This window comes from Erwinia persicina NBRC 102418 (assembly GCF_001571305.1).
GTDB classification, from domain to species: domain Bacteria; phylum Pseudomonadota; class Gammaproteobacteria; order Enterobacterales; family Enterobacteriaceae; genus Erwinia; species Erwinia persicina.
In genome coordinates this window covers 1-50,143 of record NZ_BCTN01000024.1, presented here as the reverse complement: position 1 = coordinate 50,143, position 50,143 = coordinate 1, and the positions used below count along the sequence as shown (strand labels likewise).

The 50,143-nt window shown below is 54.8% G+C and carries 45 protein-coding genes and 1 other RNA gene; 16 read left to right on the top strand and 30 right to left on the bottom strand.

What is annotated here, in order from left to right; translation table 11 throughout:
* Positions 1-74: 74 nt before the first annotated feature.
* From hemG to pepQ, 4 genes are read right to left on the bottom strand one after another with little or no spacing between them, the layout of a single operon-like run.
* Positions 75-611, bottom strand: a complete 537-nt coding sequence (gene hemG / locus EPE01S_RS19995) for a menaquinone-dependent protoporphyrinogen IX dehydrogenase (RefSeq protein ID WP_062748683.1) — start codon at positions 609-611, stop codon at positions 75-77.
* A 14-nt stretch (positions 612-625) separates the two neighbouring features.
* Positions 626-2,077 carry a Trk system potassium transporter TrkH gene (trkH, locus tag EPE01S_RS19990; protein ID WP_062748681.1) on the bottom strand — a complete coding sequence of 484 codons (1,452 nt, stop codon included), beginning with the start codon at positions 2,075-2,077 and terminating at the stop codon, positions 626-628.
* A 28-nt stretch (positions 2,078-2,105) separates the two neighbouring features.
* Positions 2,106-2,717 carry an IMPACT family protein gene (locus EPE01S_RS19985; protein WP_062748679.1) on the bottom strand — a complete coding sequence of 204 codons (612 nt, stop codon included), beginning with the start codon at positions 2,715-2,717 and terminating at the stop codon, positions 2,106-2,108.
* Positions 2,717-4,048 carry a Xaa-Pro dipeptidase gene (gene pepQ / locus EPE01S_RS19980; protein WP_062748677.1) on the bottom strand — a complete coding sequence of 444 codons (1,332 nt, stop codon included), beginning with the start codon at positions 4,046-4,048 and terminating at the stop codon, positions 2,717-2,719. Before pepQ ends, EPE01S_RS19985 begins: the two co-directional genes overlap by 1 nt.
* A gap of 187 nt (positions 4,049-4,235) precedes the next feature.
* Here pepQ and fadB point away from each other — a divergent pair, with 187 nt between their 5' ends.
* Both fadB and fadA read left to right on the top strand, forming a co-directional pair.
* On the top strand, positions 4,236-6,422 hold the full coding sequence (fadB, locus tag EPE01S_RS19975; RefSeq protein WP_062748675.1) for a fatty acid oxidation complex subunit alpha FadB: 2,187 nt from the start codon (positions 4,236-4,238) through the stop codon (positions 6,420-6,422).
* Positions 6,423-6,432: 10 nt separating this feature from the next.
* Entirely contained in the window at positions 6,433-7,596 is a 1,164-nt protein-coding gene (fadA, locus tag EPE01S_RS19970; protein ID WP_062748673.1) for an acetyl-CoA C-acyltransferase FadA, read from the top strand.
* Positions 7,597-7,696: 100 nt separating this feature from the next.
* Here the strand turns inward: fadA and fre are convergent, their stop codons facing one another.
* Both fre and ubiD read right to left on the bottom strand, forming a co-directional pair.
* A complete protein-coding gene (gene fre, locus EPE01S_RS19965) occupies positions 7,697-8,398 on the bottom strand; it encodes an NAD(P)H-flavin reductase (RefSeq protein ID WP_062748671.1) in 702 nt (233 codons plus the stop codon).
* Positions 8,399-8,443: 45 nt separating this feature from the next.
* Positions 8,444-9,928 carry a 4-hydroxy-3-polyprenylbenzoate decarboxylase gene (ubiD, locus tag EPE01S_RS19960; RefSeq protein ID WP_062748669.1) on the bottom strand — a complete coding sequence of 495 codons (1,485 nt, stop codon included), beginning with the start codon at positions 9,926-9,928 and terminating at the stop codon, positions 8,444-8,446.
* Positions 9,929-10,283: 355 nt separating this feature from the next.
* On the opposite strand from ubiD, the gene rfaH reads away from it, so the two are divergent.
* Positions 10,284-10,772 carry a transcription/translation regulatory transformer protein RfaH gene (gene rfaH, locus EPE01S_RS19955; RefSeq protein ID WP_062748666.1) on the top strand — a complete coding sequence of 163 codons (489 nt, stop codon included), beginning with the start codon at positions 10,284-10,286 and terminating at the stop codon, positions 10,770-10,772.
* Between the two features lie 48 nt (positions 10,773-10,820).
* Here rfaH and tatD read toward each other — a convergent pair whose 3' ends face one another.
* The 9 genes from tatD to udp form a co-directional block, all read right to left on the bottom strand.
* The gene (gene tatD, locus EPE01S_RS19950; protein ID WP_062748663.1) at positions 10,821-11,600 is read right to left on the bottom strand and encodes a 3'-5' ssDNA/RNA exonuclease TatD; all 780 of its coding nucleotides are present in this window, start codon (positions 11,598-11,600) and stop codon (positions 10,821-10,823) included.
* A gap of 80 nt (positions 11,601-11,680) precedes the next feature.
* Complete coding sequence (tatC, locus tag EPE01S_RS19945) at positions 11,681-12,442, bottom strand: Sec-independent protein translocase subunit TatC (RefSeq protein ID WP_062748661.1); 762 nt, start codon at positions 12,440-12,442, stop codon at positions 11,681-11,683.
* A 2-nt stretch (positions 12,443-12,444) separates the two neighbouring features.
* The gene (tatB, locus tag EPE01S_RS19940; RefSeq protein ID WP_062748659.1) at positions 12,445-12,978 is read right to left on the bottom strand and encodes a Sec-independent protein translocase protein TatB; all 534 of its coding nucleotides are present in this window, start codon (positions 12,976-12,978) and stop codon (positions 12,445-12,447) included.
* Between the two features lie 3 nt (positions 12,979-12,981).
* Entirely contained in the window at positions 12,982-13,233 is a 252-nt protein-coding gene (tatA, locus tag EPE01S_RS19935) for a twin-arginine translocase TatA/TatE family subunit (RefSeq protein WP_062748656.1), read from the bottom strand.
* Positions 13,234-13,352: 119 nt separating this feature from the next.
* Entirely contained in the window at positions 13,353-14,990 is a 1,638-nt protein-coding gene (ubiB, locus tag EPE01S_RS19930) for a ubiquinone biosynthesis regulatory protein kinase UbiB (protein ID WP_062748654.1), read from the bottom strand.
* Positions 14,987-15,592 carry a ubiquinone biosynthesis protein UbiJ gene (gene ubiJ, locus EPE01S_RS19925; protein ID WP_062748651.1) on the bottom strand — a complete coding sequence of 202 codons (606 nt, stop codon included), beginning with the start codon at positions 15,590-15,592 and terminating at the stop codon, positions 14,987-14,989. The genes ubiB and ubiJ overlap by 4 nt, the downstream gene beginning before the upstream one ends.
* Before the next feature lie 12 nt (positions 15,593-15,604).
* Positions 15,605-16,360, bottom strand: a complete 756-nt coding sequence (ubiE, locus tag EPE01S_RS19920) for a bifunctional demethylmenaquinone methyltransferase/2-methoxy-6-polyprenyl-1,4-benzoquinol methylase UbiE (protein ID WP_062748649.1) — start codon at positions 16,358-16,360, stop codon at positions 15,605-15,607.
* Positions 16,361-16,434: 74 nt separating this feature from the next.
* Complete coding sequence (rmuC, locus tag EPE01S_RS19915) at positions 16,435-17,967, bottom strand: DNA recombination protein RmuC (RefSeq protein WP_062748647.1); 1,533 nt, start codon at positions 17,965-17,967, stop codon at positions 16,435-16,437.
* 175 nt (positions 17,968-18,142) lie between these two features.
* The gene (udp, locus tag EPE01S_RS19910) at positions 18,143-18,904 is read right to left on the bottom strand and encodes a uridine phosphorylase (RefSeq protein WP_062748645.1); all 762 of its coding nucleotides are present in this window, start codon (positions 18,902-18,904) and stop codon (positions 18,143-18,145) included.
* Positions 18,905-19,200: 296 nt separating this feature from the next.
* Between udp and EPE01S_RS19905 the strand changes: the two genes are divergently transcribed.
* The gene (locus EPE01S_RS19905; protein WP_062748643.1) at positions 19,201-20,037 is read left to right on the top strand and encodes a dienelactone hydrolase family protein; all 837 of its coding nucleotides are present in this window, start codon (positions 19,201-19,203) and stop codon (positions 20,035-20,037) included.
* A 54-nt stretch (positions 20,038-20,091) separates the two neighbouring features.
* On the opposite strand, the gene metE is transcribed toward EPE01S_RS19905, so the two are convergent.
* Complete coding sequence (gene metE, locus EPE01S_RS19900) at positions 20,092-22,365, bottom strand: 5-methyltetrahydropteroyltriglutamate--homocysteine S-methyltransferase (RefSeq protein WP_062748641.1); 2,274 nt, start codon at positions 22,363-22,365, stop codon at positions 20,092-20,094.
* A gap of 134 nt (positions 22,366-22,499) precedes the next feature.
* On the opposite strand from metE, the gene metR reads away from it, so the two are divergent.
* The 4 genes from metR to glpQ all read left to right on the top strand — a co-directional run bounded on the left by metR (position 22,500) and on the right by glpQ (position 26,821).
* Complete coding sequence (gene metR, locus EPE01S_RS19895; RefSeq protein ID WP_062748639.1) at positions 22,500-23,438, top strand: HTH-type transcriptional regulator MetR; 939 nt, start codon at positions 22,500-22,502, stop codon at positions 23,436-23,438.
* A 132-nt stretch (positions 23,439-23,570) separates the two neighbouring features.
* Positions 23,571-24,044 (top strand): YehS family protein, encoded by a 474-nt coding sequence (locus EPE01S_RS19890; protein ID WP_062748637.1) that lies wholly within the window; start codon positions 23,571-23,573, stop codon positions 24,042-24,044.
* Between the two features lie 365 nt (positions 24,045-24,409).
* Positions 24,410-25,756 carry a glycerol-3-phosphate transporter gene (glpT, locus tag EPE01S_RS19885; protein ID WP_062748633.1) on the top strand — a complete coding sequence of 449 codons (1,347 nt, stop codon included), beginning with the start codon at positions 24,410-24,412 and terminating at the stop codon, positions 25,754-25,756.
* A gap of 15 nt (positions 25,757-25,771) precedes the next feature.
* Positions 25,772-26,821, top strand: coding sequence for a glycerophosphodiester phosphodiesterase (gene glpQ / locus EPE01S_RS19880; protein WP_062748631.1), 1,050 nt, complete (start codon positions 25,772-25,774; stop codon positions 26,819-26,821).
* Between the two features lie 116 nt (positions 26,822-26,937).
* Here the strand turns inward: glpQ and yigL are convergent, their stop codons facing one another.
* Positions 26,938-27,738: a sugar/pyridoxal phosphate phosphatase YigL gene (gene yigL, locus EPE01S_RS19875; protein ID WP_062748629.1), complete on the bottom strand. Its 801-nt coding sequence runs from the start codon at positions 27,736-27,738 to the stop codon at positions 26,938-26,940.
* A gap of 62 nt (positions 27,739-27,800) precedes the next feature.
* Positions 27,801-28,793 (bottom strand): lysophospholipase L2, encoded by a 993-nt coding sequence (gene pldB / locus EPE01S_RS19870; protein WP_062748627.1) that lies wholly within the window; start codon positions 28,791-28,793, stop codon positions 27,801-27,803.
* 114 nt (positions 28,794-28,907) lie between these two features.
* On the opposite strand from pldB, the gene rhtB reads away from it, so the two are divergent.
* Positions 28,908-29,531, top strand: a complete 624-nt coding sequence (gene rhtB, locus EPE01S_RS19865) for a homoserine/homoserine lactone efflux protein (protein ID WP_062748625.1) — start codon at positions 28,908-28,910, stop codon at positions 29,529-29,531.
* A 99-nt stretch (positions 29,532-29,630) separates the two neighbouring features.
* Here the strand turns inward: rhtB and recQ are convergent, their stop codons facing one another.
* Both recQ and pldA read right to left on the bottom strand, forming a co-directional pair.
* Positions 29,631-31,463 carry an ATP-dependent DNA helicase RecQ gene (gene recQ / locus EPE01S_RS19860; protein ID WP_062748623.1) on the bottom strand — a complete coding sequence of 611 codons (1,833 nt, stop codon included), beginning with the start codon at positions 31,461-31,463 and terminating at the stop codon, positions 29,631-29,633.
* A gap of 67 nt (positions 31,464-31,530) precedes the next feature.
* Positions 31,531-32,409, bottom strand: a complete 879-nt coding sequence (pldA, locus tag EPE01S_RS19855; protein ID WP_062748621.1) for a phospholipase A — start codon at positions 32,407-32,409, stop codon at positions 31,531-31,533.
* A gap of 177 nt (positions 32,410-32,586) precedes the next feature.
* Here pldA and EPE01S_RS19850 point away from each other — a divergent pair, with 177 nt between their 5' ends.
* Both EPE01S_RS19850 and rarD read left to right on the top strand, forming a co-directional pair.
* Complete coding sequence (locus EPE01S_RS19850) at positions 32,587-33,057, top strand: thioesterase family protein (RefSeq protein ID WP_062748619.1); 471 nt, start codon at positions 32,587-32,589, stop codon at positions 33,055-33,057.
* Positions 33,058-33,061: 4 nt separating this feature from the next.
* Complete coding sequence (rarD, locus tag EPE01S_RS19845) at positions 33,062-33,961, top strand: EamA family transporter RarD (protein WP_062748617.1); 900 nt, start codon at positions 33,062-33,064, stop codon at positions 33,959-33,961.
* A gap of 51 nt (positions 33,962-34,012) precedes the next feature.
* On the opposite strand, the gene corA is transcribed toward rarD, so the two are convergent.
* The 8 genes from corA to EPE01S_RS19805 all read right to left on the bottom strand — a co-directional run bounded on the left by corA (position 34,013) and on the right by EPE01S_RS19805 (position 43,667).
* Positions 34,013-34,972, bottom strand: coding sequence for a magnesium/cobalt transporter CorA (gene corA / locus EPE01S_RS19840; protein ID WP_062748614.1), 960 nt, complete (start codon positions 34,970-34,972; stop codon positions 34,013-34,015).
* Positions 34,973-35,264: 292 nt separating this feature from the next.
* Positions 35,265-37,427, bottom strand: a complete 2,163-nt coding sequence (uvrD, locus tag EPE01S_RS19835) for a DNA helicase II (protein WP_062748612.1) — start codon at positions 37,425-37,427, stop codon at positions 35,265-35,267.
* Positions 37,428-37,487: 60 nt separating this feature from the next.
* Positions 37,488-38,204 (bottom strand): 5-amino-6-(5-phospho-D-ribitylamino)uracil phosphatase YigB, encoded by a 717-nt coding sequence (gene yigB / locus EPE01S_RS19830; RefSeq protein WP_062748610.1) that lies wholly within the window; start codon positions 38,202-38,204, stop codon positions 37,488-37,490.
* Positions 38,204-39,112: a tyrosine recombinase XerC gene (gene xerC, locus EPE01S_RS19825; RefSeq protein WP_062748608.1), complete on the bottom strand. Its 909-nt coding sequence runs from the start codon at positions 39,110-39,112 to the stop codon at positions 38,204-38,206. Before xerC ends, yigB begins: the two co-directional genes overlap by 1 nt.
* Positions 39,109-39,816 carry a DUF484 domain-containing protein gene (locus EPE01S_RS19820; RefSeq protein WP_062748606.1) on the bottom strand — a complete coding sequence of 236 codons (708 nt, stop codon included), beginning with the start codon at positions 39,814-39,816 and terminating at the stop codon, positions 39,109-39,111. The genes xerC and EPE01S_RS19820 overlap by 4 nt, the downstream gene beginning before the upstream one ends.
* Positions 39,813-40,637 carry a diaminopimelate epimerase gene (dapF, locus tag EPE01S_RS19815; protein ID WP_062748603.1) on the bottom strand — a complete coding sequence of 275 codons (825 nt, stop codon included), beginning with the start codon at positions 40,635-40,637 and terminating at the stop codon, positions 39,813-39,815. Before dapF ends, EPE01S_RS19820 begins: the two co-directional genes overlap by 4 nt.
* A 28-nt stretch (positions 40,638-40,665) precedes the next feature.
* Positions 40,666-40,866 (bottom strand): LPS translocon maturation chaperone LptM, encoded by a 201-nt coding sequence (gene lptM, locus EPE01S_RS19810; protein ID WP_062748601.1) that lies wholly within the window; start codon positions 40,864-40,866, stop codon positions 40,666-40,668.
* A gap of 245 nt (positions 40,867-41,111) precedes the next feature.
* On the bottom strand, positions 41,112-43,667 hold the full coding sequence (locus EPE01S_RS19805; protein ID WP_062748599.1) for a class I adenylate cyclase: 2,556 nt from the start codon (positions 43,665-43,667) through the stop codon (positions 41,112-41,114).
* A 292-nt stretch (positions 43,668-43,959) separates the two neighbouring features.
* On the opposite strand from EPE01S_RS19805, the gene hemC reads away from it, so the two are divergent.
* The 4 genes from hemC to hemY are packed head-to-tail and all read left to right on the top strand — an operon-like array spanning position 43,960 to position 47,983.
* Entirely contained in the window at positions 43,960-44,901 is a 942-nt protein-coding gene (gene hemC / locus EPE01S_RS19800; protein ID WP_062748597.1) for a hydroxymethylbilane synthase, read from the top strand.
* The gene (gene hemD, locus EPE01S_RS19795; protein ID WP_062748595.1) at positions 44,898-45,644 is read left to right on the top strand and encodes a uroporphyrinogen-III synthase; all 747 of its coding nucleotides are present in this window, start codon (positions 44,898-44,900) and stop codon (positions 45,642-45,644) included. The genes hemC and hemD overlap by 4 nt, the downstream gene beginning before the upstream one ends.
* Before the next feature lie 6 nt (positions 45,645-45,650).
* Positions 45,651-46,790, top strand: a complete 1,140-nt coding sequence (hemX, locus tag EPE01S_RS19790; protein ID WP_062748593.1) for a uroporphyrinogen-III C-methyltransferase — start codon at positions 45,651-45,653, stop codon at positions 46,788-46,790.
* Between the two features lie 2 nt (positions 46,791-46,792).
* Positions 46,793-47,983 (top strand): protoheme IX biogenesis protein HemY, encoded by a 1,191-nt coding sequence (hemY, locus tag EPE01S_RS19785; RefSeq protein WP_062748591.1) that lies wholly within the window; start codon positions 46,793-46,795, stop codon positions 47,981-47,983.
* Positions 47,984-48,651: 668 nt separating this feature from the next.
* On the opposite strand, the gene EPE01S_RS19780 is transcribed toward hemY, so the two are convergent.
* The gene (locus tag EPE01S_RS19780) at positions 48,652-49,266 is read right to left on the bottom strand and encodes a TetR/AcrR family transcriptional regulator (RefSeq protein ID WP_062748589.1); all 615 of its coding nucleotides are present in this window, start codon (positions 49,264-49,266) and stop codon (positions 48,652-48,654) included.
* Between the two features lie 80 nt (positions 49,267-49,346).
* Here EPE01S_RS19780 and EPE01S_RS19775 point away from each other — a divergent pair, with 80 nt between their 5' ends.
* Positions 49,347-49,922: an NAD(P)H-dependent oxidoreductase gene (locus tag EPE01S_RS19775; protein ID WP_062748587.1), complete on the top strand. Its 576-nt coding sequence runs from the start codon at positions 49,347-49,349 to the stop codon at positions 49,920-49,922.
* Positions 49,923-49,988: 66 nt separating this feature from the next.
* Here the strand turns inward: EPE01S_RS19775 and EPE01S_RS19770 are convergent.
* A non-coding RNA gene (locus EPE01S_RS19770) (RtT sRNA) lies at positions 49,989-50,114 on the bottom strand.
* Positions 50,115-50,143 lie beyond the last annotated feature (29 nt).

Here is a 50,143-nt window from a genome sequence, read left to right as displayed (position 1 = left end):
AGTTCTGGGCGGGTGACAAGGGTTTATTGCAAAAAAATGACTGAGCGCGTTATTTTTCAGCGAAGCGTCTTTTTTTACGACAACTTGCCTGGTAAATCAGCAAATTCATGGGCAAAACGGGTCACCTGCTGCCAGTCTGTGTACTCCACTTCTTTACTGGTGTCCGTCTCACCCTTTGTCATGCGCATAATCAGTTTGATCATGAATTTGTCAAAGAAACCATAACGAGGATAGCGCAGCGCACCGGCGAATACGGCGCAGCAGTCAGGCTCCCAGGGAGACTGCAAAAGAAACTTACGCGTATACGCATTGGTCTGCGGCGTACGCTTCTCAGGTTTACGTGCGGTCAGGTTAACAGAGTAGAAGCCACTGACGCGCTGCTGCAACGCCGTAAGGTGTGTTTTGACAAATTTCGCTACCACTGGCTGAAAGTGCCCATAACGAATAGAGGCACCGATGAGCACCCGATCGTACTGTGACCAGTCAATCTCCTTAACCAGCTGGATATCGAATACATCGCACACCCGCGTCTCCTTCAGCTGGTTAGCGATATAGAACGCAATTTCACGGGTCTGGCCATCACGGCTGGAAAAAAGGATTAACGCTTTCATTGTTCTACTCTCACTCATTCACGCCAGAAAGTTGGCGTGAACAGAACTAATAAGGTGAAGACTTCTAGACGCCCGAACAGCATCGTCAAAATCAGTATCCATTTGGCAGTATCATTCATTGACGTAAAGTTGTCTGCGACCACCCCAAGTCCCGGCCCGAGATTGTTGAGCGTTGCTGCGACTGCTGCAAAAGCGGAGAAGTCGTCCACCCCAGTGGCGATAATCGCCAGCATACTGAGAATAAACACCAGCGCATAGGCGGAAAAGAATCCCCATACCGCTTCAAGAATACGTTCGGGCAAAGCACGGTTGCCCAACTTGATCGTGTAAACCGCATTGGGATGCACCAGTCTCTTCAGCTCACGCGACCCCTGCTTAAATAACAGCAGAATGCGGATGACCTTCAAGCCACCACCGGTTGACCCCGCACAGCCGCCAATAAACGCTGAGCAAAGCAATAATACCGGCAGGAAGAGAGGCCAGCGGGCAATACTGTCCGTCGTAAATCCTGCTGTCGAGGCCATCGAGACCACCTGGAAGAAGGCCTGATTAAGCGTTTCCATTCCAGTCTTATAAACATTATGGAACCACAGAACCAGCGTACAGATGATCACCAGGGTAATCTGTACGCCAATAAACATGCGAAACTCAGGATCACGCCAGTAGACACGCAGACTGCGTCCACTCAGTAGTGAAAAGTGCAGGCCGTAGTTACAGCCGGAAATCAGCAGGAAAATCGCGATAATGGTATTGATCGTCGGACTGTTGAAATAGCCAATGCTGGCGTCATGGGTGGAAAAACCGCCAATCGCGATAGTCGAGAAACTATGGCCAATCGCATCAAACATCGGCATTCCTGCCATCCATAGCGCAAGCGCACAAGCGACGGTCAGCAATACATAGATTAACCACAGCGTTTTCGCTGTTTCCGCAATGCGTGGCCGCATCTTATTATCTTTAAGCGGTCCGGGCATTTCAGCACGGTATAGCTGCATCCCGCCGACGCCAAGAATCGGTAAAATCGCTACTGCGAGCACGATGATCCCCATGCCCCCGAGCCATTGCAGCATCTGACGGTAAAACAAAATCGCCTTTGGCAATGAGTCCAGCCCTACCAGCGTGGTCGCTCCGGTCGTTGTCAGGCCAGAGAAGGACTCAAAGAACGCATCCGTAATGGACAAGTTAGGCTGCTCAGCAAAGATAAATGGCATCGCCCCAACGCTGCCCAGCACCGTCCAGAACAAGACGACAATCAGAAAACCTTCCCTTGGCTTCAGTTCACTTTTCTTCTTACGATTCGGCCACCACAACAAGGTGCCGATCATCAGTGCCATGAAAAACGTCTGAGTGAATGCACGCCCTGCCCCATCGCGGTAAATCAATGCCACCAGCCCGGGCACGATCATGGTGCCTGAGAACAAGATGACCAGTAAACCCACTATGCGGGTGATGGCGCGAAAATGCATTCTGCCGTTCCTTTCCTGACATGAAGTGTTATTTGAGCGAGGCTAATTGCAAAGTGCCCCGGCTAAAGTCTGACAGATTTTGTCTGAACCCGGCCACCTGCGCATGAGGTAAAGCAAGGTGAAGCGTTATATTCTGCAAAAAATCCGTATTGAGTACCTGGCCGTCGAAACGGGCCACCATGCGTTCAATATCCCCTAACTGAGCATAATCACAAACGAGACTGAAATGCAGCATAGGAACTTTAATCTTGCGGGGGAGTAAACGCAGCGCCTGCTGCACCCCACCCCCGTAAGCTTTGACCAGCCCGCCGGTACCCAGTTGGATACCCCCATAATAGCGCACGACAACCGCCGTTATTTCGCCAATGTTGTTACCCATCAGCTGCGCCAGCATCGGTTTACCGGCCGTACCCGAAGGTTCACCGTCGTCAGAGAACCCAAGCTGCTGAGAATCATCCGGGGCTCCAGCGACGAAAGCCCAGCAGTGATGCCGGGCTGTGGGGTGCTGTTGTTTCATCTGCTGAACGAAGCCCCGCGCCGCCTCCACGCCCTCGGTATGTGTAAGCAGCGTAATAAAACGACTTTTTTTAATCTCTTCGGTGAAGCTGAAGAGTTCAGCAGGAATATCGTAAGCGTCCATCAGGCCAGATGCAGATCGCGTGTCATATTTTCCACACCATTGGTCTGTATCACCACATTATCTTCAATTCGAATCCCGCCGTAAGGCTTCAGTGAATCAATTTTCGCCCAGTCAAAGTGCTGGCTGAACTTACCAGAACGCCAGGGTGCCAGCAAAGAGTCGATGAAATAGATGCCCGGTTCAATGGTCAGCACCATGCCCGGCTCTAACATCCGGGTACAGCGCAGATACGGATACTGCCCGGGAGCAGCCAGATGGGTTCCCCGATCATCCTGCATAAAGCCTGCGACATCGTGAACCTGAAGCCCCAACGGATGGCCGAGCCCGTGTGGCATAAACGGCCCGGTCAGATCCTCTTTGATCATCGCTTCCGCACTCATTCCCTGCACCAGCTGATGCTTCAGCAGCAGGCTGGCAATACGATAGTGCATCTGCTGATGATACTCGGTATAGCGGACACCCGCTTTCAGGGTGGCGATTAACGCCAGCTCTTCGGCGTTCATATCGTGGATAAGCTGCGCATATTCACTTTTATCACTGGCCGCATAGGTACGGGTCAGGTCGGCAGCATAGCCATTGTATTCAGCGCCCGCATCAATCAGGAAGCTACGGCGCTGCTCGGGAGGCTGTTGGTCAAGCCGGGTGTAGTGCAACACCGCCGCATGTTCATTAAGGGCAACGATATTACCGTAGGGGACATCCGTATCCCGGTGGCCGGTGGCACTGAGATAAGCAACATTAATATCGAACTCGCTCATCCCGGACAGAAAGGCTTCCTTCGCGGCACGGTGGCCAGTTACGGCCGTCTTCTGCGCCTGACGCATACAGTAAAGTTCATAACCGGTTTTATAAGCGCGATGGTAATGCAGGAAGTCGATCACGCCCTGCGGGTTAATCGCTTCGGCCTTTAGCCCAAGCTGAGTCGCTCGCGCAGGAACCGGGCCGATATACGCAACGTTTTGCCGCTGCGCTGGGAGCTGCTGTGCAATTTCATCGGCGTTTTTCAGTGGGATAATGTCGATTTCACCGGTCCAGAAGCTGTGTGGCAACGGCTCGACGTTATGCCAGTAATCAACCGGTGAATAGAACCAGAGCTTAGGTTTATTCACGCCGTCGATCCACAGCCAGCAGTTCGGAACCTGAGTCACCGGCACCCAGGCTTTAAACTGCGGGTTTACCTTAAACGGGTAAGTGTGATCGTCGAGAAATACCGTCAGTAATTCTCCGGAATGAATCAGCATGGCATCAAGATTGTGCCGGGCCAGCACCTGCTGTGCTCGCTGCTGTAACGTATTCACATGCTGCTGATAAAGCGTAACCAGTGACTCCATTATCCTGCCTCCGATATCACGAAATTGTCGGCATCTTACCACAGCCAGCAGGGGTATGCCGTTTTGCCGCAGTTGTGATCTCGTTTGCAAATCGACAACGTATAGTTTGCAAATAATTAACACGGATTCCACACTCACGATCATCTGGTACGACCAGATCCCCTTTATCGCGGCTCAGGAGACAGACATGCTCTACCAAGGCGAAACCCTTTCCCTCGACTGGCTGGAAGACGGCATTGCCGAGCTGGTATTTGACGCGCCCGGTTCGGTGAACAAGCTGGATACAAAGACGGTGGCCAGCCTCGGTGAAGCCCTCTCCGTGCTGGAACAGCAGCCCGGGCTGCGCGGTGTACTGCTCAGTTCACGTAAGCCCGCCTTTATCGTCGGGGCCGATATTACCGAGTTTCTTTCGCTGTTTACCGCCACTGAGGAAAAGCTGACCCAGTGGCTGACCTATGCCAACAGCATCTTCAACCGCCTGGAAGACCTGCCTGTTCCCACCGTTTCTGCCATCAGCGGCTATGCGCTGGGTGGCGGCTGCGAATGCGTACTGGCAACCGATTTTCGTATTGCGACCCCGGATGCCCGCATTGGTCTGCCAGAGACGAAACTCGGCATTATGCCGGGCTTTGGCGGCTCGGTTCGTCTGCCCCGTCTGTTGGGCGCTGACAGCGCACTGGAAATTATCGCTGCCGGTAAGGATATCGATGGCTCTGAGGCGTTGAAAGTTGGGCTGGTCGATGCCGTGGTGGTGGCAGATAAGCTGCAGGCGGCGGCACTGTCCGTTTTGAAAGAGGCCATTTCAGGCAAGCAACCGTGGCGCGAGCGCCGCCAGCCTAAGCTGGAACCGTTAAAACTGAGCAAGATTGAAGCGGCCATGAGCTTCACGACAGCCACGGCGATGGTGATGCAGACCGCAGGAAAACACTATCCTGCCCCCGTTACCGCGGTCAAAACCATTGAAGCCGCTGCCCGTCTGGGCCGCGACGAAGCCCTGAAACTGGAAACGGCAGCCTTCGTGCCACTGGCCCGTTCCAGTGTGGCACGGGCGCTTGTGGGTATTTTCCTTAACGATCAGGCCGTCAAAGCCAGCGCAAAAAAACTCACTCGCGATGTGGAAACACCGAAACGGGCCGCCGTGTTGGGTGCCGGTATCATGGGGGGCGGTATCGCCTACCAGTCAGCCTGGAAAGGCGTGCCGGTTATCCTGAAAGACATCAGTGAGCAATCACTGGCACTGGGAATGGGTGAGGCCGCTAAACTGCTTAACAGGCAGCTGACGCGCGGCAGGATTGACGGAATGAAGCTGGCCGGCGTGATTGGCACTATCCAACCCACCCTGCATTACGCTGGCTTTGACCGTGTCGATGTGGTGGTCGAAGCGGTGGTGGAAAATCCACAGATTAAAGCCGCCGTGCTGGCGGAAGCGGAAAGCCACATCCGCCCGGATGCAATCCTGGCCTCGAATACCTCAACCATTCCCATTACCCAGTTAGCGAAGGCATTAACTCGTCCGGAAAATTTCTGCGGGATGCACTTCTTTAACCCCGTGCCGCGTATGCCGCTGGTTGAGGTGATCCGTGGAGAGAAAACCGCCGGGTCCACCATTGCCAAAGTGGTGGCCTGGGCCAGCAAAATGGGGAAAACGCCTATTGTGGTCAACGACTGCCCGGGATTCTTTGTCAATCGCGTGCTGTTCCCCTACTTCGCCGGCTTCAGTCTGCTGCTGCGCGACGGGGCGGACTTCCGCCAGATTGATAAAGTGATGGAAAAGCAGTTTGGCTGGCCAATGGGCCCTTCCTGGCTGCTGGACGTCGTGGGTATTGATACTGCGCATCACGCTCAGCAAGTGATGGCAGAAGGTTACCCAGATCGTATGCAGAAAGCGTACCGTGATGCTGTCGACGTGCTGTTTGACGCTAAACGTTTCGGCCAGAAAAATCAGCAGGGTTTCTGGCGCTGGGAAACCGATGCCAAAGGCAAGTCAAAAAAAGTCGCCGATGCGGAGACCGACCGCCTGCTGGAAAGCGTCTGCCAGCCCAAACGGATCTTCAGTGACGAGGAAATTATCGCCCGCATGATGGTCCCGATGATTAACGAAGTGGTTCGCTGCCTGGAGGAAGAAGTGATCGCCAGTCCGGCAGAGGCCGATATGGCGCTGGTCTATGGACTGGGTTTCCCGCCGTTCCATGGCGGAGCATTCCGCTATCTCGATACGCTCGGGAGCGCGGCATTTGTCGCCATGACCGAACCTTTTACCTCTCTTGGTGCGCTTTATCAGGTACCGGACACGTTACGCGAAAAAGCGGCACAGGGGGGAAGCTGGTATCCCCTGGCAGCACCGCTCGACGATTTATCTCTGAAAACGGCGTGAGGAATTAAAAATGGAAAAAGTTGTCATCGTTGATGCCATCCGTACGCCGATGGGACGATCAAAAGGCGGCGCGTTTCGCCATGTACGGGCGGAAGATCTCTCTGCCTATTTGATGCGCAGCCTGCTGAGCCGTAACCCGGCACTGAATGCCGCAGCCCTGGATGATATTTACTGGGGTTGTGTACAGCAAACGCTGGAGCAGGGCTTCAATATTGCCCGTAACGCCGCACTGCTGGCAGAAATCCCCCACAGCGTGCCTGCCACCACGGTCAACCGCCTGTGCGGCTCGTCGATGCAGGCACTGCACGACGCTGCCCGTGCGATTATGGTGGGTGATGCCCGTTCCTGCCTGATTGGTGGCGTTGAGCATATGGGACACGTCCCGATGAACCACGGCGTGGACTTTCATCCCGGTCTGAGCCGCAGCGTGGCGAAGGCCGCGGGTATGATGGGCCTGACGGCTGAAATGCTGGCGAAAATTCACGGTATCAGTCGGGAAATGCAGGATCAGTTTGCAGCACGCTCGCATCAGCGGGCCTGGGCTGCGACGGAAGCCGGGCATTTTGCCCGCGAGATCGTGCCGGTTTCAGGCCACGATGCTGACGGCGTGTTGAAACGTTATGACACCGATGAGGTAATCCGTCCGGATACGACGGTCGAGAGCCTGGCAGCACTGCGTCCGGCCTTTGATCCGGTCAGGGGGACCGTGACCGCAGGGACAAGTTCTGCCCTGTCCGACGGTGCCGCAGCGATGCTGGTGATGAGTGAGTCACTGGCGCAGGAGCTGGGCCTGAAGCCCCGCGCACGCATTCGTGCCATGGCCGTCGTGGGCTGCGATCCCTCCATTATGGGATATGGACCGGTTCCGGCTTCACAGCTTGCATTAAAACGTGCCGGTCTGACTGTCAGCGATATCGGTATTTTTGAACTGAATGAAGCTTTTGCCGCGCAGACCCTGCCGTGCATTAAAGATCTGGGGCTGATGGAGAAACTTGACGAGAAGGTCAATCTGAATGGGGGGGCGATAGCGCTCGGTCATCCATTAGGATGTTCAGGGGCACGTATCAGTACCACCCTGCTGAATCTGATGGAAAGAAAGGATGCTCAGTTCGGTCTGGCGACTATGTGTATCGGGCTGGGACAGGGGATCGCCACCGTATTTGAACGGGTTTAATACGTTGATCTGGAAGTATTATTGCAAGTGCTTACCGCCTGTCAGGGGCGGTTTTTTTTGCTGACGAGAAACGCAGGGGCAGCGGGACTGCCCCTGACGGTCAGATAAAGGCAAACGCATCGCCAAACATGCGGGCTTCCTGCGCACCCCGTTCAGCACAAAAGCGCTCACGGGCAATTTTTGCCATCTCGAAACGACCCGCAATATAGATATCGTGATCGGCCAGAGATCCATAATCCTGCATTACGGCGGTCAGAACCGTACCGTTACGACCGGTGAATCCCTCTTCAGGCTGTTCAACGACCGGAATAACACTCAGATTAGGATGTTTAATCGCCAGCGCGTTCAGCTCTTCCAGATCGTACAGATGCTTCAACTCACGCCCGCCCCAGTAGATCGCAATATGCCGATCGGGCTGCTGCGACAGTGCGGTCAGCAGAATCGAGCGCGCGTAGGAAAAGCCGGTGCCGCCAGCAATCAGAACCAGCGGGCGGTCGTTCTCTTCACGCAGCCAGGCATCACCGTGAGGAATATCGACGGTGATCTCGCGCTGCCGCTGAATACGTTCCATCACCGCCATGGCATAGAGGTTCAGTTCAGAGGCCCCAATGTGCAGCTCAATGATATCTTTTTCCATGGGCGTTGAAGCCAGAGAGAACGGACGCTTGTCACGCTCATCCATCACGACCATCAAATATTGACCCGCTTTAAAGCTGAAATCAGCTTCCGGGATCAGTCTTACGCGGTATACGGTATCGGTAATCGCCTCTACTGAGGTCACTTTACAGCTTAAGGTTGTCATGCGTTCCCTCTGTCGGGTCGTCATTATCATTTGACCACCTGCGCGTCAGCGCGCGGGTGTATCACTCAAGATGCCTAACTCATCCCAAATCGCATCAATGCGTGCGGTAACGGCAGGATCCTTACGGATCGGCGTACCCCACTCGCGCTGGGTTTCACCCGGCCATTTATTGGTGGCATCAAGCCCCATTTTTGAGCCAAGGCCAGACACCGGCGACGCAAAATCCAGGTAATCAATCGGCGTATTTTCTATCAGTACCGTATCACGTGCCGGATCCATTCGCGTGGTGATTGCCCAGATAACATCGTTCCAGTCGCGTGCATTAATGTCATCATCGCAAACGATAACAAATTTAGTGTACATAAACTGTCGCAGGAACGACCAGACACCCATCATGACGCGTTTAGCGTGCCCGGCATACTGTTTCTTGATGGTCACAACCGCAAGCCGGTAGGAGCATCCTTCCGGTGGCAGATAGAAATCCACGATTTCCGGGAACTGCTTTTGCAGGATCGGCACAAAGACTTCATTCAGCGCGACGCCCAGGACAGCAGGCTCATCCGGTGGACGTCCGGTGAAGGTCGAGTGATAAATCGCATCACGGCGCTGGGTAATATGCGTGATGGTAAACACCGGAAAGCTGTCCACTTCATTATAGTAGCCGGTGTGGTCACCGTAGGGTCCTTCAGGGGCCATTTCACCGGGTTCAATATACCCTTCCAGCACGATTTCCGCGCTGGCGGGCACTTCCAGGTCGTTGGAAACACACTTCACCACTTCCGTTTTAGTCCCGCGCAGCAGACCGGCGAAAGCATATTCAGACAGCGTATCGGGTACCGGTGTCACTGCCGCCAGAATGGTCGCCGGGTCAGCCCCCAGAGCCACAGAGACGGGGAAACGCTCTCCGGGGTGCTGCTGGCACCACTCCTGGAAATCCAGCGCACCGCCACGATGGGAAAGCCAGCGCATGATTAACTTGTTTTTGCCAATCACCTGCTGACGGTAGATCCCCAGGTTCTGTCGTTCTTTCAGCGGCCCACGGGTGACGGTCAGTCCCCAGGTCACCAGGGGGGCGGCATCATCCGGCCAGCATTTCATGACCGGGATACGACTTAAATCAACGTCATCACCCTGCCAGATTTGCTCCTGACAGGGGGCACTGCGCAGCCGTTTCGTCGGCATGTTCAGCACCTGCTTCCACTGCGGCATTTTATCGAAGAAGTCGCGGAAACCACGCGGAGGCTCAGGCTCTTTAAGGAATGCCAGCAGACGGCCAACGTCACGCAGTGCTTTAACATCCTCCTGGCCCATCCCCATCGCAACGCGGTCCGGTGTACCAAAGAGATTACACAGAACCGGCATGCTGTAACCTTTTGGGTTCTCAAACAGCAAGGCAGGGCCGCCGGCTCGCAGCGTGCGGTCGGCAATTTCGGTCATTTCCAGATCGGGATCGATCTCTTGTTTGATGCGTTTTAATTCCCCACGCTGTTCAAGCAGAGAAAGGAAGTCGCGTAAGTCGTGGTATTTCATGACTTTCCATCAGTACGGTCAGTGAGATGGCCATTATAGTGCCGATCTCTGCCAGGGGGGTAGTTTTGTTACCAGGTTTAAGCCACAGTAAAACAATCTGCCTGCTGCCAGACAGCGCAGCCGGTGGATCTCAGCCATCAGAGCCGCCGGTTGCTATGACGCAGATTAGGAAGCACTATTTATTCGTATGAAAAGGTTATTACCCGATCCGATAATTACTGCTAATTTGAAGTTATCCCGACAGCGGCCAGATGAATAAGGCGGCAGGTGAAAACGGACGGATACCACCAATCTCGCTATATCTATCTTAGCGATTTTGATATCCTTATCGGCCAGATAATTGGAAAGCGAAGTTATGGAATCCTGGTATTTACTTTACTGCAAACGAGGTCAGCTGCTACGGGCAAAGGAGCATCTTGAGCGCCAGGCCGTGCACTGCCTGAGCCCGATGATTGCTTTAGAGAAAACCGTGCGTGGCAAACGTACCCGGGTGGATGAGCCGTTATTCCCTAATTATCTGTTCATTGAATTCGACCCTGAATCTATTCATACCACGACAATTAGTGCAACGCGTGGCGTCAGCCATTTTGTCCGCTTCGGTAATCAACCCGCCACTGTGCCTTTAGATGTGATTACCGCCCTGCAGAATGATCCCATTAAAGTCGTTACCGATACTGAACTGCCGCAGCCGGGTGATGCCGTGATTATTACGGAAGGGGCGTTTGAAGGACTGAAAGCGATATTTACCGAGCCCGATGGTGAAGCACGATCAATGCTGCTGCTGAATCTGCTCAATAAGCAGGTGGTTCGCAGCGTAGGTAACCGCCAGTTCCAGAAGCTGTAAGCTGTAACGGGAAGCGATCAGGGAGCAATCATGCCCCCTCTGACCTGCTTAAAGGCGAAACAGTTTTCGCGCATTTAATGCCGTTTGTTCTGCCAGTTCGCCGGCATCCTCCCCACGCAACAGCGCCACCTGCTGTACAATATGCGGTAAAAAGCAGGGTTCATTGCGACGTGAAGCCGGGCGTGGATGCATATCTCTTGGCAGCAACCACGGCGCATCGGTTTCCAGCAGCAGCCGCTCTGCCGGAATTAACGGCATCAGCTCCCGTAAGGCCTGTCCCCGCCGCTCATCACATACCCAGCCGGTAATGCCAATGGATAATCCCATTGCCAGACAGGCCTCCAGCTCCTCGCGTGTTCCGGTAAAACAGTGCAGTACAGAGGCAGGCAACTGAGGCAGCCAGGGCGCCAGGATGGCGATAAACCGTTCATGGGCTTCGCGACAGTGCAGGAACACCGGCAGCGACAGCTCGGCCGCCAGGGCCAACTGGGCATTAAAGGCATATTCCTGCTGCTCTGGCGCAGAGAAATTGCGGTTGAAATCGAGTCCACACTCACCGATGGCGACAACCCGATCGTTTTCAGCCAGCCGGCGCAGCGTGGCGGCAGTTTCCCCCGACCACTCGCTGGCATGATGAGGATGAACACCCGCCGTTGACCAGCAATAATCCGGGTGCTGCTGCGCAAGACTGCGGGCCTGCTGACTTTCCAGCGCATTCGTGCCCGCAATTAACATGCCGGTGACACCCGCCTCGCGCGCACGTTTAACCACCTTCTCACGATCTTTTGCGAACTGCGTGCTGGTCAGGTTTACACCAATATCAAACATAGTCTCTTCCATACAGTAACCGCCCTGACGGGCGGTTAATCAATTCAAACTGTTTTGCCGTGGCAGCCGTTCGCGCAACGTTACTCTGATTCTGCGTCCTGCTCTGCATCTTCATCGCGGCGGTTTTTGCCCACGTAGAAACGGGAAACAAACACTCCCACCTCAAACAGGCAATACATCGGAATGGCCAACAGCGTCTGGGAAAAGATATCCGGCGGTGTCAGCAACATGCCAACCACAAAGGCCCCTACCAGCACATACGGGCGTTTCTCACGCAGATCTTCCGGGGTGGTGACCCCCGTCCAGCACAACAGTACGATAGCAATCGGTACTTCAAACGACACGCCAAACGCCATAAATAACGTCATCACAAAATCGAGATAGTTATTAATGTCGGTGGCAATCTGTACCCCCTGTGGCGCCGTCTTGGAAAAGAAACTAAACGCCAGCGGGAAGACAATAAAGTAGGCGAAAGCCATCCCCAGGTAGAATAGGAATGAACTGGAAAACAGCAGTGGCATAACCAGCTTGCGCTCATGACGATACAGCGCAGGGGCGACAAAGGCCCAGACCTGGTAAAGAATGACTGGCACTGACAGGAACAGTGAAACAATGATCGTCAGCTTAATCGGCGTAAAGAACGGAGAGGCCACATCCGTGGCAATCATGCTGGCACCGGCAGGTAACTGTTTGATCAGTGGGGCCGAGACAAGCTGGTAAATATCGTTAGAGAAATACACCAGACACAAAAAAATGGCCAGAACAGCGATGATGCTGTTCAGCAGGCGCTTACGTAGCTCAATCAGATGACTGATAAGCGGTTGGGTATCATCAACAGCCATGTTTATCGTTCATCGCTTGGTTGTCCAGGGGGTACGGATGCACGCGGAGCGGTGGACGCTGGCGGCTCCTGAGGTTCCGGCGGAGGTGTAGAGGCAGACTGGGTGACCGTTACCGGCGCCTGTGCAGGTGCACTGGCCTGGTGGTCCGCCGCCGCAGGGGTCACACCATCGTGCGATTCCTGCGGATCTTTCACTAACGGATTATGGATAGTGTGCGCTTCATCATCGGCTTTTTCATTTTCGCCCAGGTAAGAGCGTTTCATTGAATCGGCCGTCTGCTTCAATTCCTCTACCGAGGCTTTAAGCTCAGGAGAAAGGCTGTCTTTGCTGGCCTGTTCAATTTTCTTCAGGCCATCCTGCAGCTCCTGAATCTTCAGCTCCTGAGCCAGTTCATTCTGAACGCTGGTTGCCAGGGAACGCAGCGCGCGGATCCAGCCCATCACCGTTCTGACTGCGACGGGTAAACGCTGCGGGCCCAGCACCACCAGGCCAATAACGAAGACCAGTACCAGTTCACTAAAGCCTATGTCGAACACGGTTTATACCTTGTCGTTCTTGACGTCTTCTTTCTTTGCTTCTGTATGCTGTTGATCAGCCAGTTTGGCATTAAAGTCAGCATCGTTAGCGTTCGCTTTGTCTTTCTCTTTGTCGTCTTCATCACTCATCGCTTTTTTAAAGCCTTTGATGGACGAACCGAGATCAGACCCCAGGGAACGGAGCTTTTTGGTGCCGAACAGCAGTACAACGAGTACGGCGATGATTAACAAGTGTGGAAGTGTAATGCCACCCATTATTACCTCTGATATCAATAATTGATGCGAGTTTCGAGTATATAACAGCTTATGTCTTGCTGACGATGCACAAACCACACCCCCCGCGCAATAAGCTGCCTATTTACCTTTCATGACAATCAGTTTGTTCTGCGCCAGCCAACCAACCAGGCAACAACGCCTGCGGCCATCAGTCCGGCAGAGAACACGTCCCATTCAGGACGCGACAGCAGGATTGCCGTCCCACTGAGCAACAATGTTGCGCCGACACCGAAGAGATAACGTGACTGATGCTGCTTAGCACGCTCCCCTTTCAGATCGTTCGCCAGCCGGTCAACGCTGTGTCGCAAATGCTTGTGCTGACGCAGGCTGTCATAAAACAGCTCAGGCAGCTCAGGCAATTTTTCCGCCCAGAATGGCGCTTTTTCTTTCAGTGCCCGCACAATGGCAGGGATACCGACCTGATCTTTAATCCAGTCTTCAAGGAACGGTTTGGCCGTCTTCCACAAATCCAGCTGTGGATAGAGCTGGCGACCGACGCCCTCAACATACAGCAGCGTTTTTTGCAGCAAAACCAGCTGAGGCTGAACTTCCATATTAAAGCGACGTGCCGTATTGAACAGGTTGAGCAGCACATGCCCGAACGAAATCTCGGCCAGCGGTTTCTCAAAAATAGGTTCACACACGGTGCGTATTGCGAACTCGAAATCCTCCACATTGGTATCCGGCGGAACCCAGCCCGAATCAACGTGAAGCTCGGCGACTTTGCGGTAGTCGCGATTAAAGAAGGCAATGAAGTTTTCAGCCAGGTAGCGTTTATCTTCTTTGTTCAGTGACCCGACAATGCCGCAGTCGATGCCAATATATTGCGGATCTTCCGGGTGTTCATAGCTGACAAAAATGTTACCCGGGTGCATATCCGCATGGAAGAAGCTGTCACGGAACACCTGGGTAAAGAACACCTGCACACCGCGTTCAGCCAGCAGCTTCATATTGACACCGTGCTGTTCCAGCGTCACCACATCGGAAATGGGAATGCCGTAAATACGCTCCATCACCATCATGTTTTCCGTGCAGTAGTCGGAATACACTTCCGGCACGTAGAGCATGCGGCTGCTGTCAAAGTTACGTCGGAGCTGGATCGCATTCGCCGCTTCACGCAGCAGGTTCAGTTCATCAAGCAGTGTCTTTTCGTAATCCGCGACCACTTCTCGTGGGCGCAGACGTCGCCCGTCAGGCAGCAAACGCGGCACCCAGCGTGCCAGGCGATAAATCAGCCGCATATCCGCTTTTATCACCGGTAAAATGTCAGGGCGAATCACTTTGATCACCACTTCACGACCGTTTTCTTTCAGCGTGGCGGTATGAACCTGAGCGATAGAAGCGGAGGCCAGCGGGACGATATTAAAATCGTCGAACTGAGTTTCAATCGGCGCACCCAGTGACTGTTCGATCAGTTTAAGGGCTTTTTTACCGTCAAATGGCGCAACACGATCCTGCAACATGGCCAGTTGATCGGCGATCAGCGGCGGAAAAAGATCGCGCCGGGTCGACATCATCTGGCCAAACTTGATCCACACCGGCCCCAATTGCTCAAGCGCCAGGCGTAAACGCTCACCCAACGGCCTGTCTTTATGACGATTTGGCATCCAGAACAGGCATTTACGGCCGAACCGCAATGGCAGAGTGAGGCGTATTTTAGGGATCAGCTCATCCAGGCCATAGCTGAGGAAAACCCGAATAATCAGATAAAGACGGCGCAGTTCACCAAAGGTCATTTGGCCTCCAGCTGGTTAAGGCGAGCGTCCAGCGCATCCAGTGAACGCGACACGGCGTCCACTTCTTCAGCAAACCAGGCCAGTTCAAGCGAGCCGGGGGCCACACGCCACTCTTCGGTCAGCGTTTGCGACAGGTAGCTCTGTTTGCGCTGCACATCGCGGCGTACGGCATTAAAGCCGCGACGGGCAAACTGAGTGATGCCCTGAGCAGCGATATCGCCGAGCCAGGGAGCAAGATACTCGGCAGGGTCGAGTTCCGCCAGGTCAAGAAGCGCGGAAAATTGCTGCACGACCTGGAGATCGCCGTCGACATCAAGCTCACCGCTGCGGATCAGCGAGGTCAGTTGCTGGCGGTCACGCAGTTTTGATAGCGTCGATAAGCGTGTTTTCACCGTACAGTCGGGCGTATCACCCCACTCACCTATCACATCAACCTGGTGTTCACTGAAAATAAAAATCAGGGGCTGCTTCAGCTCAGCCAGCAAAATGGCCAGGCTGCGCCCATTGAGACGTTGACGCGCCGCCTTAAGGCCACGATCGCGGTAGAGCAGATGATTAAGCGCGGTCTCCAGACTGGCAGTTAATAGCGGCGTTAATGTCATGCGTTTCCCTGCTTAAAACTTGAATCCGCGGTGCAAGGCAACGATGCCGCCCGTCAGATTGTGATACGTCGTATTTTCAAAGCCCACATCCATCATCATCTGCTTCAGGGTTTCCTGATCGGGATGCATACGGATGGATTCAGCCAGATAGCGATAGCTGCCGGCGTCTTTTGCTACCATCTCACCAATGCGCGGCAAAATGTGGAAGGAGTAAGCATCATAGGCTTTGCTTAATGGTTCGAACTGCGGCTTAGAGAACTCCAGTACCAGCAGACGGCCGCCTGGCTTAAGTACGCGGAACATCGAGGCCAGCGCTTTCTCTTTTTCAGTGACGTTACGCAGGCCAAAAGCAATGGTGATGCAGTCAAAGTAGTTATCAGGGAATGGCAGAGCTTCCGCATTCGCCTGAACATAATTCACATTACCGATAATGCCTTTGTTACGCAGTTTATCGCGGCCCACCTTCAGCATTGAACTGTTAATATCCGCCAGTACCACTTCACCGGTTTCGCCCACCAGACGCGAAAACTTGGCGGTAAGATCGCCCGTGCCACCCGCCAGGTCCAGAACGCGCTGCCCGCGACGTACGCCGCTGGAATCAATGGTGAAACGCTTCCAGATACGGTGAATACCGAATGACATCAGGTCATTCATCAGATCATATTTAGCCGCAACGGAATGGAAAACATCAGCCACCATATCGGCCTTTTCGTCTTTCGCGACCGTGCGATAGCCAAAGTGGGTAGTGTCCTTTGATTCATCTGCCATTTGTTTTGCCTGCTCTACAATCAAATATTAGCCAAGTGTACCAGAGTCACGAAGACCAGGCACTTGCCACACGTTTATTCATTGACGCGGCGAGTAAGTGCCTCCGGCGTCACCCCCGCCTCGTCAGCAGGCGGCGCGTCGTCGTCATCTTCCTCGTCATAAGCTTCAGGCAGCGCCTGACCGACCAGCCGGGGGTTGATCGGCCGTTTCACTTCAACGCCCATCTGACGGAACCCTTCGGTCTGGGCAATCAAATTCCCACGCCCTTCCGACAATTTTTTCATTGCCTGACGATAGCTATCCTGAGCCTTATCAAGGTTCTGACCGATAGCACTCATATCATCGACAAACAGACGCATTTTGTCATACAGTCTTGCGGCGCGATCGGCAATGCGCTGGGCATGGCGGCTCTGATGTTCATAACGCCACAGATTATTAATCGTGCGCAGCGCCACCAGCAGCGTGGTCGGGCTTACCAGCATGATATTCTGATTCAACGCCTCATTGATCAGCTCCGGCTGCCGATCGATGGCCAGCAGAAACGCCGGTTCAACCGGGATAAACATCAACACATAATCCAGTGAACGTAAACCAGGTAATTGTTGGTAATCTTTTCGACTCAGCAACCGTAGGTGCCCGCGTATTGCGGCAATATGCTCGCTAATGGCCAGTTCTCGTGCGGCGTCGTCCTCGCCGTTAAAATAGCGTTCGTAGGCGACCAGCGTCATTTTTGCATCGATCACCACATCCTTGCCCTGGGGCAGCCGCACAATCACATCCGGCTGCATCCGTCCTTTCTGTTCCAGCTGAATATTCACCTGGGTTTCATACTCATGGCCTTCCCGCAGCCCGGACGCTTCCAGTACCCGGCTGAGGATCACCTCCCCCCAGTTCCCCTGGGTTTTGTTATCCCCTTTCAGCGCTTTCGTCAGGTTTATCGCTTCCTGTGCCATCTGAGCATTGAGCTGTTGCAGGTTACGAATTTCATGCGCGAGGGTATGCCGCTCGCGCGCCTCCTGACCAAAACCTTCCTGCACCTGGCGGCGGAAACCCTCCAGCTGTTCACGCAGCGGCGTGATCAGGCCGTGCAGGCTTTGCCGGTTTTGTTCATCCACCCGACGGCCGCTGTTTTCAAAGATACGGTTCGCCAGGTTTTCGAACTGCGCATTTAAACGCTGTTCGCTGTTAACTAACAGACGCTGCTTTTCTTCGGCTGCCATCCGCGTCTCTTCCAGCCGGATAGTGACTTCCCGCAGTTCGGCTTCCTGAGACGCATTAATTTCCAGCTGATTTCGCAACTCCCGGGTCAGTTGCTCCGCTTCCCCACGCCAGTGATCGAGCTGATGCAGCTTCTCGCCGGCTGCAGCAAGCGAACCGTGCAGCTGACGCAGCTCCTGTTCATTCTGTTTCTGCGTGTGGAGGTGAGCATCCAGTAACTGCTGCTGGCGCTGAAGCCCGGACTGAGCCTGTTCTGCCGCCTGCTGCTGCAGGCGACGTTCCGTTTCGGCCTTCGCCAGCTGTTGCTGGCTGCGGATCCCGGCGATCAGCCAGCCGGCCAGTAACCCGACCAGGCCAATCCCCGCACCGTAAATGATTGATGCATCCACCCTTCTTCTCCTGCTGAAACCCTGACAGGGGAAAAATAGAGGCGCACTGTATGAATGTCCAGATAAAAAGCAGCGATCTGGTCTGTAAAGGCAGAATTATCGAGGGGATCGGAATTCAGAGGCAGGAAGATGGGAGAGTAAAGGCCGTGCCACAGCACGGCCAAAGCATAAGCTATCAGATCAGGCGACGTGCGGCCTCGACGACGATTTTAACGGCATCGCTTTCGGTACGTTTCATGGTTTCCGCATCAGGGATTTCCTGCTGGGTACGGTTCACAATCACCCCGGCCACCATCCCGGCACGCAGACCCTGACTGGCGCACATCGTCAGCAGCGTTGCGGATTCCATCTCGTAGTTTAGTACGCCCATCTGCTGCCACTCTTTCATTGAGTTCTGGAAGCGGCTTACCACGCGTCCGGAGAAGGTGTCATAGCGTTCCTGGCCCGGATAGAAGGTATCCGACGAGGCGGTGATACCAATATGGGTGGTGGCACCCGCCGCTTTCGCAGCCTCGACCAGCGCCGTGGTACAGGTAAAGTCGGCGACGGCCGGGAATTCCAGTGGCGCAAAGTGCAGGCTGGCCCCGTCGAGGCGAACGGAACCGGTGGTCACCAGCACGTCACCGACATTAATACCCGGCTGGATCGCACCGGTGGTCCCGACGCGCAGGAAAGTCCGAACGCCCAACTGCGCCAGCTCCTCCACCGCAATGGAGGTCGACGGGCCGCCGATGCCGGTAGAGCAGACGATAACCGGCGTACCAGACAGCTCAGCACGCCACGTGGTGAATTCACGGTGTGAGGCCAGGTGGACAGGATTGTCCATCAGAGCAGCAATTTTCTTCACGCGCTCCGGGTCACCCGGCACGATGGCCAGCGTGGCGCCCTGAAGGTCGGCTTTCGTTAAGCCAAGATGGAAAACGTCAGACTGTGCCATTTGAAACTCCTGTCACGGGAAGAGGGAAGAATGAACTTAAGACTACTGTAAGGAAATCCGTCGCACTTTTATGTGATAAACGTCGACAATACAAATGAAAATTACATTTATTACATTGCTAATAGTGATCTCAATCACATCACACAACCCAGCCTGACCGCTTTCACACGCCTGACCCTGTCGTTTCCCGTGATCTGATGATAAGAGATACCAGAGGTGATGTCTGACCCCGGCGCATTTCGGGCTATAGTTAAACCCTTAATGCCGATCGTATTTGTGCACGCATGGAGAGGATAATGAAAACCGACGATAACACGACGCAAGAACAGAACAACAACGGCTTCGCACCAGCCACACTTCCCACTGCCGCCACTACGATTACCACGGACAGCGCAGATATTCTTTCGGGTGAGACGTCAATTCCGACCCAGGGTGAGAACATGCCTGCCTTCCATGCGAAACCGCGTCATGCCGAAGGGCTGCTGCCGGTGGTGTTGGTGATTCAGGAGATCTTTGGGGTTCACGAACATATCCGCGATATCTGCCGTCGTCTGGCGGCTGAAGGTTACCTGGCGGTAGCGCCTGAACTCTATTTTCGTCAGGGCGACCCGGCGGACTATAACGATATTCCGACCTTGTTCAGTGAACTGGTGAGTCAGGTTCCGGATACTCAGGTGCTGGCCGATCTTGACCACGTTGCCAACTGGGCGTCCCGCCATGGCGGTGATATGCGCAATATGGCCGCTACCGGCTTTTGCTGGGGGGGACGTATTACCTGGCTATATGCCGCACACAATCCCCAGCTTAAAGCGGCGGTGGCCTGGTACGGCAAGCTGGTGGGTGAAAAAACCATGAAACAGCAGAAACAGCCGGTCGATATCGCAGTGGATTTAAACTCCCCGGTGTTGGGGCTGTACGGCGGTAAAGACGACAGCATTCCGCAGGAGAGCGTGGAAACCATGCGTCAGGCACTGCGGGCGGCCAATGCCACGGCGGAAATAATTGTTTATCCTGATGCCGGGCATGCCTTTAATGCCGACTATCGCCCGAGCTACCATGCCGAATCCGCTCAGGACGGCTGGCAGCGGATGCTGGCATGGTTTAAACAACATGGCGTTGCGCCAAAAGCGTAAAAAAAAGGGGGCCCAAGGCCCCCTTAAAGACGACAATGACAACAACACAGAGAATTATGCGGTTTGCGCGTTGCGCAGGTTATGCGACGCTTTCACCATGTTTTCCAGCGCCTGACGGGTCTCTTTCCAGCCGCGCGTTTTCAGGCCGCAATCCGGATTCACCCACAGCCGATCAGCAGGGATGCGCAGTGCGGCTTTCCTTAACAGCGCCTCCATCCACGCCACATCCGGCACGTTCGGTGAGTGAATGTCATAGACGCCGGGCCCGATTTCATTCGGATACTCAAATTCTTCAAACGACTCCAGCAGTTCCATATCCGAACGTGAGGTTTCGATGGTGATCACATCCGCATCCAGTGCCGCAATGGACTCCATGATGTCATTGAACTCGCAGTAACACATATGGGTGTGGATCTGGGTGTCATCCTTCGCCACGGCGGCGTTCAGGCGGAAAGCCTCTACTGCCCATGCCAGATAGGCAGCCCAGTCAGAACGGTGCAACGGTAAGCCTTCACGCAGGGCCGGTTCGTCGATCTGAATAATACCAATGCCGGCTTTTTCCAGATCCTGCACTTCATCACGCAACGCCAGCGCAATCTGTTTAGCAATGGTTTCCCGGGACACATCTTCGCGTGGGAACGACCAGCACAGAATGGTGACCGGGCCGGTCAGCATGCCTTTCACCGGTTTATCCGTCAGGGACTGTGCGTATTTCGCCCACTCAACGGTGATCGCGTCAGGACGGCTGATGTCACCAATAATCACCGGCGGTTTCACACAGCGGGAACCGTAACTTTGCACCCAGCCATTCTGGGTGAAGATGAACCCATCGAGGTTTTCACCAAAATACTCCACCATATCGTTACGCTCTGCCTCACCGTGAACCAGCACGTCCAGCCCCAGTCGCTCCTGCTCTGCTATCGCCTGCCTGATGTGTCCGGCGATCCCGGTACGGTAGTGGCTGCCGTCCAGTCTTCCCTGTTTAAAATCAAGCCGCAGGCCGCGAATTTCAGTGGTTTGCGGAAAAGAACCAATGGTGGTGGTGGGCCAGGCTGGCAGCTGGAAACGCTGACGCTGGGCATGCGCACGTACCGGATAGGGGCTGTTGCGCTGGCTGTCTCTGGCCGTAATCCCGGCCAGGCGCTGCCCCACTGCCACATTGTGTACGCGGGAGGAGTGCTGACGGGCACGGATCGGCGCGCTCCAGGCTTCCAGGGAGGCAGGATCGTTATGATTCAGGGCGTTGCTTAACAGCGACAGCTCGGCACACTTTTGCAGAGCAAACGCGAACCAGCTTTTCACTTCATCATCCAGACGGGTTTCGACGCTAAGATCAATGGGGCTGTGCAGCAGTGAGCAGGATGATCCGATCCACAGCTGTTTGCGCGTAGCCACCAGCGGCTGCAGGCGCTCAAACCAGCGGCTCAGGTCGGCACGCCAGACATTACGGCCGTTAATCACGCCAACGGAGAGTACCCAGTCTGCCGGCACTGTGCGGTTTAGTACGGTGATGTCGTCTTGGCCGTGAACCAGATCAACATGCAGGCCCTGTACCGGCAGCGCGGTAATGGTGTCGAGGTTCTGGCCGATACGGTCAAAATAGGTGGTCAGCAGCAGTCGGGTCTGCCCCTGCAGGGCCGTATAAGCCGGTTTAAAGGCCGCCAGCCACTCAGAGGGCAACTCCAGTGCCAGCGCCGGTTCGTCGATCTGCACCCATTCAATCCCCCGTTGAGCCAGTTCGGCCAGCACCTGCTGGTAAACCGGCAGAATGTCTTTCAGCAGGCTCAGACGGTCAAACGCGACACCTTTCACCTTGCCCAGCCACAGGTAGGTCACCGGACCAAGCAAAACAGGTTTCACGTTATGCCCCAGCGCCAGCGCTTCATCGACTTCATCCAGCAACTGAGTCCAGGTCAGTCTGAACTGCTGGCCCTGAACAAACTCCGGAACCATGTAGTGATAGTTCGTGTTAAACCATTTGGTCATTTCTGCCGCCGCCGCCGGTTCGCCCGTCGGCGCACGGCCACGCCCGATCCGGAATAGCGTATCGAGGTCAACGGAGCCATCTTTATTCTGATGACGCGCCGGAACGTTACCCAGCAGCAGGCTGGTGGTCAGAACATGATCGTACCAGGCAAAATCGCCCACTGGCAGCAGGTCAACGCCGGCGTCTTTCTGCTGTTGCCAGTGGCGCGCACGCAGTTCGCGGCCGGTGGCCAGCAGGTGTTCCCGGGAGCAGTTACCTGCCCAGTAGCTTTCCTGCGCTTTTTTCAGTTCGCGACGCAGACCAACGCGGGGGAATCCGAGAGTATGGGTAAGAATCGTCATCAGTGGTGCCTCGTTAGTAACCTTTGCTGAACCTGCTGGTGCATTTAGCCATCCAGATGTTTACACCGCTATAATGTGCAGGTACTGTATTATCCACAAGCGCAAAATATTCACCGTCGATGTGAAGGACTCTCATGATCGAACTTAAACACCTGCGGACATTGCAGGCCCTGCGAACGACAGGTTCGCTTGCCGCAGCAGCGGCTCAGCTGCATCAAACGCAGTCAGCGTTATCTCATCAGTTCAGTGACCTGGAGCAGCGTCTCGGTTTCCGGCTGTTTGTGCGTAAAAGCCAGCCTCTGCGTTTTACTCCTCAGGGCGAAATTTTGTTGCAGCTGGCGGAGCAGGTGTTGCCGCAGATCCAGCAGGCGCTGCAGGCCTGCCATGAACCTCACCAGACCACGCTGCGTATCGCGATTGAGTGCCATAGCTGTATCCAGTGGCTGACCCCCGCACTGAACAATTTCCGCCAGAGCTGGCCGCAGGTGGTGATGGATTTCAAATCAGGTGTCACGTTCGATCCGCAGCCTGCCCTTCAGCAGGGTGAACTCGATGTGGTACTGACATCGGATATTTTGCCGCGTAGCGGTCTGTTCTATGCGCCGATGTTTGATTTTGAGGTACGCCTGGTGCTGGCACCTGACCATCCCCTGGCACAGAAAGTCCATATTTCCCCCGAGGATCTGGCCCGTGAAGTGTTGTTAATCTATCCGGTACAGCGACAGCGTCTGGATATCTGGCGGCATTTTCTGCAGCCCGCTGGCGTCAGCCCGACGCTAAAAAGCGTGGATAATACGCTGCTGCTGATCCAGATGGTTTCAGCGCAGATGGGCATTGCCGCGCTGCCACACTGGGTGGTGGAGAGTTTCGAGCATCAGGGACTGGTGGTCACCAAAGCCTTAGGGGAAGGACTCTGGAGCCGACTGTACGCAGCAGTACGCGACGGCGAACAGCGCCAGCCGGTCGTGGAGGCCTTTATTCGTTCTGCCCGTCAGCACGCCTGCGATCATCTGCCACGGGTGCGCGATGCCTCGCGTCCGGGTATTCCCCACCCCTCCGTCAGCCCTTCGTAAGGCTTTGGCCGCCGGCGTAACGCTGGTGGAGAGGAGCGCCTCAGGTCAGCGCAACCCGCTAACGCAGATGCAGCCTGAGGTATGACGGGTTATACTGCGCGCACTGCAATTGTTTCACTACAGAGAGACCCTATGACCAATAACGATGTCCTGCGCAGCGTGCGTTACATGCTGAATCTGAGCGATGCTAAAGTGGTAAGCATACTGGCGCTGGCAGAGAGCGAAGTGACCGAAGCCGAAGTACACAGCTTCCTGAAAAAAGAGGATGAAGCCGGCTTCCGCCCCTGCCCCGATGTCATCATGGGTTACTTTCTCAATGGCCTGATTTTTGAGCGTCGCGGTAAAAGCGAAGATGCCCCCGCCCCTTCCATTGAACGTAAAATGACCAACAACATTCTGATGAAGAAGCTGCGTGTGGCCTTTGACCTGAAAACCACTGATATTCTGGAACTGCTGAAAAGTGCTGATTTTGCGGTAGGACAGTCAGAGATTGGTGCTATCTTCCGTAAACCTGGGCATAAAAATTACCGCGAGTGTGGCGACCAGATCCTGCGTAATTTCCTCAAGGGCCTGACCATGAAAATCCGTCCGGCCAAAAAAGCTTAACGTCTCCATGACAGATTAACGTCACCTGATGGCGTTAATCTTTGCACTCACCATCAGTCCTGCCATCTTCCTTTTAGAACATTTTCACTCACCAAACGAAACCCCACTCACGGCAGGGAATTACTTTTGTGACTATAATCACATTTTATAGTTTCATGGTGAAAATAAATCACCAATTTGTGATGTAGATATAGCCATTCCGTCATAAAACTGTAACATTTGCGCCTTTCTTCACAGTCAGCTTTTCTGATAACGACTACGCTATGCGCGAAATAGAACATTTACCCCTGATGACTCGGGTTAATGTTTCCTTTATCTGCGCATTCGAAGCCGGATAACAGACTTTCGAGCCATGGGAGGCCAAAATGTTAAGTTTTTTCAAACCCGCTGCACATCAGCCCCGCGTTGATGACAGCCGCGTTGATCCGTTATACCGCAAGCTACGCTGGCAGATATTTCTGGGGATATTCTTCGGTTACGCTGCCTATTATCTGGTGCGTAAAAACTTCGCCCTGGCGATGCCCTACCTGGTAGAACAGGGCTTCTCACGCGGCGATCTGGGCTTTGCGCTGTCCGGTATCTCTATCGCCTACGGTTTTTCAAAATTCATCATGGGTTCGGTGTCTGATCGCTCCAACCCCCGCGTTTTCCTGCCTGCCGGTCTGATCCTGGCTGCTGCTGTGATGCTGTTTATGGGCTTCGTTCCCTGGGCCACGTCCAGCATTATGGTGATGTTTGTTCTGTTATTCCTCTGCGGATGGTTCCAGGGGATGGGCTGGCCGCCGTGCGGTCGTACCATGGTGCACTGGTGGTCACAGAAAGAGCGCGGCGGCATCGTTTCCGTCTGGAACTGTGCGCATAACGTCGGTGGCGGCATCCCCCCTCTGCTTTTCCTGCTGGGTATGGCCTGGTTTAACGACTGGAAAGCCGCGCTGTATATGCCTGCCTTCGGGGCCATTCTCATCGCGCTTATTGCCTTTGCGCTGATGCGCGATACGCCGCAATCCTGTGGCCTGCCGCCGATTGAAGAGTACAAAAATGACTTCCCGCCTGACTACGACGAAAAACATGAAGACGAGCTGACCGCAAAGCAGATCTTTATGCAGTACATTCTGCCGAACAAGCTGCTGTGGTATATCGCTCTGGCCAACGTGTTTGTTTATCTGCTGCGCTACGGCATTCTCGACTGGTCACCGACCTACCTGAAAGAAGTGAAACACTTTACGCTGGATAAATCCTCGTGGGCTTACTTCTTCTACGAATACGCAGGTATTCCCGGCACGCTGCTGTGTGGCTGGATGTCCGATAAGGTCTTCAAAGGCAACCGTGGTGCCACCGGCGTATTCTTTATGGTGCTGGTGACCATCGCCACTGTCGTGTACTGGATGAACCCGGCAGGTAACCCTGGCGTAGATATGGCCTGTATGATGGTGATTGGCTTCCTGATCTATGGTCCGGTAATGCTGATTGGCCTGCATGCCCTTGAGCTGGCACCGAAAAAAGCAGCGGGAACCGCCGCCGGCTTTACCGGTCTGTTTGGCTACCTGGGAGGCTCCGTTGCCGCCAGCGCTATCGTCGGTTACACCGTCGATTACTTCGGCTGGGACGGCGGCTTTATCATCATGATCGGCGGCTGTGTGCTGGCAGTGATCCTGCTGGCGATGACCATGATGAGCGAGAAAAAACACAAACAGCGACTGACCTCACTCTGATCGGGACGGGTAATTATGTTGAAAAACGTTATCGCAACCGTGTTACTGACCACCTCACTCGCGGCGACCGCCGCGAGTACCTCACCGCTGGTGATTGCCCATCGCGGTGCCAGTGGCTACCTGCCTGAGCACAGCCTGCCGGCGAAAGCGATGGCTTACGCGCAGGGGGCTGATTACCTTGAGCAGGATTTGGTGATGACCAAAGACGATCGTCTGGTGGTGCTGCATGACCACTATCTCGATCGCGTGACCGACGTTGCCAGCCGCTTCCCGCACCGTGCGCGGGCCGACGGGCGTTATTACGCCATTGATTTTACCCTTGCCGAGATAAAAAGCCTGGCCTTCACTGAAGGCTTCAGCCTGGAACAGGGTAAAAAAGTCCAGACCTTCCCGGGGCGTTTCCCGATGGGTAAATCAGACTTCCGCGTCCACACCTTCGAGGAGGAACTGGAGTTTATCCAGGGGCTGAACCACTCAACGGGCAGGAATATCGGTATTTATACTGAGATCAAAGCCCCGTGGTTCCACCGTAAAGAAGGAAAGGATATCTCAGCAAAAGTGCTGGATGTGCTGAAACAGTACGGTTACACCGGCAAAAACGATAAGGTCTTTTTACAGTGCTTTGACTTTAACGAAGTGAAGCGTATCAAGACCGAACTGGAGCCGCAGCGCGGTATGAACCTGAAACTGGTTCAGCTGATCGCCTATACCAAATGGGACGAAACGCAGGAGCAGCGAAACGGTCAGTGGGTGAACTACGATTACGACTGGATGTTTAAACCCGGGGCGATGAAAACCCTCGCGCAGTATGCCGACGGTATCGGGCCTGACTACCATATGCTGGTGGCTGAAGGCGCTAAAACAGGCAAGGTCACGCTGACCGGCATGGTGCAGGAGGCACACCAGAATCATCTGGTGGTGCACCCTTATACCGTGCGGGCAGACCAGTTACCGCCTTACGTCAGCAACGTCGACCAGCTCTACGACCTGCTGTACAACAAAGCCGGAGTCGATGGTCTGTTCACTGACTTCCCGGATAAGGCCGTTCACTTCCTGAAACGCTAAACCAAAGGGCCGATCGCAAAACACGATCGGCCCGGAAGAGGGACAAGGAAAAAAGGTCGACCGCTAACGCCCAGTATTGCTGGCTGAACAGCGGAGCGCCCGGCTCCTGCATCCCGTCAGACGTTAAATAACTTACGCAGGTAGTTGGGCACGGCCTGGTCTGCATTCGAACCGATCACTTCCAGTTCAGGCAGGATATCTTTCAGGCGCTGGTGAGAGTTACTCATGATGCAACCTTTGCCTGCCATACTGAGCATCTCTTTATCATTCATGCCATCCCCGAAGGCGATGCACTCCTGCAGTGAATAACCCAGTGATTTAGAGACTGCGTCCAGCGCATGTCCTTTCGATACGCCACCAGCCATCACTTCCAGACAGGTTGGCAGTGAGAAGCTGACGTTCACCCGATCGCCCCAGCGCGCCATCAGCGCCTGCTCAAGCGGGACCAGCAGTTCAGGGATCGCACAGGTAAAGAACACCTTGCTGATGCCGTCGGTCGCCAGTTGCCCGGGCTGATAAACCTGGTAGTTGAAGTCAGACTCGCGGAAAAAATCCATCTCATCCGGGCGGTGACGGTTCAGGAACCACTCTTCATCCCGGTACACGTTGGTATAAATATCCGGGTTGGTGTGCTGCAGAGCAAACAACTCAAGCGCAATATCTTCATCAAGATTATGGCTGAACACCAGCTTACCCGCCGTGTTGTGCACGCGCGCGCCGTTGGAAGTGATCATATAGGCATCAATACCCAGACTGTCGCGCATTTGGGCCACGTCAATATAGTGGCGGCCCGTAGCGAAGACAAAATGTATGCCTTTGCGGGTCAGCAACTGCAACGTCTCGCGAGCATAGGAAGAGAGCGTGTGGTCGGGTGACAGCAGCGTGCCATCCAGGTCTGAAGCAACAATACGGTACATAACACCTCTGGTTAATATGTTCTGACGGGCAGCATCACCCACCGGTATAGCATTCTGCCCGCTCAGGGGTGGCGGGAAAAAAAGGCCAGGATGGCATCCAGCGCTCTGGCGCGCATGCTGTCTTTTTCGAACAGGATCTCATGGCGGGCCCCCTCAATCACCATCGGTCTGCCGCCTTCACAGGGCTGGCCTGCAGCCACCATCGTCTGACAAAACAGATCCTGAGCACGGTTATCAACGACTTTATCGTCAGCGGCCTGCAGCAGCAGCAGGGGCGTCGATATCTGTGCTGCCTGGCTTAAAATACTGTGCCCGGCACGTACCCCTTCGCGCACCCAGTGATAGGTCGGGCCGCCCACCCGCAGTCCCGGGTCGTCGGCATAAAAGCGCAGATTACGGCGATAGCGTTCGCGACTGTGCGTAAGTTCATTGATGGCAAACGGTCGGGCATGCCATTTCCCGGTGCCCAGCGCATAGCCTTCGCGCATAGCCGGGTATTTTTCCGCCCAGTTAAGGATCGAATGGGCCATCCATAGGGGCATGGGCAGGAAAATACCGAACATCGGTGACGCGAGCGCCACGGCATTAAACGCCGCAGGCTGTCGTGCCAGCATCAGGGCCAGTATTGCCCCGCCCATCGAATGGGCCAGCGCATAGCGATGGCGGTAGTGACGGGCCACAATCTCTTTCAGATAGAGCGTTTCCAGATCATCGACATAATCTTCAAACTCGACGACATGACCACGGTGTGAATCCTGCAGCAGACGCCCCGATCGCCCCTGTCCCCGATGATCCATAATGATCACATCGTAGCCACTGTGGAACAGATCATAGGCCAGCTCCGGGTATTTCACATAGCTTTCAATACGCCCCGGGCAAAGCAGGATAACTTTATCGTGTTGCGGCGAGATGAAGCGCACATAGCGGATCGGCACGTTTTCGACACCCGCAAATTCGCCCTCTTCGCGCAGCTTCCAGAAATCCAGCAACGGGCCGGTGGCAAAAGCCGCGAAGGCCTTTTCACGCGTCAGCCAGTTGTGTTTATGATGTTCCATCGGACTTTTTCCAGAAGGGGCATTGCCCTAAAAAAAGGAGCAGGGTTCCCCATAGCGCCATGTTCAACAATAACGTATTGTGTCACAAATGAGCGTTTTTCGGGAGCTTTACCCATGACCATCGAGTGGTGGCTGACCTATCTGTTAACAACCTGTATTTTAAGTTTGTCGCCGGGCTCCGGGGCTATCAATACCATGAGTACCGGGATCAGCCACGGCTACCGTGGCGCCGTCGCGTCAATTTCCGGCCTTCAGGTCGGCCTGTCGCTGCACATTGTGCTGGTGGGTATTGGTCTGGGCGCGCTGTTTTCACAGTCACTCCTGGCCTTTGAGATCCTGAAGTGGGCGGGAGCCGCCTATCTGGTCTGGCTGGGCATCCAGCAGTGGCGCTCCGCCGGGGCTATCGACCTGAACGCCGTGGCAAAAGCGATGCCACGCCGCAGGCTGTTTAAACGCGCAGTGCTGGTGAACCTGACGAACCCGAAAAGCATTGTGTTTCTGGCCGCACTGTTCCCGCAGTTTATCCTGCCACACCAGCCGCAGGCGATGCAGTACCTGGTGCTGGGCATCACCACCGTGGTGGTCGATATTATCGTGATGATTGGTTATGCCACGCTGGCGACGCGCATTGCTGTGTGGATCAAAGGTCCGCATCAGATGAAATTGCTTAACCGGATATTTGGGGGTTTGTTTATTGCGGTGGGGGCACTGCTGGCGTCTGCACGCAGGATCGCCTGACAACACGGGCCGACCGTAAAAGAAGGTCGGCCCCTACGGGATATTATGGCGAACGGTTGAATCGACATCACGGCCGGAAAAATTGGCCCGGGTGAATTATTAATCCTCGTCCACACCGTCGACATGCTCTTTGATCATCACCAGGAATGGCTTACCAAAGCGCTCCAGCTTCTTCTGTCCGACCCCGTTCACACTCAGCATCTCTGATGCCGTCAGCGGCATCTGTTCGGCCATTTCAATCAGTGTTGCATCGTTAAATACCACGTACGGCGGCACGTTCACATCGTCTGCTATCGACTTACGCAGCTTACGCAGCTTTGCAAACAGCTTGCGGTCATAGCTACCGGCGTAGGATTTCTGGCTGCTGTTGCGCGGCTTAATGGTGACCAGGCGCGGTACGGCCAGCATCAGCGGCACTTCGCCGCGCAGCGTCGGCCGCGCAGCTTCCGTCAGCTGTAAAGCCGAATGCATGGCAATATTTTGCGTCACCAGCCCCAGATGAATCAGCTGCCGCAGCACGCTGGTCCAGTGCTCGTGGCTCTGCTCACGGCCAATGCCATACACCGGTAATTTATCGTGCTGCATGTCACGAATTCGCTGGTTATTCGCCCCGCGCAGGATTTCAACGATATAGCCCATGCCGAAGCGCTGTCCAACACGATAGATACAGGAGAGTGCTTTTTGTGCCTCCACCAGACCATCATAACGGCGCGGCGGATCGAGGCAAATATCGCAGTTGTCACAGGCCTGCTGCCGGCCTTCACCAAAGTAGTTCAGCAACACCAGGCGACGGCAGGTCTGCGCTTCTGCAAAGGCTCCCATCGCATTCAGCTTATGCCGCTCAATATCCTGCAGCGGCCCCGGCGCTTTCTCCTCAAGGCACTTACGCAGCCAGGCCATATCAGCCGGATCGTACAGCAGCAGCGCCTCGGCAGGCAGACCATCACGCCCGGCACGGCCGGTTTCCTGATAGTAGGATTCAATGTTGCGCGGGATATCGAAGTGCACCACAAAACGGACGTTGGGTTTGTTGATCCCCATACCAAAAGCCACGGTCGCGACGACGATTTGCAGGTCATCACGCTGGAAGGCTTCCTGTACGTGGGCGCGATGCGCGTTATCCATACCGGCATGATAAGCCCCGACGCTGAGGCCACGGCTTTGCAGTCGGGCGGCGGTGTCTTCCACCTTTGCCCGGCTGTTACAGTAAATGATGCCGCACTTACCGCGCTGATCCTGCACGTAGCGCAGCAGCTGTTCGGTCGGTTTGAATTTTTCCACCAGTGTGTAACGAATATTCGGCCGGTCAAAGCTGCTGATCTGGATCAGCGGATCGTTCAGCTGTAGCAGCCGGGCGATATCGTTACGGGTGGTTTCATCAGCGGTGGCGGTCAGTGCCATCACCGGCACATCAGGCAGCCGCTGACGCAACTGGCCCAGCGCTCCGTATTCAGGGCGGAAATCATGCCCCCACTGGGAAATGCAGTGGGCTTCATCCACCGCCAGCATGGCCGGGTTCCAGTGCATCAACTGCTCAAGGAAGTTGTCCATCATCAGGCGTTCAGGGGCGATGTAGAGCAGGCGAATTCTGCCAGTGCGGCACCCGGCCATCACCTCTTGCTGCTCTTCACGATTTTGCGTCGAGTTAAGGCACGCAGCCGATACACCGTTGGCCAGCAGTTGATCCACCTGATCTTTCATCAGCGAGATCAGCGGTGACACCACCAGCGTCAGGCCTTCGCGCACCAGCGCAGGGATCTGATAGCAGAGGGATTTTCCTCCGCCGGTTGGCATCACTACCAGACAGTCACGCCCGTTCAGCGATTCCTGAATGATGTTCTGTTGTCCAGGGCGAAACTGCTGATAGCCGAAGGTCTCACGTAATACCTGCTCTGCCAGCGTTTCTTTGTTGATCACTGCTGCCGTAGACACATCGTCCCCAAATCTGTAATGACAAAAATTCTGGCCGGGGCATCTGCACGCCCCGGTCACGACAACCTTAGAACAGGTCGTTGAGCGTCACGCCGACACCGACGCGCGTTTGACGGTGGTTATAGTCGATGAGCGATTCGCCGTAACCACTAAACACCTGCGTGTAAAAACGCACATGATCGGTAAGCGGATAGCTCCACCCCAGTTCAGCGCCACCGTAGCCGCTGTTCCAGTTGTAGTTGCTTCTTACGCTGAAGATGCTGTCACCCATCTGGTAACCTACCGTCAGGCGATAATACCCCATGTACTTAGTGATATCAGGGTTATCATCGTTATTTTCACTCTCTGGAAGGCGGAACCAGGGTTTCGCTTCCACCATCCAGTTTCCATTCTGCGCCATCAGACGGGCATACACCCGGTTCCAGCTTCGTGACGTGGGATCTGAACGCCCATTAGACTGGTGGTTGAGGCCCGTCTCCACATCGCGCAGCGTCCAGCCGGCAAAACTGTAGTCCGTTGCCCAGCCGAGGAAGATCTGTGGCTCATAGTTGGTTTCGCGGAATGGCGATGAGGCACCCCGGTTGGAAAGCTGCCACCAGGATCGCTGAGTATAGGACGCCGCCAGCACAGAGTTATCACCAAGAATGCCGCGCCACAGTGGGAAGGCCAGACTCAGCTGGAACTTCACTTCATCGTGCTTGGCTTTGTTACCCCAGTCGTAAGACTCGATCGCGTCCTTGTTGATATTGCTGGTATCGGTATACAGCAGATAGTTGTTTTCATAAGGAAACAGGATAAAGGGGTTGTCATGCTTCTCCAGTAAGTTGGCGATAATACTGCCACGCACGGCTGGCTGGTCATGCACTTCTTTTACCGTGGCTTCCTGCGCCAGTACTAACGTCGGAAACAGAATTGCTGACGCCAGCAATCCTTTCAGCAGAGCCATAGCGATCTCCCAGAGAGGCAAATTGAATAAGTGAATAAAAAGCACGCCATTCTACACAGAAAAATCCTGAGAGATTAGTGCTGATTTGCGAAAGTGGAAAGCACGGGTAACGAAGCATAATATACACATTCCATTAACCTGATTTTCTTTCATTTTGTTTTACAGGAAGACCCGATAATGTCAGCAGTACCTATGGATCAGACTGCCGCTCGTCGCCTGATCGGTGAGATTTTTGTTTACCACATGCCCTTTAACCGCGCGCTGGGGCTGGCGCTGGATCGTCTGGAGTCGGACTACGCCGAACTGAGCCTGGCAAACCAGACAATGCTGGTCGGTAACGCTGCGCAAAAAATTCTGCACGGAGGCGTGATCGCTTCCGTACTGGATGTTGCCGCCGGTCTGGTCTGCGTCACCGCGGCGCTAACGCGACAGGAGAGCATCACAGAAGAAGAGTTGCGTCAGCGTTTATCGCGTATGGGCACCATCGATCTCCGGGTGGATTACCTGCGTCCCGGCCGTGGAGAACGGTTCATTGCCAGCAGCAGTCTGCTGCGCGGCGGGAATAAAGTGTCAGTGGCGCGCGTGGAACTGCATAATGACGCTGGCGTCCATATTGCCAGTGCCACCGCCACATACATGATTGGATAACGTAATGAATCCACAGCAGACGCGTCAGGGCATTATATTTGCGCTGGGAGCCTATTTTATCTGGGGGATTGCCCCGGTCTATTTCAAACTGATCCAGCAGGTCGCGCCCGGCGAGATCATGACTCACCGGGTGATTTGGTCATTTTTCTTTATGCTGGTACTGATCACCGTCAGCCGTAACTGGCGCAGCGTGCGAACGCTACTTAAGCATCCCAAAAAAGTGTTGTTGCTGGCGCTTTCTGCGGTAGTGGTTTGTAGTAACTGGTTACTGTACATATGGGCGGTCAATAACCACCACATGCTGGAAGCCAGCCTGGGTTATTTTATTAACCCGCTGTTAAATGTGCTGGTGGGGATGCTGTTTCTTGGTGAACGTTTCCGCCGCCTGCAGTGGCTGGCCGTAGCGCTGGCTGGCTGCGGGGTGTTGATTCAGGTGTGGCAGTTTGGTTCGGTGCCAGCGATTGCCCTTGGCCTGGCCATCAGCTTCTCGTTTTATGGCCTGTTGCGCAAAAAAATTGCCGTCGACGCCCAGACAGGGATGCTGATTGAAACCAGCTGGCTTCTTCTTCCTGCGGCCGTTTACCTGTTTGCTCTCACCGACAGCGCGACCAGTCATCTGGGTAACAATCCGATGAGTCTGAACCTGTTACTGGCAGCGGCAGGCGTGATTACCACCGTTCCACTGATGCTGTTTACCGCAGCCTGTACCCGTCTGAAGCTCTCCACCGTCGGCTTTTTCCAGTATCTGGGGCCAACGCTGATGTTCCTGCTGGCGGTGCTGTTCTATGGCGAGAAGATGACGCCGGATAAACTGGTCACCTTTGGCTTTATCTGGGCCGCTCTGGCACTGTTTATTGCTGATGCCCTGTGGTCATTGCGGCGGCAAACTGCACAACGCATCTGAATTCCGCTATAAAAAATCGCCCCCTGGGCGATTTTTTTGCTCTGATGACGCTTACAGCCAGTTCTTGCGCTTAAAGTAAGCGTAAGGCGCCAGACCGGCCAGAATCATCAGGGTAATCGCGCCAGGATAACCAAAACTCCACTTCAGTTCAGGCATAAACTCAAAGTTCATGCCGTAACTGGACGCCACCAGCGTAGGCGGCAGGAAAACGACCGAAACCACCGAGAAGATTTTGATAATGCGGTTCTGTTCGATATTGATAAAGCCCATCGCCGCCTGCATCAGGAAGTTGACCTTCTGGAACAGGGATTCGTTATGCGGCAGCAGAGATTCGATATCGCGCAAAATCTCACGCGCCTGCTCCAGCTGATTGCCCGGCAGTCGCGCCTTGCGCACCAGGAAATTCAGGGCGCGCTGAGTATCCATCAGGCACAGGCGTACCTTCCAGCCGATATCCTCCAGCTCTGCCAGCGTCGACAGCGCCTCATCAAAGGCATCACCCTGCTGCCCCTCCATAATCACGCGGCTCAGCTTTTCCAGATCGCTATAGATATTCTCGATCTCATCTGCCAGCTGTTCAATTTTGGTTTCGAACAGATCGAGCAGCAGCTCATAGGCATTACCGTCGGTGAGCACCTGGTTACGGGCTCGCATGCGGTAAAGGCGAAACGCCGGAAGTTCACGTTCGCGCAGCGTGTAGAGGCGCCCTTCACGAATCGTAAACGCCACCGTTGAGTTACCGGCGTGGTCGTCAGCATCTTCATAAAAGAAGAAGGAGTGAATGTGCAGGCCGTCTTCATCTTCAAAGAAACGCGCCGAGGCCTCGATGTCTTCCAGTTCAGGACGAGTAGCCAGGCTCTGACCCAGCTCGGTTTGCACCCGATCTCGTTCAGCGTCTTCCGGTTCGATCAAATCCACCCAGACGGAACCGGTCAGCTCGTCCCTGGCTTCACTCTCATCCAGTTCAAGGCGGGTCAGGCGATTTTGGTCGAGTTTAAATGCGCTCAACATAAGCTGTACTCCCAATTCACAGTAACAAAATGGGACAGAGCGCTTGAACACGGGAAACAGATGTTTCAGTCAGCGATCACCACTGACTCAGAGCGACGGGAAGAACAGTCGCCAACAACCACGAAGGCTATCGGCAGAAGAGGATAGCCTTAGGAGTTGCACCTGGAATGCAGGTCAATGAGCCAGTATGTACTGGGTGTGTCCAAGGCGAATGTCCTCTTAGGGTAATGGTGGGCGCATGTTACGCTGAGACTAAAAAGCCGTCAAGCAGGGCCATGCGCCCTTCCGGCTGTCACATGGCTTCCAGTTTGGCATAGGCCGCCACCAGCCACTTAATGCCCTGCCCCTGGAAGGCCACCTGCAAACGACTGTGTTCGCCGCTGCCTTCCAGGTTGACGATGGTACCCTCACCAAATTTGGCGTGGTGTACCCGCTGGCCAAGGGCGAACCCACTGTCGTTTTTCGCGATCGGTGTACCCATTCGCTGATGATTGACCGGGCGGCTGACGCTGGCACGCAGGCGGACTTCTTCCACGCACGCCTCCGGCAGCTCTCCGATAAACCGCGACGGTCGGTGATACACTTCCTTACCATAAAGCCGGCGGGTTTCAGCATAGGTCAGCGTCAGCTTCTGCATGGCACGCGTCACGCCAACATAGGCCAGACGGCGTTCCTCTTCCAGACGACCGCCTTCGTCCAGCGACATCTGGCTGGGGAACATGCCTTCTTCCATACCGACGATAAAGACCTGCATAAACTCCAGCCCTTTAGCCGCATGCATGGTCATCAGCTGAACCGCGTCCTGCCATTTGTCAGCCTGGCCTTCACCGGCTTCCAGGGCGGCATGGGACAGAAACGCCTGAAGCGGCATCAGGTCCTGATCCTCATCCTGATAGGCGTATTGCCGCGTGGCGTTAACCAGTTCCTCAAGGTTTTCGATACGTGCCTGGCCTTTCTCGCCCTTTTCCTGCTCGTACATCAGCCACAGGCCGGAATCTTTAATGACCCGATCGGTCTGAACGTGCAGGGGCATCTCGGCCGTTTCCTGTGCCAGTGAGTCGACCAGTTCGGTAAAACGCTGCAGCGCAGAGGCAGCACGCCCGGCCAGCGCTTTCTCCTGCAGGAGCACGCGCGCGGTTTGCCACAGTGTCAGCTGGCGTTCGCGTGAGGTCTGCCGGACCACGTCGAGCGTACGATCCCCGATCCCCCGCGTGGGCGTATTCACTACACGTTCGAAGGCGGCATCATCGTTACGGTTGGAGATCAAACGCAGATAGGCCAGGGCATCTTTAATCTCCTGACGTTCGAAGAAGCGCATCCCGCCGTAAATCCTGTAAGGCATACTGGTTTGCAGCAGGGCCTCTTCCAGCACACGCGACTGGGCGTTACTGCGATAGAGAATCGCGCAGTCATTCAGCGCGCCGCCATTCTCCATCCACACCTTAATGCGGTTAACCACGAAACGGGCTTCATCCAGCTCGTTGAACGCACAATAGATGGCAATCTGTTCACCGTCGCTGTCTTCCGTCCACAGCTCTTTACCCAGTCGCCCGCTGTTATTGGCGATCAGGGCATTGGCGGCTTTCAGAATATTGTTGGTCGAGCGATAGTTCTGCTCCAGACGGATCGTCTCCGCCCCGGGGAAGTCTTTGAGGAAACGCTGGATATTTTCCACCTGCGCTCCGCGCCAGCCATAGATAGACTGGTCATCGTCTCCCACGATAATCACTTTACCCGTGTCACCCGCTAACATACGGATCCACGCATACTGGATGTTGTTGGTATCCTGAAATTCGTCGACGAGGATATTAGTAAAACGTTCACGATAGTGATTAAGGATGTGCGGCTTGTTCAGCCACAGCTCATGAGCGCGCAATAACAGTTCGGCAAAATCCACCAGCCCGGCCCGATCGCAGGCTTCCTGATAGGCCTGATAAATACGCAGCCAGGTCTGCTCTATCGGATTCCCGTAGCTTTCAATATGTTTCGGACGCAGGCCTTCGTCTTTTTTGCCGTTGATGTACCACATCCCCTGCCGTGCGGGCCACTGCTTCTCATCCAGATTCATCGCTTTGATCAGCCGCTTGAGCAGCCGCAGCTGATCTTCGCTGTCGAGGATCTGAAAGTCCTGCGGCAGATTCGCATCGAGGTGATGTGCACGCAGAAGACGGTGTGCCAGGCCATGGAAGGTGCCGATCCACATCCCGCCCTGGCTGGTACCGATCAGCTGTTCAATGCGGTGGCGCATCTCTGCCGCCGCTTTGTTAGTGAAGGTCACCGCCATGATCGAATAGGGGGAGCAGTTCTCCACGGCCATCAGCCAGGCAATGCGATGAACCAGTACGCGGGTTTTACCACTCCCTGCGCCGGCCAGCACCAGCAGGTTACTGCGCGGCGCAGCCACGGCTTCGCGTTGTTTGTCATTCAAGCTGTCGAGCAGGTCTGAAACGTCCATAAGGCACCGTCGGGGATCGGGGGCAGCATCAGGCCGCCCACTGGATATTTAACCAGCTTATTATATCAGCGCAGTCAGCGATGCCAACTGCGAAATTTCCAGCGTCGGCAGCAGACGGGAATCTTTGCTCTGCATCAGGTTAGCCCGATGCGGGTTAATCCAGCATGCCTGCATCCCACAGCGTATCGCCCCCGCGACGTCGGTGATAAGGTCATCTCCGACGTGCAGAATGTGTTCAGGTGCCAGGTTTAACCGGCCGGCGGCGGCCTGATACATATCCTGATAGGGCTTGGCACGTCCATCCGGCCCGGCCCGCAGGGTGAAACGGAAGTACTGTTGCAGGCCACACAGGTGCGGTTCCGCGTTACCGTTGGTGATTGCCACCAGGGGAATACGCTGTGCCAGCGCCGCCAGCGTGGCGTGCGTCTCTTCGGGTATGTCGATCTTGCTGCGCCAGCGGGCAAACACGGCCATCACGTCGCGGGAACCTTTCACCGCCTGCGCGGAGGTGAGACCCACATCCAGCATCGACTGTTCTACGGCACGACGCCGCCATTCGCTGACGTCGTGGTAAATGTCGGGTTCAGCCGCCAGCAGGCGATCGCGCACCTGCTGATACTGCAGCACACTGAAGTCGTTCAGAGCAGGATGATACGCCTGTAGTGCACTGTGGGACTCCTCAGTGGTGCGGCGGATCACCGGAAGATTGTCATACAGCGTGTCATCAAGATCGAAGGTCATGGCCGCGACAGGGCGTAAAGGTCGGTAGAAGTGCATCAGGATTTTCCTCGTTTTGCACGGGGATGGGCAGCATCGTAAACCGACGCCAGGTGTTGAAAGTCGAGATGGGTATAGATTTGCGTGGTGGTCAGGTTGGCATGCCCCAGCAGCTCCTGTACCGCACGCAAATCCCCGCTGGATTCGAGCATATGCGTAGCGAAAGAGTGGCGCAGTTTGTGGGGATGAACGTGGCTGGACAGCCCCTGTTTTACTCCCCACTCGGCAAACCTTTTTTGTACGTTCCGTGCCGAGATCCGCTTGCCCTGTTTTGACAGGAATAACGCCTCATCCTCGGGCACAAACAACTCACGCAATACCAGCCAGTGCCCGATCCAGCGTACGGCCGTTCCGCCTATCGGCAGGCGACGCTCTTTGCTTCCCTTGCCGATGACCCACACCTCCCCCGAGTCCAGATCGAGGTGATTAAGGTCAATACCCACCAGCTCCGACAAACGCAAACCCGCCCCGTACATCACCTCAAGCATGGTGCGATCGCGCACGGCCAGCGGATCGTTGAGGTTGATATCCAGCAGTTTATTCACTTCGTCGACATCAATATTTTTGGGTAAGTGCCGCGGCGCTCTGGGCGTGGCAACGCCTTTCGCCGGATTGGCCTGAATAACGCCCTGGCTAATCAACCAGTCAAGGAAGCTGCGTAATGCGGAAAGACGAAGCGCCAGGCTGGCGGGCTTCAGCCCACTGCGGCTGCTGCGGGCGGCCAGGGATCGGACCCGTGCTGCATCCAGCCGGGACCAGTCACTCACGTTTAAGTCGTCCAGCAGGCCAATGACCGCGCTAAGCTGACGGTGATAACTGGTCAGCGTCAGCGGACTGAGCTGGCGCTCAACCTTCAGATAACGCAGGAACCCCTCTACGTAAGGAAGCAGGGGCGATTCGCTGTTCACGCCCGTTCAACCCAGCGTGACAGCAGCTGGGGCAGCATCAGCGAGAGGTGCTGTAACAGCACAGTCCCCATGCCTGACTGATAATGCTGGTTGTCCCGGCTGCTGAAAATCAGCACACCCAGATCGCCCTCTTCACCCAGCAGCGACATGGCAACCGAGCCGATGGCCCTGGCCTGCGGAAGCAGTAACAATAACTCAGGACCATTGAGGCTGCCCAGGTAGTGGGTTTGCTTACCCAGCCGCTGAATGCGTACCGGTTCAAACGCCTGACGCGACAGGGCAAGCTGTGTAAAGTCGGACGGTGCGCCAATGCGCCATTTTTCACTGAACAGGCGGATATTGGCGCCGGCCAGACCAAACTCTCGCGCCCAGCGATGGAGGCGGTTGAGCATGTCGTGCAGGCTGGTGGCCGCCGCCAGTCGCCCCTGCAGGGCAAAGAGACGATCAAACAGCTGCTGATTCGCACTGGCCTGTTCCATCAGCAGGGTAATATCTTCTTCTAACTGCTGAATGTGATTGCGCTGGCGCGCTAACTGCCACTCCACCAGCGACACCGTTCCACGCACCGGATGCGGAACCACCATCTGCTCGACCTGACGGGCATTGCGAATAAAGAAGTCTGGATTTTGCAGCAGGAACTCGCTGACCGTACGATCGTCGAGCAATACCTCACCCGCTTCCTGCTGTTCTCCAACATTTTTCATAGATGAATAAATCCGTCATAGACGTGAGTGGCAGGACCGGTCATATACAGGGGATGTCCGAGCCCTTTCCAGGCAATATTTAACGTGCCACCGGGCAGGTCGACACGAACGTTATCACTTAACAACGTTTGCTGAATGCCCACAGCTACTGCGGCACAGGCACCGCTGCCACAGGCCTGCGTTTCCCCTGCCCCGCGTTCATAAACGCGCAGCCGGATGTGCTCACGGCTGACGACTTCCATAAAGCCAACGTTAACACGCTCGGGAAAGCGTTCGTGGCTCTCAAGCACCGGGCCCAGCGTCTCAACCGTGGCTGTTTTAACGCTTTCAACCTGCAAAACGCAGTGTGGGTTACCCATCGACACGACGCCGCACATAACGGTTTGCTCGGCCGCACGCATCAGATAAATAGTTTCTGCTTTATTCGCCCGGAACGGAACCTGCTGCGGTTCAAAATTAGGTTCGCCCATGTTCACCCGCACCAGTTCATCCTGATCGGCGCTGAGGATCATACGACCCGTTTGCGTACTGACGCGAATTTCGTTTTTATTTGTCAGCCCTTTCAGACGAACGAAACGGGCAAAACAGCGTGCCCCGTTGCCGCACTGTGACACTTCGCTACCGTCGGCGTTAAAGATACGGTAATGAAAATCAAGATCCGGATCGTAAGGCGGCTCTACGATCAGCAACTGATCAAAGCCGATCCCGAGATGACGATCGGCCAGACGACGGATTAGCTCTGGTGAAAAATAGACATTTTGCGTCACGGCATCAACCACCATAAAGTCGTTACCGAGGCCGTGCATTTTTGAGAACTGCATTTTCTGCTCCGCCGGGTGTGTCATTGTTTTACTGAGCCGGTTGCACACTCTGCCCGCTGGTCGTGGCAGGTGTCTGCTCCGACGTGGCGGATGGCGTCGTTGGGGTGGTCTGTTGTACCTGCGGTTTAGCCTGCTCATCTTTAGGGAAATAGAGCGGGCCTTTCAGGCCACATCCCGTGAGGCTGACCGCAGTCAACACCAGAGCCAGCTGGATAAGTTTTTTCTTCATGCTTGTTCTACTCGTTAAAGATACCTATTGCCATCTATCATCGCAGGTGAAGTCCGAAAAGCAACAGGAAAAGCGCAATCCCTGCTGGTACGTTCTCATTCAGCCGTCTGAAGGCAGGCAGGGGATCGGGAAGGTCGGCAGGCCAGTGATCGTGTCACGATTACCCCCGATAAGGCGGTCAGGTAAACGCCATGCTGTTATTCAGACAATAAAATTATTGCGATGAGGATTGAATCGTAAAAATCTTAATGCATCTGATAGCGTCGGGCATATTCGTCGCTGGCAGCGTCATCCGGAAGAGCAGCACAAAGCTGCGTCAAAGCCTGGCTGCGGAAGGGGATCACCTGGAAACGCTCATCGGCCTGCACAATCTGGTAGAACTGTGGCAGATTGAAATTGATGAAGCTCGAACCGTAGGTAAAGCGGTCGTGAGAAGAGGAGTAAAAACGGCTGACATCCCGTACCAGTTCTTCTTTACTGCCTTCGCAATGGTGATACACCTCAACGCGGTTGGTTTCGTCGAGGATATAAATATTAAAACCGTGATCGTCCAGCGTATCTTCAAAGAAGAACTGAATAATACCTTCACTGGCATAGCCATTCACTACGGCAGGCAGGCGAACCTGGTCCGTTTCGACCTTCAGCGACAAACCATGCAGTTTGTTATTAGAAATCGCCCCGTAAAACTCAACAGCGTTTTCCAGCTTCTGTACCGATACGCTCAGGCGTTCGAAGAACAGGCCCCACGTCTGACCGGCTACCCGCAGTGCTTTGAACCGCCCTGGTTCCTGACGGGTGCTGGAGAGGCGCAGCTCCACACATTCAGACACCAGTTGCTGAACGCGAGTGCGAATCAGCCCGCGCAGGTGCTGACTGTAGCAAAACACCTCTACGGAATCCGGCGGTGATGCGTCCTGATGCATTTTGCCAAGAATGGTTTTCAGCGCCTCAATCATCGACTGTTCGCCGTTAAAATGCAGCGTTCGCACTTCATTCCACGAATTACGATACAGCAGGTCAATACTGCCTACCAGGCACTGCTGCTGCTGGCCAAAGCTGAACACGTCGAGCTTGCGGAAGTCAAAATGCACGACCTGATTTCGGAATGCAGCGGTGGGATCGTATTCGAGGTTAACAATGATCGCCAGGTGACGTATCTCACACGGACTGTAGAGCGCCTTGGGCGTAGGCGAAGGCAAACGCAGCGGGAAATGATGCGAGACATCAGCGACCAGTTCCTGCAAGCGCGCCAGATCGCAAATTTCATTCCCTTTAATATGCAACCGCGTTTTGCTGGTCAGCAGGCCGTTAAACCATGCCCACGCGACCAGTTTATTCAGATATCGGTTATATTCCAGTGGCTGGTGACTAATGATCGAGCTCATATCCGGCGACTGGTTATAGAGATACCAACCCGCGCGATTAGCACGGCCATTAGGAACATGGATAAACGTGAGGTGCGACTCTGAAAGATCGGGCGATATCTGCGGGTTCAACAGCGTCACTTTCCCGGGCAACGCTTCAAAGGCAGCGTACAGTTTACGCGTCAGTACCCCGATATCCTGCGGGCTGGCACTCACGCTTAAATTGTTACGGCGGGCAAAGCGGATCAGGTTGCGATAGCTCTGCATCATCGCATCCAGCAGTTCGTTATGGGCTTCACGTACCTGGCTGATTTTCCAGTCTGCGCGACTGTCCAGCATCGTCAGACGGTCATCATCCCATCCCCATTCTTTCACCTGCTGGCTGAGGATCTCCCGACGCCAGCCCGACGCTTCCGTGCTGACCGACAATTTTTCACACACTTTCAGATAGAAGCAGCGACGTACCAGGTCAAGACGTGCATGGTCATCAATGCTGGTCAGATAATGCGTCACGCGCTCCAGCATCATGCAATAGGGATCGAGACCATAAGAAACGATCTCACCATCATGCAGGCGCTGCTTAATATCCATCGCCAGCAGCCGTGTCGCCGGGTACTCCCAGGAATAGGCTTCCAGCAGCAGCGTTTTTAATACGGCTTTATAGGGGGAGTCGATACTTTTATACAACTGCCACAAGCTGGCACCGAAATACTCTTCTGCTGACAACGTACCAAGGCCGCCAAGGTCAAGCCATTCATTAGGTGTCAGCACGCCCTGCTGATAAAGCGACATCACGTAATCATCGTAATGCTCTTCTTCTTCGCGTGGCACCATGTTCCAGAGAAGACGTTTACCGGCCATGCGAACGGCGGTGCGGTAAAACTCATCCAGTAGCAGGATGTGCTGGGTGGAACCACAGTCCTCCCCGCCTAAACTGCCGCTTTCATTGTGCCGGAAGCGGTTTTCGTCAATCAGGAAGAAGCTCACCTCAACGCCCATCGAGGCACACCACTTTTGCAACAGGGTGCATTTTTTTTGCAGGCTCAGGCGTTCATCATTATCCAGCCATGACTGATGGCAGACCCAGATATCAAGGTCAGAGGTAAAATTCTGGCCGATGGAGGAGGTGCTGCCCATGGAGTAAACACCGGTAACCGGCATTTCTCCCCGTGGAGGGATAGCAGCAAAAGATCCCGACTTATCTTCTAAATCAGTGAGATAGGATAATTGGCTATCATCAGGCGTGTAGAAGCTGATGCCATGGGGAACGTTACCTTCAAAGTAACCCGGCATCAAAGGGTGATGATAATGTAATAAGGTTGGCAGCAGACTGTAAACCTGTTGGAAAGCAGGTCCCATGGCAGCCAGTGCGCGGTCAACGCGCAGCTGGTTAATCGCATCCAGTCTCTGTTTCAGTGTCTCAATGTAGAGGTACAAGACGTCTCGCCTGATTATCCCAGTGCCTACACCCTTCTGTGACTGATAAGGGTATATAAAAGTTCGCTATCCAGCCTCTGCCGCTTGCTTTAAAAATAGTCGTGCAGATTATTGCCGGAAACGTGATCAATCTAACACCTGGCAGATTGACCGTAAAGAAAGTTGCGCCAGTTAACAGTTTAGCACATTTTACGACCAACTCACTGCATTACGTCCGTGTACCGCCGTTTAACTGACAGCCTTCCCGGTTCAATGATAGGATAATCAGTGAACGATCAAAACGGTATCAAGCATGTTAGACAAAATTTTAAGAATTGCCACCCGTCAAAGTCCACTGGCTTTATGGCAGGCGGAGTATGTACAACAGCGTTTAATCAGCTGTCATCCTGGCCTGCGTGTTGAACTGGTTCCCATGGTGACACGAGGTGATGTGATCCTCGATACGCCCCTGGCAAAGGTGGGCGGTAAAGGCCTGTTCGTTAAAGAACTGGAACAGGCGATGCTCTCAGACCGCGCCGATATTGCCGTGCACTCCATGAAAGACGTGCCGGTTGCCTTCCCACATGGGCTGGGCTTAGTCACCATTTGTGAGCGCGAAGATCCGCACGATGCGTTTGTCTCCCCTCATTACGCGTCAGTAGATGCCCTGCCACAGGGGGCCATTGTCGGCACTTCAAGCCTGCGTCGCCAGTGCCAGATCAGCGCCCGCCGACCGGACCTGATCATTCGATCGCTGCGCGGTAACGTTGGTACCCGCTTAGGGAAACTGGATGCGGGAGAATATGATGCCATTATTCTCGCCGTTGCAGGACTGAAGCGCCTGGGGCTTGGGGAACGTATCCGCCAGATTATGCCCGCAGAGGAGTCGCTGCCTGCCGTAGGACAGGGCGCAGTTGGCATTGAATGCCGCCTGGATGACAATTGGGTCATCGGATTACTGGCGGCGTTGAACGATGAGGACACCGCCTGCCGCGTAAGGGCAGAGCGGGCGATGAATACCCGCCTGGAAGGTGGATGTCAGGTGCCAATCGGCAGCTATGCCGTGCTGGAAGGCGATCAGCTTTGGTTACGTGGCCTGGTGGGTTCACCGGACGGCAGCCAGATGGTGAAAGGTGAACGACGCGGCCCGCGTGCTGATGCTGAAAAAATGGGCATTTCGCTGGCTGAAGAGTTACTGGATAACGGCGCACGTGAAATTCTGGCTGACGTTTATCAGGGGAATCCCCCCGCATGAGTATTCTGGTAACCCGTCCATCACCGGCTGCAGATGAGCTGGTTAGCCGTCTGTGCGCGCGTGGACAGGTTGCTTGGGCGCTCCCGTTGATTGAATTCACACCGGGAACCCAGCTAGACATCCTGCCCGAACGACTTGGCGCACTGCGAGCAGGAGACCTGGTCTTTATCCTGTCTCAGCATGCCATTCACTATGCTCACCCGGCGTTATCTCACGCCGGTATGACATGGCCCGATGGCCTGAACTATTATGCTATAGGTCGCAGCACGGCGCTGGCTTTGCACGCCGTCAGTGGTCATGACGTCGTGTGGCCCCACGAGCAGGAAACCAGTGAGATCCTGATCCAGATACCGGCTTTGCAGTCCGTCGCCGGTAAACGTGCCCTTATTCTACGTGGTAACGGTGGACGGGAGTTACTGGCAGAAACTATGCTTGCCCGGGGGGCTCAGGTAGAGTTTATCGAGTGCTATCAGCGCTGTGAAAAAAATTATCATGGTGCGGAAGAAGGCCGGCGCTGGCGTAACTACGGTATACAGACTCTGGTTGTCACCAGTGGCGAAATGCTGCAGCAGCTTTACAGCCTGTTCCCCGATGTCGATCGGGATGAATGGCTCTTACACTGTCGGCTGGTTGTCGTCAGTCAACGTTTGGCTACTCTGGCCCGAAACCTGGGCTGGGCGGACATTTGTGTCGCCGGGGGTGCCGATAATGATGCGTTACTACGCGCACTTAATATGGGATGAACCATTATGACGGAACACAAAGATTCCTCCGCCATGGTTGAAGAGACTACCCCAGTGGTTGATACCTCAACTCGTGAACCACAACCGCCGCGTAAAGCGAAGAATAGCGGTACGGTACTGGGTGTGGTGGCAATCGCCATTGCGCTGGCCGTGGGTGCTGGCCTCTATATGTATGGAAAACATCAGGCACAACAACAGGCTGCGGCCAGTGAGGCCCTCGCCTCTCAGCTTTCGGATCTGCAGCAATCGGCAGTCAGCGACAACCAGTCCCTGGTGAAGCAACTGGCGACGCAAACCTCTGCGCTGGAAACCGCTCGCCAGCAACAGGCAGCGATGAGTCAACAGCTGGATGAACTGAAGCAGAAAATCGCGACCATTTCCGGCAGCGACGCACAAACCTGGATGCTGGCGCAGGCTGATTACCTGGTGAAAATGGCCGGTCGTAAGCTGTGGAGCGATCAGGATGTGACCACCGCCGCCGCCTTGTTGAAAAGTGCGGATGCCAGCCTGGCCGATATGAACGATCCCAGCCTGATCGATGCCCGCAGGGCGCTGACTCAGGACATCAGTACGCTGTCAGCGCTCAGTCAGGTCGACTATGACGGTATTATTCTGAAACTGAACCAGCTGTCCAACGACGTTGATAATTTGCGTATTGCCGATAACGACAGTGACAACGCGCCGATGGATTCCGACAGCGGGGAGCTCTCTTCCTCTTTACGGGAATGGCGTCAGAACCTGGTGAAAAGCTGGCATAACTTTATGGACGATTTCATCACTATCCGTCGCCGTGATGCCACCGCAGAACCAATGATGGCGCCCGATCAGGATATTTACCTGCGTGAAAATATCCGTTCGCGTCTGCTGATTGCCGCACAGGCGGTACCCCGCCATCAGAATGAAATTTATAAACAGTCTATCGATACCGTTTCCGCATGGACACGCGCCTGGTTTGACAGCAATGATGCCAGTACCAAAGCGTTTCTCAGCCAGCTGGACGAATTGAGCCAGCAGAGCGTATCGATGGATGTTCCCGAAGCACTGCAGAGTCAGCCGCTGCTGGATAAGCTGATGGAAACTCGCGTACGTAATCTGCTGGCCCAGCCAGCGGCACCGTCAGCCACATCCCAGCAACAGGGAGAATAATAATGCTTAAAGTTCTTCTTCTGTTTCTGCTGTGTATGGCGGGTATTGTCCTTGGCCCTATGATGGCAGGCCATCAGGGTTACGTGCTGATCCGCACCGATAACTGGGATATTAAAACCAGCGTGACGGCGATGGTGATCATGCTGGTGCTCGCCCTGATCGTCATTCTGGCCATTGAGTGGCTGCTTCGCCGCCTTTTCCGGACCGGAGCACGGACTCGCGGCTGGTTTAGCGGTCGTAAGCGCCGCAGCGCACACAAACAGACCAATGCCGCCCTTATCAAGCTGGCCGAAGGTGACTATCAGCAGGTCGAGAAACTGCTGTCGCGCCATGCGGATCATGCTGAACAGCCTGTCGTTAACTATCTGCTGGCCGCAGAAGCCGCACAGCAGCGTGGTGATGAGATACGTGCCAATCAGCACCTCGAGCGCGCGTCTGAGCTAAACAAGGGCGATCCACTTCCGGTAGAGATCACCCGCGTGCGCATTCAGCTGGCCCGCAATGAGGATCATGCGGCACGCCACGGTATCGATCGTCTGCTGGAGATCGCACCGCGTCACCCCGAAGTCCTGCGCCTTGCAGAACAGGCCTATCTGCGTACACATGCGTGGAGCGCCTTGCTGGATATTCTTCCTGCGATGGAAAAAATCAGGCTTGGTGATGACGCCCATCGCCTCGATTTGCAACAGCAGGCCTGGCTGGGTCTGATGAGCCAGGCGATGGCCGATCAGGGTAGCGACGGCCTGAAGCGCTGGTGGCAAAATCAGAGCCGGAAAACCCGACAGGAACCGGCTTTACAGGTGGCCATGGCGGATCATCTAATCGTCTGCGACGATCACGACACCGCACAGCAAATTGTGCTGGAAGGTCTGAAGCGCCAGTACGATGAACGGCTGGTACTGTTGATGCCCCGTCTGAAAACCGGTAATCCGGAGCAGCTGGAAAAAGCATTGCGCCAGCAAATCAAACAGCATGGTGCAACGCCACTGTTGCACAGCACTCTGGGGCAACTGCTGATGCAGCATGGTGAATGGGAGCAGGCAGCGGAAGCCTTCCGTGCGGCGCTGCAGCAGCGTCCGGATGCCTTTGACTACGCCTGGCTGGCAGATACGCTGGATCGGCAGCACAAGCCGGAAGAAGCCGCATCAATGCGACGTGATGGTTTGCTGCTGACGCTGAAAAACAATCCCTGAATCCTGAACCTGTGTAAAAGCCGGGCCTGGTGCCCGGTTTTTTTATGCCTGCTTTTCACGAAGCCAACGCATCTGCGGCGCGAAAGATGACGCTTATGATGCCCTAAAGATTTCGTGTTGCAGGAAGGCGGCAAGCGCGAGGATCCCCGGGAGCTGACATGAGTCAGTGACCGGGGTGAGCCCGTGCAGCCAACGCATCTGCGGCGCGAAAGATGACGGGCATCGGGGCAAAAAAAAACACCTGCCATAAGACAGGTGTAAATTTTCAGGTCGGCTAAGACAACCGGGTGGTACCTGACTCAACGTATTGCCCGGTATCCAATAAGGCGTTGGCGATATTGGCTGGATGGACAACAGGTACCGTAAAATGGCTCTGCGTCATTCCCAGGTTTATGAAGCTTGCGCAAACATAAGAGGTGGAATGAGCATCTACAGTGTTATTCTTGCATAAGGCATGCCAGAACGCCAATAAACCAGAGCATTTAACGCTATCCCACTATTTTTTATACCATTAATCTTTTTTTAATATCAGCACACAAGGCAGATCACTGTTGCTTCAACCCGACATCAAGGGAAAAGATCCGTCTCCTGATGGAGACAGATTAATGATTATTAAAAAATATCATTACTGAACAAGGGATTGGGTGTCGCCAGATGACGACATCTGGCTATAATCTTCGCCTGCTGCGCTCAACTAATGCCATAATCACCGAAAACAGTTCGTCCTGCGCCTGCCGGATGGTAATTTCGTCACGCGTGGCGGCATAGGATAACGACTCCGCTGCACCCAGCATCGCCCAGAGTCCGGCATTCGTCAGCTCCCCGCCCTCACTGAAAGGCGACAATATTCCACGGCACTTCTCGATAAACGCCACTTCATAAGCCCGTTTGATCTGCTCCAGTTCTGGCGAACCTATCAGTGCAGCGATAATCCCGGGGATCTCCCGTCCCTGAAGCTGCACGCATTCCACGAAAGACTGAGCAATCACCGCCGCTCTGGCTGAGAGCGTCGCTTCACTTTTTGCTAAGGCCGCATCAAACAGGGCGTTCTGCCGCGCATCGAATTCCTGATATAACACCGCAAACAGTCCCGATCTCGTGCCGAAATGATCGTAGACCACCGGTTTGGTGACACCGGACTGTGCCGCCAGCCTGCCCAGGGTTAATGCTTCCGTTCCCTCATCGTGAATGAGCTGCCACGCGGTATCAATAAGCTGCTGATAGCGTGCTTCACGTGACAAACGCCGACGGGGAAGCGGGGAAGAGTCGTTGTCGATTGACATGCTTATATACCAAAGGTAACTTACTAATAGTATATTAGCGTAACGTTTCTCTCTCTAACCCGCAAGCCGGAGTCTTGACCATGCACACACTTATTGTTGTTTCTCATCCTGACCGCCAGTCATTGACCCACCAGATTGCCGGGCAGCTGGCAGAGGGTATTACGGCCGCAGGCAATGATGTTGACATTGCCGATCTGGCTGCGGAAGGTTTCGACCCGCGTTTTACGCAGAATGATATTGCGGCCTTCCGTCAGCAGGGGCCGGTTTCACAGGAGATCGTCGCAGAGCAGGCGAGGATAGATCGTGCCGATACGCTGATCCTGGTTTATCCGGTGTACTGGTGGTCAATGCCTGCCCAGCTCAAAGGCTGGATTGACCGGGTATTTACCCATGGCTGGGCATATGAAGATAGTGAAGGAGGACTGGTAAAAAAATTACAACGTCTGAAGGTTCATCTGGTAGCGCTGGGTGCTGGGGACATGCGTACTTATGCCCGCCACGGCTACTTTGCCGCGATGAGAACGCAGATTGATCACGGTATCTTCGATTTCTGCGGCGCGGAGGTCATTACGTCTGAACTGCTGCTGCAAACGCCGGGGGAAGCGCTCAGCGCTGAGGTGCAAAATGTGAAGCAACGGATAATGAGAAGGATGTAAAGCTCAGATACGCAAAAGGCCCCGTACAGCCGAAAAAAACTTGCTTTTCAGGCAGGTTTCTTAGCCTGGTCGGCGAGAGAGGATTACGGCTCTGCGAGCCGCCCTGCGGGCCGTTGCTGAAGCAACGTTGTCTCGCTGCGCTCGGCTCAAACCTCCTTCGGAGGTTCTCATCCTCTTTATGTACAGACGAAAAAAAACCTGCTTTTTCAAGCAGGTTTCTT

Bases quoted from the DNA above. Each gene is read 5' to 3' on its own strand.
- hemG (WP_062748683.1), bottom strand. From the start codon at position 611: ATGAAAGCGTTAATCCTTTTTTCCAGCCGTGATGGCCAGACCCGTGAA.
- trkH (WP_062748681.1), bottom strand. From the start codon at position 2,077: ATGCATTTTCGCGCCATCACCCGCATAGTGGGTTTACTGGTCATCTTG.
- EPE01S_RS19985 (WP_062748679.1), bottom strand. From the start codon at position 2,717: ATGGACGCTTACGATATTCCTGCTGAACTCTTCAGCTTCACCGAAGAG.
- pepQ (WP_062748677.1), bottom strand. From the start codon at position 4,048: ATGGAGTCACTGGTTACGCTTTATCAGCAGCATGTGAATACGTTACAG.
- fadB (WP_062748675.1), top strand. From the start codon at position 4,236: ATGCTCTACCAAGGCGAAACCCTTTCCCTCGACTGGCTGGAAGACGGC.
- fadA (WP_062748673.1), top strand. From the start codon at position 6,433: ATGGAAAAAGTTGTCATCGTTGATGCCATCCGTACGCCGATGGGACGA.
- fre (WP_062748671.1), bottom strand. From the start codon at position 8,398: ATGACAACCTTAAGCTGTAAAGTGACCTCAGTAGAGGCGATTACCGAT.
- ubiD (WP_062748669.1), bottom strand. From the start codon at position 9,928: ATGAAATACCACGACTTACGCGACTTCCTTTCTCTGCTTGAACAGCGT.
- rfaH (WP_062748666.1), top strand. From the start codon at position 10,284: ATGGAATCCTGGTATTTACTTTACTGCAAACGAGGTCAGCTGCTACGG.
- tatD (WP_062748663.1), bottom strand. From the start codon at position 11,600: ATGTTTGATATTGGTGTAAACCTGACCAGCACGCAGTTCGCAAAAGAT.
- tatC (WP_062748661.1), bottom strand. From the start codon at position 12,442: ATGGCTGTTGATGATACCCAACCGCTTATCAGTCATCTGATTGAGCTA.
- tatA (WP_062748656.1), bottom strand. From the start codon at position 13,233: ATGGGTGGCATTACACTTCCACACTTGTTAATCATCGCCGTACTCGTT.
- ubiB (WP_062748654.1), bottom strand. From the start codon at position 14,990: ATGACCTTTGGTGAACTGCGCCGTCTTTATCTGATTATTCGGGTTTTC.
- ubiJ (WP_062748651.1), bottom strand. From the start codon at position 15,592: ATGACATTAACGCCGCTATTAACTGCCAGTCTGGAGACCGCGCTTAAT.
- ubiE (WP_062748649.1), bottom strand. From the start codon at position 16,360: ATGGCAGATGAATCAAAGGACACTACCCACTTTGGCTATCGCACGGTC.
- udp (WP_062748645.1), bottom strand. From the start codon at position 18,904: ATGGCACAGTCTGACGTTTTCCATCTTGGCTTAACGAAAGCCGACCTT.
- EPE01S_RS19905 (WP_062748643.1), top strand. From the start codon at position 19,201: ATGAAAACCGACGATAACACGACGCAAGAACAGAACAACAACGGCTTC.
- metE (WP_062748641.1), bottom strand. From the start codon at position 22,365: ATGACGATTCTTACCCATACTCTCGGATTCCCCCGCGTTGGTCTGCGT.
- metR (WP_062748639.1), top strand. From the start codon at position 22,500: ATGATCGAACTTAAACACCTGCGGACATTGCAGGCCCTGCGAACGACA.
- EPE01S_RS19890 (WP_062748637.1), top strand. From the start codon at position 23,571: ATGACCAATAACGATGTCCTGCGCAGCGTGCGTTACATGCTGAATCTG.
- glpT (WP_062748633.1), top strand. From the start codon at position 24,410: ATGTTAAGTTTTTTCAAACCCGCTGCACATCAGCCCCGCGTTGATGAC.
- glpQ (WP_062748631.1), top strand. From the start codon at position 25,772: ATGTTGAAAAACGTTATCGCAACCGTGTTACTGACCACCTCACTCGCG.
- yigL (WP_062748629.1), bottom strand. From the start codon at position 27,738: ATGTACCGTATTGTTGCTTCAGACCTGGATGGCACGCTGCTGTCACCC.
- pldB (WP_062748627.1), bottom strand. From the start codon at position 28,793: ATGGAACATCATAAACACAACTGGCTGACGCGTGAAAAGGCCTTCGCG.
- rhtB (WP_062748625.1), top strand. From the start codon at position 28,908: ATGACCATCGAGTGGTGGCTGACCTATCTGTTAACAACCTGTATTTTA.
- pldA (WP_062748621.1), bottom strand. From the start codon at position 32,409: ATGGCTCTGCTGAAAGGATTGCTGGCGTCAGCAATTCTGTTTCCGACG.
- EPE01S_RS19850 (WP_062748619.1), top strand. From the start codon at position 32,587: ATGTCAGCAGTACCTATGGATCAGACTGCCGCTCGTCGCCTGATCGGT.
- rarD (WP_062748617.1), top strand. From the start codon at position 33,062: ATGAATCCACAGCAGACGCGTCAGGGCATTATATTTGCGCTGGGAGCC.
- corA (WP_062748614.1), bottom strand. From the start codon at position 34,972: ATGTTGAGCGCATTTAAACTCGACCAAAATCGCCTGACCCGCCTTGAA.
- uvrD (WP_062748612.1), bottom strand. From the start codon at position 37,427: ATGGACGTTTCAGACCTGCTCGACAGCTTGAATGACAAACAACGCGAA.
- yigB (WP_062748610.1), bottom strand. From the start codon at position 38,204: ATGCACTTCTACCGACCTTTACGCCCTGTCGCGGCCATGACCTTCGAT.
- EPE01S_RS19820 (WP_062748606.1), bottom strand. From the start codon at position 39,816: ATGAAAAATGTTGGAGAACAGCAGGAAGCGGGTGAGGTATTGCTCGAC.
- dapF (WP_062748603.1), bottom strand. From the start codon at position 40,637: ATGCAGTTCTCAAAAATGCACGGCCTCGGTAACGACTTTATGGTGGTT.
- lptM (WP_062748601.1), bottom strand. From the start codon at position 40,866: ATGAAGAAAAAACTTATCCAGCTGGCTCTGGTGTTGACTGCGGTCAGC.
- hemC (WP_062748597.1), top strand. From the start codon at position 43,960: ATGTTAGACAAAATTTTAAGAATTGCCACCCGTCAAAGTCCACTGGCT.
- hemD (WP_062748595.1), top strand. From the start codon at position 44,898: ATGAGTATTCTGGTAACCCGTCCATCACCGGCTGCAGATGAGCTGGTT.
- hemX (WP_062748593.1), top strand. From the start codon at position 45,651: ATGACGGAACACAAAGATTCCTCCGCCATGGTTGAAGAGACTACCCCA.
- hemY (WP_062748591.1), top strand. From the start codon at position 46,793: ATGCTTAAAGTTCTTCTTCTGTTTCTGCTGTGTATGGCGGGTATTGTC.
- EPE01S_RS19780 (WP_062748589.1), bottom strand. From the start codon at position 49,266: ATGTCAATCGACAACGACTCTTCCCCGCTTCCCCGTCGGCGTTTGTCA.
- EPE01S_RS19775 (WP_062748587.1), top strand. From the start codon at position 49,347: ATGCACACACTTATTGTTGTTTCTCATCCTGACCGCCAGTCATTGACC.